The organism is Pseudomonas sp. NCHU5216 (assembly GCF_052156495.1).
GTDB lineage: Bacteria > Pseudomonadota > Gammaproteobacteria > Pseudomonadales > Pseudomonadaceae > Aquipseudomonas.
In genome coordinates this window covers 1-56,678 of record NZ_JBQLIX010000032.1, presented here as the reverse complement: position 1 = coordinate 56,678, position 56,678 = coordinate 1, and the positions used below count along the sequence as shown (strand labels likewise).

Sequence of the window (56,678 nt, the reverse complement as noted above, 5' to 3'; positions counted from 1 at the left end):
GTGCCCCAGCACACCGCCGACCAGCGCCTCAGACACCCCCTTCTGCTTCAAATGATCTGCGAATGTATGCCGGAAGCTGTGGAAGTCCTTCTTCCCCTCAAAGCCCAGCTGCGCCCTAACCCGAGCAAACCACTTGGAGGGGGCAGCGCTGTAGCCATGCTTCTTGTGAAGGGTCAGCTCCGGGAATAGCCGCGCATGCCCATCTACACGCAGGCTGGCGACATACTCCATGAACCCAAGGGCCTTCAGGCGAGAGTGAATCGGGACCAAACGCTCAGAGCCATCGTTCTTGAGCTTCTGGTCCGGCCGCCCCTTTCGTATGTGAAGACAGTCCACACCATTAACGACCACGATATCGTCCAGGTACAGCTGACACAGTTCATTCAGCCGTGCGCCCGTATAGAGCCCCAACAGGGGCAGCCAATACTGGTTTGGCTTAGGCCCATTTGCAGGCGCGTACCTGCTCCTATCGAACAAGGCCTTCAGGTCGGCCTCAGTGAACGCCGAACGCTCCTGGTTCACCTTCCCCCTGCGCTTGATGCCAAGTCTGTAGAGCGGGTTCTTATCGCAGTACCCCTCCCGGATGGCATAGGCGAAGAACGTCGTCAGGTTCTTCACGTAGTTGTTGAACGTGGTCTGACTGATGGTGGTCTTGGCCTCGGCAATGGCCTGCTCCAGGGACGTGACGGACAGCTGGTGTATCCGTGGCGGCAGCTTCAACGCGGTCTCCCGGAACTGCTGTGTCTCCTTGCGGGTGATGAGGTTTATCGGGTGGTCTCCGATGACGCGGACGAACAGGGAAGCCATTGCCCGCTTGTCGTCCAGGGTCTTGGTAGAGACACCTTCCCGAGCTTGCTGTCGCAGGTACTCGTCGACGACCTTGGAGAACAACGGGGCCAGCGGCGGCTCGTCACGAATGGGGACCGTATTGGCCTTCTGCGGCCCCCTGCTCGGCTGCTCCCGAGGATTAGCTATCACGGCCTCGAAGGTACTAACCAACTGCTGCTGGCGCAGCCAGGAGGCCCAGCTAGCGACGCGCTTCCCACCCGCCTCCCAGGCGCCCTTCAGGAGGTCCAACGATGGCCGACGCCCCTGGAACGCCTCTGTGAACAGTCGCTGGGCCTGCAGCAGAAGCTCACGCCCACGGATCAACGCCTCCCTACGGCAGCGCGTCTGGAGCGACCTGCGTATCTCCCGCTGGGGGAACAAAGGGCGAATGACTTCAGGCACCACGATACGGAAATAGAAGACCGAATGGCGCGACAGAAGAAGGTAAGACGGGACAGTAGACACGGATGTATCACTCCTTGTACCACTGCATGGACTGGAGTGAAAAACCGTTCAGAATCAATGACTTAGGTCACTGGAGGTGAACCCTACCAGCCACACCCCGGCACACGATGTTCCCGCTGTGGCTGCTCCCTTCCGGGCCTGACCAGGTTCACGGGTAATCGTTGCGAGGGGACCGGCAGGGCCCACCATAACGAAGCCCGTCATTGCGACGGGCCGCGCCATTGTAACGACTAAATGCAAACTTACAACCGCCTCAAGCACTTAGAAGCACCAGGCGAGTCATCAGACCCGAAAACGCCCCACCAACTGGGCAAGGCCATGGGACAGGTCGGACAGGTGCCGACTGGCAATGGTGCTCTGCTCGGCGGTTTGCGAAGCCTCGTTGGACAGCTCGCGAATGTCGCTGATGTTGCGTGCGATCTCTTCGGTGACGCTGCTCTGCTCCTCGCAGGCCGTGGCGATCTGCGCCGCCATGTCATTGATGCGCTGCACCGAGTCGCCGGTGGCGCTCAGGGCCTGATCGACGCCCGCGGCCTGCTCCACGCTCTGCCGCGCCCGTTCGCTGCCCATGTGCGTCGCCTTGACGGCATTCTGCACACCGATCTGCAGCCGCTCGATCATGTCCTGAATGTCCTTGGTGGACTCCTGGGTGCGGGCCGCCAGTGCACGCACCTCGTCGGCCACCACGGCGAACCCCCGCCCCTGCTCACCGGCACGTGCTGCCTCGATGGCGGCATTGAGCGCCAGCAGGTTGGTCTGATCGGCAATGCCCTTGATCACCGCCAGCACGGCACCGATGTTGGCCGCGTCCTGCTCCAGAGTCTGAATGCTCGAGGAGGCGCTCTCCACCTCCTGCGCCAGTTGGCGGATAGAGCCGATGGTGGCACCGACTACCTGCGCACCGTCCCGTGATTGCTGTTCGGCGCTGCGCGCGGCATCTGCGGCATTCTGGGCATTACGGGCCACCTCATGCACTGCCGCGCTCATTTGCGTCGCCGCGGTGCTCACCTGGTCGACCGCTGCATGTTCGCTGCTGATCAGACGGTCGTTGGCAGCCGCCAGGCCGGCCAGACTCCTGGCCGAATCGGCCACTTCGTCGGTTACTCGCCCGACTTCCTTGATCAAGGGTTGCAGCTTGTCGAGAAAGCGGTTGAAGGCATGGCTGAGCCGACCCAGCTCATCCTTGGAGAACACTTCGAGGCGCACGCGCAGATCGCCGTCGCCATCGGCGATCTGCTCGATACGGTGCAACAGATTGTGCAAAGGACGCGTCACCAGCAAGGGAAAGCCCAGCACCAGCAGCAGGCACAGGGACAAGCCAACGACAATCAACATGCCCTGCTGCCAGGACAGGGCCTGCCCTGTGGCGATGGCAGCGGCACCCTCGGCATTGGCGGCCTCATCCTCCAGCTCGCCGAGCTTGTCTAGGGCAGAACGTGCCGCCTGGAAATGCTCTTCGCTTTCACCGAAGCTGAGCCTGCTGGCCGCCTGGGCATCGCTCGTGGCCAACTGCATGACCCGCGCGGAGGTGGCCTTCCAGCGCTCGAAGCCCTGGTCGAACTCGGCGACCAGGGCGAGCGCCTCGGCACCGGGCTGCAGAGCGGCGAACTTGTGCACGCGCTCATAGGCTTGCTGCAGGTTTTCGGCGTGGAATGCACGCAGTTCCTCGACATTGCCAGCGACATCCTCATCAAGCAGGCTGCGCTCAGCCACGAAGGCCTGGTACAGGTCTCGATCCGCATTGAGCAGGAGACTGATGGCAGGCAGGTGTTGCTGCGTGAGGATGGTACTGGAGGCGGCGACCTGGGTGATGCCACGCATGCCCAGCGCTCCCATGATCACCAGCAACGCGGCCAGCAGCAGAATTGGCAGGGCGATTTTCCAGCGGAAGCCAAGGTCGGCGAAGATACGCAACATGATTGCACCTCAGTACCAAGCGGATATGTCTCAGCATAGTCCAGGCTGGCGAGCTGCAATCGAATCGCGTCAAGATAAATTCTGACAGTCTTTCTGTAAGCCTTTATCCCGAGAGCTTATCAGCCAATTTCCAGCCTAGGTTTTCATCCGCCGCCTGGAACCCCGGCACGTCCTGCGACACTAAGCCCTATCGGAAAGAAAGCCCTGACACTGGCGTTAAAGTACGTTTGTGCTAGCTTCTTCTGGTTTTCGGCGCCGCCTGCCATAGCGGCCTTCGGCGCACCGAATCTCTCACCCGCATATGGAGTTACATCATGGCAATGACCAAAGACCAACTGATCAGTGACCTGGCCGAAGCCGCTTCCCTGCCCAAGGCCAGCGTGCGTGGCCTGATCGACCAGTTGGCCGAGATCGTCGGTGACGCACTGGAAAACGACGGTGAGATCACCCTGCCAGGCATCGGCAAGCTGAAGGTGAGCGAGCGCCCGGCCCGCACCGGTCGCAACCCGCAAACCGGCAAGAGCATCGAGATCGCCGCCAAGAAGGTGGTCAAGCTGGTGCCGGCCAAAGCCCTGAGCGACAGCCTGAACTGATCGATGTAACGGTCGCCCCACCAGGGGGCGACCGCTGCAATCCCCGCGCTTATTTCTCCTCAGGTTGCAACTCGGTCACCACATAACGGCTGCCGCGCTGCTCTACCTGAAACCTCACCTTGTCCCCCACCGCCACCTGCTCCAGCAGGCTGGGCGGATCGACCTCGAAGACCATGGTCATCGGCGGCATGCCCACGCTGGCGATGGGGCCATGGCGCAGGGTGATTTTCTTCGCACTGCCATCTATCTTGCGCACCTCGCCCTGGCTCAATGGCATGGGTTCGGCAGCTTGCAGGCTGAAACTGATCAGGGCGGTCAAGGCTGCGATCATGATGTGCTTCATCGTGTTTTTCCTCCTGTAGATCATTGAGCCAACACTTCGATGCTGCCGGTCATGCCGGCCTGGTAATGACCGGCGATCAGGCAGGCGAAATCGAATTCTCCTGCGCGGTTGAATGTCCAGATGATCTCCCCGGTCTGCCCAGGTGCGACATGCGCCATGTAGGGCTCGTCGTGCTCCATGCCGGGAAACCTGGCCATCATCTCGGCATGCTTGTCCAGATCGGCGCGGGTGCCGAGCACGAACTCGTGCAGCGTTTGTCCATCATTGTGGATGACCAGACGAACGCGCTCTCCTTGCCTGACCTGTAGCCGATCCGGGGTGAAGCGCATCTGGTCGCTCATGCGAATGTCGATGCTGCGGTCGACCTTCCCGGCCTCGCCAGCGATGCCCCAGGGCATCTGCTCCATGGGCCTGGACATGTCCATGGCCTGATGCTTCATGTGCTCTTCATCGTGGGCCAGAATCACCGGGCTGACGAGCAGCCCGCTCAGGGTCAGAACCAATAGCGGTAGTGTCTTCATCGAGTCGTTCTCCATCATGCGTGATAAACGGGCCACTCACGGCAGCCCGCCCGTGATTCAATGCCCGGCATGCCCGCCAGGTTTGCGTACCTGTACTTCAACCGGCGTGTCGACCGGCTGCTCGAGCGGCATCGACTGCCCGCCTCCCGCATGCGAGCGACTGGGCTTTGCCAGTGCGCCATTCCATTCATAGGCCTGCGTGCCTGGCGGGTGCCTGAACCAGCCAGGGTCGTGGTAATCCCCAGCGGCCTGCTCCTTGCGCACCTTGAGCACGGTGAACATGCCGCCCATCTCCACCGAGCCGAAGGGGCCGTCGCCAGTCATCATCGGTACCGTGTTGTCCGGCAGCGGCATCTGCATCTCGGCCATGTCGGCCATGCCGCGCTCGCCCATGACCATGTAATCGGGCACCAGCTTGGCGATCTTGCCAGTCATCTCGCGATGATCGACGCCGACCAGCGTCGGCAGGTCGTGGCCCATGGCATTCATGGTGTGGTGGCTCTTGTGACAGTGCAGCGCCCAGTCACCCTCCTCGTTGGCGATGAACTCCACCTGGCGCATCTGCCCAACCGCCACGTCAGTGGTCACCTCCGGCCAGCGCGAGCCCAGCGGTGTCGGCCCGCCGTCGGTACCGGTGACCTCGAACTCGTGACCGTGCAGGTGGATGGGGTGATTGGTCATGGTCAAATTGCCGACCCGCAGACGCACCCGTTCGCCCTGGCGCGCCACCAGTGGATCAATGCCGGGGAACACGCGGCTGTTGAAGGTCCACAGGTTGAAGTCGAGCATCTGCATGATCTGCGGCGTGTAAGCGCCAGGCTCGATGTCGTAGGCATTGAGCAGGAAGCAGTAGTCGCGATCCACCTCGCTGATCAGCGGGTGATGTTCCTTGGGGTGGGTGACCCAGAAACCCATCATACCCATGGCCATCTGCACCATCTCGTCGGCGTGCGGGTGGTACATGAAGGTGCCGGGGCGGCGCGCGACGAACTCGTAGACGAAGGTCTTGCCCACCGGAATCGCCGGCTGGGTCAGACCCGAGACACCATCCATGCCGTTGGGCAGGCGCTGGCCGTGCCAGTGGATGCTGGTGTGCTCAGGCAGCTTGTTGGTGACGAAGATGCGTACCCGGTCGCCCTCCACCACCTCGATGGTCGGCCCCGGCGACTGGCCGTTGTAGCCCCACAGGTGGGCCTTGTAGCCAGGCGCCAGTTCGCGTACCACCGGCTCGGCGACCAGGTGGAACTCCTTGACGCCATCGTTCATGCGCCACGGCAGGGTCCAGCCATTGAGGGTCACCACCGGGTTATAGGGCCGCCCGCTGTTCGGTTGTAGCGGTGGTTGCGTATCAGCACTGGCCTGCAGCACCGGCTCGGGCAGTGCGGCCATGGCCACCCGGCTGACCGCCGAGGAGGCCACTGCGGCGCCGATGGCGCTGGCGCCGAGAAAGAAGTCACGTCGTGAAACCATATCAGCAGTTCCTTGTTCAGTGGCCGCCAGCGGCCGGCTCGGCACTGGCGGCAGGCGTCGCGGCGAGCGAGGGATTGGGGGCGCCCAGCAGGGCCATGTCGAGATCGGCGCGGGCCAGCCAGAAATCACGCTGCGCCTGCAGGTAGCCATCCACCGCTTGCACCTGGCGGCGCGCATCGGCAAGTAGCTCGAAGGTGCTGATGAACATGCCGTTGTAGCGCAGCAGGTTTTCCTCGGCCATGCGCTGGCGCAGCGGCAACACCTCGACGCGATAATGACGCGCCAGCTCGAAGGCATTGCGGTAGGCCTGGTAGGCCTCGCGCACCTGCGAGCGGGCGTTGATCGCCGTCTCGGCGGCGCGGTTGAGCGCCTGGCGGTACTGCGCCTCGGCCCGCGCCACCTTGGCTCCGCTCCAATCGAACAGCGGCAGTTCGACGCTGATCTCGTAGCCGCGCTGGGTCGGCTCTTCGTTGGAACGGTTGTTCACCACGCCCAGCTCCAGCACGTTGATGAAGCGCGTGGTGCGGGTCAGCCCGAGGTTCTGCGCCAGGCGCTCGGTGTCCAGACGCATGGCCTGGATATCCTGGCGTTGACTCATGGCCACACGCTCCACATCCGGCAGTTCCTCGGCCTGTTCAGGCAGCGTCGGCAAGCGTTCGGGCAAGCGATAGGCGAGCTGCTCACCCCACAGGCCCAGCAGCCGGGTCAAGCGTTCGCGACTGGAGACCCGCGCCTGCTCGGCACGCAGCAGCGCGATACCAGCCTCGGCATAGAAGCTTTGCTGTTCCGCCTGCTGCAGCTTGCTGAAGTTGCCGACGGCCGCCAGCCTGCGCGCCAGCTCGGCGCTGGCCTCGGCTGCCTCCAGCACCTGCTGCGCATAGACGCGGCTCTCCTCGGCGGCGACTGCCTGGTACCAGGCCTTGCGGGTCTCGCTGGCCAGCTCGACCACCGCCAGGCTGGTACGGCGCTGCAACTGCTCGAAACGACGCCCTTCCATGCGCGAGGTCATCGGCAGCGCGACCAGGCGCGCCAGGTTCAGGTGCAGACCGCGCTCGTACTCCACCTCGCTACCCTTTTCCAGGCGGCCGTAGGAGAAACCGGGATTGGGCAGGCGCCCGGCCTGCACCCGCTCGGCCTCACCGATACCCAGCTCGTCGAAGGACGCCTGCAGGCCACGGTTATTGAGCAGTGCCAACTGGATGGCGGCGTCCAGACTCAAGGGCTCGGCCAGCAACTCGGCGACACGCGTCTCGATCTGGCTGCGCTCTTCTTCGTCCCGCGCCCAGAGTAATTGCTTGTCCAGGCGGCTTTCGGCGACCTGCTGCACCGGGCCAAAGCCGCCGTCCTGGCTGAAACTGGCGCAGCCGGCCAGCAGCAGCGTTGCGCAGAGCAGCATCAGGGGTTTAATGGTGATGGGCATGATCACCTCCCTCGGCGGGCTCGACGCCCTGCTCGGCCGGCTGTTCCCAACCTTCCATGCTGTAGCGGCGCCAGCCGCCGATACGGCCGACCAGATCGTTGGCCGCGCGCCAGTCCTGCAGCGGCTCGTCAGCCTGGGCGCGATAGTCTTTCAGGGGGGAACGGTAATCCTGCGCCGGCACAGCCGCGCTGGCGTCCAGCGGATCGGGCTGGGCGGCCCAGAGGATGCCAGGTAGTGCCAGGGCGACGATGCCCAGCGACCACCCGACAAGGGGATGCAGATTCATGATGTGTTCTCGCATGCAGCGGCCAGGCGGCCGCGTGAGCTACAGGCGCCGCTTTACGGCGCTAACCAGGGGGCTCAGGCGAGAATGGAACGGGGTGGGCGCTCGGGCGTGTCGACCACGCCGATTACGAGACGATCCGGCCAGGCCAACGCCGGCTGAACGCTCTGCAAGATGGGATGGTTGAAGAAGGGCTGACTGGGAGTGGCGACACCCACGCAGAAGGCGCACAGGGTACATAGGCTGCTATCGCCCGGGCTGTCGTCACTGGCCACGGCGCTGGCCGTCTGATGCATGTCATGTGCACCATTGCCCATGTCATGGCGCGTGCCATGAGCCTCGTGCCGCTCGGCGCTCATCTGCAAGGCGCTGGTGCGATGCACCTGCTCGCACAACTGCATGCCGAGCGCCGCCATGGCCTGTGCCGGCAGGGCCAGCATCAGCATCCAGATCAGGGCGGTACGCAGGGATTTGCGCATGAGGTGGCGAGGCCAAGGTAATGGGGAGGATGGGCTGGATTATCCGCACTACGCGGCCATTGTCCAGCCCTGGTTGGATGTGCCGCACCTCAGCTGAGCATGCTCACATGCCGCGGATGACTGGCCACACGGTCTAGCCAGGCGCGAATGGCCGGAAAGGCCTCGAGGCTGAAACCGCCTTCGTCCGCCACATGGGTATAGGCGTACAGGGCGATATCGGCGATGGAGTACTGCCCCCCGACCAGATAGGGCGTGCACTCCAGTTGCTTCTCCATCACCTTGAGGGCCTTGTAACCGCCTTTCAGGCAGCGCGCGTGCTCCTCGCGGCGCTCCTCGGGCATGCCCTGGTAGAGTTGGATGAAACGCGCCACCGCCACATAAGGCTCATGGCTGTACTGCTCGAAGAACTGCCACTGCAACACCTGGGTACGCAAGCGCGGCTCGCGGGGCAGGAACTCGCTGCCATCGGCGAGGAAGTTGAGGATGGCGTTGGACTCCCACAGGCAGGTGCCATCTTCCAGCTCCAGCACCGGAATCTTGCCGTTGGGGTTCTTGGCCAGGAAGGCTTCGCTCTGCGTCTCGCCCTTGAGAATATCGACGCCAATCCACTGGTACTCCTTACCCAGCAGATGCAGCATCAGCTTGACCTTGTAACAGTTACCCGAACGGTAATCGCCGTAGACCTTGTACATCGCCTTGCCCTCCCTATCGATCCTCGCGGCAAGCTCGCCGCCAATCACCCCAGCTTTTGTAGGAGCGGATTTATCCGCGCAAATCGCGGCTGAAGCGCAATGCCGCCCAGCCGCGCCTACAGGGGTAAACCTTAATCACGCGCCCTGCGCTTCACGGATTACCGCAGCCAGCCGGCGCAGCCCCTCGCCCAGGCGCTGCGGGGCCACATGGCTGAAGTTCAACCGCAGATGACCCGGATTGGCGTCCGGGTCGATGAAGAACGGCTCGCCCGGCATGAAGGCGACGTTCTGCGCCAATGCGGCATCGAGCAGCGTGCGGGTATCCAGCGGCTGCTTGAGGGTCAGCCAGAAGAACAGGCCGCCCTGCGGGATTTCCCAGGTGGCCAGCTCGCCGAAGTGCTCGACCAGCGCGGCCTGCATGGCATCACGGCGCACACGGTAGAAGTCGCGCAGTTCGGCCAGATGGCCGCGATACTGCTCGCTGCCCAACCACTGCAGTGCCTGCCACTGGCCGATGCGGTTGGTGTGCAGGTCGGCCGACTGTTTCAGGCGCAGCAGGTGCGGGAACAGATCAGGCGTGGCAATCAGATAGCCCACGCGCAGGCCTGGCAGCAGGGTCTTGGACACGGTGCCGGTGTAGATCCAGCTGGCCTTCTGCAGGCGGCTGACGATGGGCGTGGCGCTGCCGGCGTCGAACACCAGTTCGCGATACGGCTCGTCTTCGATCAGGGTGACGCCGAACTCGTCGAGCAACGCCGCCACGGCGTCGCGCTTGGCCTCGCTGTAGCGTGTGCCGGACGGGTTCTGGAAGGTCGGAATCAGGTAGGCGAAAGCCGGCTTGTGGTTCTCCAGGCGCTGACGCAGCGCCGCCAGCTCGGGGCCGTCGGCCTCCTGCGGCACGCTGATGCAATCCGCCCCGAACAATTGGAAGGCCTGCAGCGCGGCCAGATAGGTCGGCGCCTCGAGCAGCACCTCGGTGCCCGGATCGATGAACAGCTTGGCGGCCAGATCCAGGGTCTGCTGCGAACCACTGACGATCAGCACCTGGCTGGCTTCGCAGGGCACGCCCAGGGCACGCGCCTCAGCGGCGATGGCCTCACGCAGCGCCGGTTCACCCTCGCTCATGCCGTACTGGCCCATGCTCGCCGGCATCTCGGCCCAGTCCACCTTCGGCAGCATCGGCTCGGCCGGCAGGCCACCGGCGAAGGACATCACCTCGGGGCGCTGCGCCGCGGCAAGGATTTCACGGATCAGGGAGCTTTTCAGGCGGGCGATGCGTTCGGAGAAGGCCATGGGATGTCCTGGGGTGCCAAAGTCGGAAAATTGAGTCAAACTTCTTGACCGAAATTACGCCGCCACCCAGAGATACGTCAATATGGCTGACCTAAAAAGTTTTCCTGGGAAATTTGCCACGACAGCCAGCGACAGCCAGCAGGATGGTCGACAGGCAACACCGACGATGAGGCACGCAGGCGTGCAGCAGGCGGCCATGGAGGCCTTTTTCTTCGGCTACCAGGCCTTTACCGCCAAGCCGGACGAAATGCTCGCCAAGCGCGGCCTGTCACGGGTGCATCACCGTATTCTGTTCTTCATCGCCAAGTACCCGGGGCTGAACATGACCGAGCTGCTCGGCTACCTGGGTGTCAGCAAGCAGGCACTGAACACCCCACTGCGGCAACTGATCGAGATGAACCTGGTACGCAGCGAGGCCGCGCCGGACGACAAGCGCAAGCGCCTGCTGGGTTTCACGCCCGAGGGCGCCAAACTGGAACAGGCCCTGCGCCGCGAGCAGGCGCGCCTGCTGCAACGGGTCTTCGACGAGATGGGTGAAGACGCGGTGAACGGCTGGCTGGCGGTCAACCGGGCGCTGGCGCGGGGACGTGCCTAGCAGGCCGTTGAAAAACCACCTCGGCTTTGGCTTCCTGCGTCGCCCTACCTTCTGCATCCATGCAGTCGTGCATTACCTGGCCGTCGTTAAAAACAGTCTGCCTCGCATACGTTTTTCGAGGTTCTTCGCGGAGTCTCGGGAAATCAGTATTGACACCGGACTGGCAAGTTTGTGTGTTATTTGGTGTTCTGGACGCCGCTTCGGTGTGTTCGGAAACTCCTTGTTTCGCCCCCTCGGGCGACTCACTTTTCTTTGAAATGCGCAAAGAAAAGTAAGCAAAAGAAACGCACCCCCGCCATCCGGGTCTCGCTTCGCGAGACTTCCCTCACTCCGGCATCGCTTCGGGGTCGGCTTACAAGGGCCATCCCTGGCCCTTTAAGCCTCTCGCGGCATCCATGCCGCTCGCCCCCTGCGCAATGCCTGCGTTCGGCCTCCTGAAGGGGGAGTTAGCGCGCCTGAACGTACATTGGTTCCGGGCATGCCCGGCGTGCTCTGGTAGCAGTGGAACCATGGCGTGGCCGCCGGGTTAAACCAAAACTTTCATTCGCGTAGTTTCATTCGCTTGAATAGCTTGCCGGCCTTAAGCCGGCATTCTGGTCAGCCCTAAGGCTGACCCATGTTCAAGCACTCCACACTAATTCTGGGTTACCTAGGGTTCAGGCGCGTGCAGAGCCCGCCCAGGAGGGCGAACGGAATCGCCGTGGAAGAGGTTGAGCGACATGGATGTCGCGAGAGCCGCGATGGGCCAGGGATGGCCCACCGCGGCGGGCCTCTGGAACGGCGATGGAGTGAGCGAACCCTGGCGCAGCCAGGGCCGGATGAAAGGGCGGAGGTTTTGGTTACTTTTGCCCCAAAAGTGACTCGCCCGGGAGGGCGAAACCAAAAACATCAACAAAAACGCGGCAATCCGGAACAGATCCCCGAACAACCAACAAGCCAACACACAAACTTGCCAGTCCGGTGTCAACCAGGCATTCCCCCCTGGAAAATGCGATGAACCTTAAAAACAGCCTGCCTCGCTTACGTTTTTCAACGACCTGCTAGCAGGCGCAGCCACAGCTCACATCATGCGGTAGCCTGCTGCTCGCGTAGCTCGCTCGCTCCGCGAAAGAACACCAAGCCCTGCGCCACGCAAACCACCAGTGCCGGCAATACAGCCAGCGGCAACAACAGCACACTGGCGAACATCACACCACTGGCAATAGATAGCCAGGCCATGATCCGCAGAGAAACGTACGCCAGCCTCACCTTGAGCAAACGGATACCGAACCAGGTAATGCCAAGTCCCATCAGTACCACCAGGCCCAGATAGGCGATGGTCAGCACGCTAAGCGCCTTGAATAGCTGATCTCCAACCATGAAGTCCATCATCCCGCTGACCAGGGCCAGAACAACGATGATCCAGACTGGCCAGCTCACCCCCTGCGCAGCAAAACGCTGTTCGATGAAGCTTTTGAGCCGAATCAACAGATAGTTGCCCAGCAACATCAGCAACAGCCCCAGCCAACGGGTATAGCGCTCGACCTGCACCTGTTCTGTATGACCCAACCAACTGCTAGCGAAAATGACACCCAGCATCAGTCCACTGCCCAGTGCCGACATCAGCGCCAACCAGCCAAGCACCTGCAACTGACGCACATTCCAGCCTGGGAGCTGCCGCACCGGCAGATCATCGATCAGTTCGACCTGCGGAGCACTGTAAGGGTTATCCGAATGCATGGGGCTTCCTTGTCCGAAAAAAGACAAGGCTAACCAGAGATCAGCCGCTTGCCCAGCCAGACTGTACGGCTCATCACGCCGCTGGCTGTATCGCGACGGCGCCCGAGCCGCGCAATAGGCTGGTGCTCGCTCAACGGAGAAGCACAATGACCCCTGAACTGCTGCTGGCTTTCGTCGCCTTCGCCCTCGTCACCTCCATCACCCCCGGCCCGAACAACATGATGTTGCTGGCCTCCGGGGTGAACTTCGGCATTCGCCGCAGCCTGCCGCACATGCTCGGCATCAGCCTCGGCTTCATGGTGCTGGTGATTGCCGTGGGCATGGGCCTGGGCCAGGTGTTCGAGCGCCTGCCGGTGCTGCACGAGGTGCTGCGCTACGGCGGCGCCGCCTACCTGCTGTACCTGGCCTGGAAGATCGCCCAGGCCGGCGCGCCGCAAGGCCGTGATACACCAAGCGCCAAACCCTTTACCTTCCTCCAGGCGGCGGCCTTCCAATGGGTCAACCCCAAGGCCTGGATCATGGCCATCGGCGCCATCACCACCTACACGCCGCACGAAGGCTTCTTCACCAACGTATTATTCATCGCCGCCCTGTTCGCCCTGGTCAACTGCCCCAGCGTCGGCCTGTGGACGGTGGCCGGCAGTCTGCTGCGCAAGTGGCTGGACAACCCGCGCGCCCTGCGTGCCTTCAACATCGGTATGGCATTGCTGCTGGTCGCTTCGCTGTACCCCATCGTCATCGATACAGGACTGTTCTGATGCAAGACGCAACCCTTCCCCGTCTGCGCCCACTGAGTGATAGCTCCACCTCGTCGGTCGTGGCGGGTTTCATCGCCATGCTCACCGGCTACACCAGCTCGCTGGTGCTGATGTTCCAGGCCGGCCAGGCCGCCGGGCTGAGCAATGGGCAGATTTCTTCGTGGATCTGGGCGCTGTCGATCGGCATGGCGCTGTGCTGCATCGTGCTGTCGCTGCGCTACCGCGCGCCGGTGATGATCGCCTGGTCGACGCCCGGTGCCGCGCTGCTGATCACCAGCCTGCCGCAGGTGTCCTACGGCGAGGCCATCGGCGCCTACATCCTGGCGTCCGGGCTGATCGTGCTGATCGGCCTGACCGGCACCTTCGACCGCCTGATGCGCCGCATCCCCGCCTCCATTGCCGCCGCCCTGCTTGCCGGTGTGCTGTTCAAGATCGGCCTGGAAATCTGCAACGCCGCCGAGCAGCAACCCTGGCTGGTACTGGCGATGCTGCTCGCCTACCTGTTCGGCAAGCGCCTGTGGCCGCGCTATGCAGTACTCGCCGCGCTGATCGTCGGCAGCGTGCTGGCCGGCGTGTTCGGCCTGCTGGATTTCAGCGATTTTCACCTGGAGTTGGCCACACCGCAGTGGACTACGCCGAGTTTCTCGCTGTCGGCCGCCATCAGCATCGGCATCCCGCTGTTCATCGTCGCCATGGCCTCGCAGAACCTGCCGGGCATGGCCGTGCTGCGTGCCAATGGTTATGACGTGCCGGCCTCGCCGCTGCTGACCAGCACCGGCCTGGTGTCGGTGCTGATGGCACCGTTCGGCAGTCACGGCATCCACATGGCGGCGATCAGCGCGGCGATCTGCGCCGGCCCGGAAGCCCATGAAGACCCGCGCAAGCGCTACACCGCTGCAGTCTGGTGCGGGGTGTTCTACGGCATCGCCGGCATCTTCGGCGCCACCCTGGCGGCGCTGTTCGCCGCGCTGCCGGCGGCGCTGATCCTGTCCATCGCCGCGCTGGCGCTGTTCGCCTCGATCATCGGCGGCCTGACCCAGGCCATGAGTGAGCCGAACGAGCGCGAAGCGGCGCTGGTGACCTTTCTGGTCACCGCATCGGGCATGACTCTGCTCGGCGTCGGCTCGGCGTTCTGGGGCATCGTCGCCGGGTTGCTGACCCTGGCGGTTCTCACGGCAGGCAAGCGCGCGGCCTGACCTTTGTCGTTTCTACCGCGAGCCGATCAGATCGCCGTAGCCCCACCATCCACTGCCAGGGCATGGCCAGTGGTGAAAGCGGCGTGGTCGCTACACAGATAGAGCACCGCAGCGGCGATTTCCTCCACCTTGCCGATGCGCCCGACCGGGTGCATGGCGGCGGCGAACTCGGCCTTGCGCGGGTCGGCTTCATAGGCGCGGCGAAACATATCAGTGTCGATCACCGCCGGACACACGGCGTTGACGCGGATTTTCTTCTTCGCGTACTCGATCGCCGCCGACTTGGTCAGGCCGATCACCGCATGCTTGGAGGCGGCGTAGATGCTCATTTTCGGCGCCGCGCCCAGGCCCGCCACCGAGGAGGTGTTGACGATGGCGCCACCACCCTGAGCCAGCAACAACGGAATCTGGTGCTTCATGCACAGCCATACGCCCTTGACGTTGACGCCCATGATGGCGTCGAACTCGGCCTCGCTGCCGTCGGCCAGCTTGCCCTGCTCGATCTCGATGCCGGCATTGTTGAAGGCGTAGTCCAGGCGGCCGTACTGGGCCAGGGTGGCGTCCATCAGCGCCTTGACCTCGGCGTCGTGGGTCACGTCGCAGCGCACGAAGTAGGCGTCACCACCGGCTGCGTGAATCAGCGCGGCAGTACCTTCGCCGCCACTCACATCGACATCGGACACCACCACCTTGAGCCCTTCGGCAGCGAAGGCCTGGGCCGTGGCGCGGCCGATGCCGGCGGCACCACCGGTGACCAGGGCGACCTGGCCGGAGAACCTCATGCTCATCTGTGCTTCCTCGCAGCGATTGGAGATCGCGACGAGTCTAGCCAGCAAGCCAGGCGGCGAGCAGCACTATCAGGCGTTGGAGTGGTGGGTCATGCAGGGCGCTGATGACGACTGCACCAGCGCGGTGCCGCAATCAGCGGTAGCCCGGATGAAATCCGGGAAAGATCGGACGGCATGCCGGACCGCCGCGGATTTCATTCGGGCTACAGGGCTCAGGCGCGCAGCTCGGCGACCACGGCAGCCAGCGCCTGGGCCGGGTCGGCGGCCTGAGCGATGGGGCGACCGATCACCAGATAGTCGGAGCCGGCATCCAGTGCCTGACGCGGAGTGAGGATGCGCTTCTGGTCGTCGGCAGCGCTGCCAGCCGGGCGAATTCCCGGGGTGACCAGTTGCAGTTGCGGTTGTGCCACCTTGAGCGCGCTGGCTTCCTGCGCCGAGCAGACCAGACCATCGAGCCCGGCGTCGGCGGCCAGGCTGGCCAGACGCAGCACCTGCTCCTGTGGCGGCACGTCCAGGCCGATGCCAGCCAGATCCTGCTGTTCCATGCTGGTCAGCACCGTCACGCCAATCAGCAACGGCTTGGCGCCGGCCAGCTTGTCCAGCTCGTTGCGGCAGGCGGCCATCATGCGCAGGCCGCCGGAGCAATGCACGTTGACCATCCACACCCCCAGCTCCGCCGCGGCCTTGACCGCCATGGCGGTGGTGTTGGGAATGTCGTGGAATTTCAGGTCGAGAAACAGCTCGAAGCCCTTGTTCTGCAAGGCCTCGACCACCTGCGGCCCGCTGCGGGTGAACAGCTCCTTGCCCACCTTGACCCGGCACAGTGCCGGATCGAGCCGATCGGCCAGGGCCAGGGCGGCGTCGGAGCTGGGAAAGTCGAGGGCGACGATGATCGGGGTCTGGCAGGCGGGCATGGGCGGGTCTCGGACAGGACAAAAACGCCGCGCATTGTAGCGCAAAGCTCGCTGGCGCTGGTCATGGCCTAAGCCCAGCACACAGGCAAGGTCTTACTGGAAATACGCTGGGGGATGCCGTAGGAGCGAGCTCTGCTCGCGAACGCGTTTTCGCGAGCAGAGCTCGCTCCTACAAGGTTTTCAGGCTTGTCAGGCAATCAAGCGCTCGCGCAAACGCCCGAGCATGCCCATCAGGCTGCCCACCTTCTCCTGCTCACGCTCGTCGCGCGGCACCTCGGCCAGGCGCGTGACCGTCTGTTGCGGCTGCGTGCGCCAGATCAACACCTGCTCGGCGGCGGCCTTGAGCCCTTTCTCGAACAGACCACGGCGCACCGGCTTGGGCAGGTAACGGAAGATCTGCGCCTCGTTGACCAGGCGCAGCAGGGCCTGGGTGTCCTGGAACGGGGTGACCACCAGGCTGAGCAGGCGCGGATGAGCCTGGGCCAGGGTCTTGAGCAGGGGCGCGGTGTCTTCGCCGGCCAGTTTCAGATCGCTGACCAGGATGTCCACCGTTTCGCTATTGAGTTGCAGCATGGCCTCGGCCAGGTTGCGGGCACGCAGCAGGCGATGGCCGCCAGCAGCGCAGAACTCGTCGACCACGGCCAGGGTATCGAGGTCGTCATCCAGCGACAGCAGGGTCAGGGGCGCCGATAGCTGGTTGTCGAGCGGTGGCAGTGTCGGCTGGCTCTGGCGCATGGCCAGCTCGGCTGCCTGGCGCAGGGTGAAGGCCATTTCCTGCTGATCCCAGGGTTTGGTCAGGTAACGGAAGATGCCACCGTCGTTCAGCGCCTCGACGGCAGCGTCCAGGTCGGAATAGCCGGTGAGCAGGATGCGCAGAGTGTTCGGTGCGATCTCGCGCGCCTCGGCCAGCAACTGCGCCCCGGTCATCTGCGGCATGCGCTGGTCGCTCACCAGGACATGCACCGACTCTTCACGCAGACGCTGCAAGGCGCGTTGCGGGTCGCTCTCGGTGAGTACCTCGTAATGACGGCGAAATTGCATGGCGAGGCTGCGCAGAATGCGCTCCTCGTCATCGACGAACAGGATGCGAACGGGTGCGGTCATTTCAGGCACTCCTTTTCAGGGTGGCGGCAGTGGGCAGCGGCAAGCTGATGAGGAAACGCGTGCCCCGGCCAGGTTCGGACGCCACGCGTATCTGCCCTCCGTGGTCACGCACGATCTTGTAGCTGATGGACAGGCCCAGGCCGGTGCCCTGGCCGACCGGCTTGGTGGTGAAAAAGGGATCGAAGATCTTCGCCATGACCTCCGGCGGCATACCGCGCCCGTTGTCCTGCAACGAGATGTGGATGCCCTGCTCGTCCACCCAGCTGCGAATCTGGATACGGCCCCTGCCATCGATGGCCTGGGCGGCGTTGGTCAGCAGGTTGAGCAACACCTGGTTGATCTGCGACGGCGCGCAGGCGATGCGCGGCAGTTCGCCGAGCTGTTGCACCACTTCGACCTTGTCCTTGAGGTGGTTGCGGGCGATCAGCAAGGCGCTGCGGATACAATCGTTAAGGTCGATTTCCTCACTCATGGCGCGATCGACGCGGGCGAAATCCTTCAAGCCCACCACCAGCTCGGCGATCTGCTCCAGGCCATAGAGCGTGTCACCATAGAGCTGCTGCAGATCCTCGGCGAGCAGCTCCGGCGCGGCCTGCTGGCGGGCTCGCTCGGCCGCTTGCAGGGCTTCGGCCAGGGTCGCTTCGTCGCAGGCGGGATCATTCAGGCACTGCCCCAGCTGGGCCTGCGCCGCCGCCAGGTCGAACAGCGGCTCGCTCAGCTCGCGCAGCAGTTGCACGTTGTTCTTCACATAGCCCAGCGGTGTGTTCAGCTCGTGGGCGACACCGGCGACCATCTGCCCGAGCGACGCCATCTTCTCCGACTGCAGCAACTGTGCCTGGGATTCCTTGAGGTCGACCAATGCCTGGCGCAGCACCCGGTTGCGCTGGGCGATGCGCGCCTCCATGGCCTTGAGCAGGTCGAGCACGGTGCCCAGACCGCAGTAAGCGCCCTGCTCGTCGACCAGAATGAAATCCTCGGTAATGGGGTACTGCAATTGCCCGGTGACCTGCTTGGCAGCCGTTTCCAGATCGTCCGTCAGGCTGACCACCAGCGGTTCGAGGTTCATCACCTCGCTGACCGGGTGGCGCCCACGCAGGTCGCGGCCGAAGCGTTGCATGAAGATGTCCTGCAGCCGGGTACGGCTGACCAGGCCCAGCGGCCGGCCATCCTCGGCCACCACCGGCAGCGACAGAAACGCCTTGTGCTCGGGCGTGAGCAGGCGGTCGGCCACTTCGTTGATGCTCATCTGCGGCGCCAGTGGCGTCACCCTGCGAAGCAGGGACTGCAGAGCGCTGGCATGGCTCATGGGGCGGTCTCTCCCTGAATGCGGAAGCCGTCATTGAAACAGCATCAAGTTGCCACCATGTGACAACCATTCACGCACTGACAGCGCTCTGCCACGCCTGACAAGCTCCTGCCGGGCGAGTATGGTGAGGGTTTGAACCGCAAGAGGAATCGATCATGCCCTGGTACGCCTGGCTCATCCTCATCCTGGCCTTGGGCTCCATCATCGGCGGCCTGATGATGCTGCGCGACACGGCGAAGGAACTGCCGTTGAGCGAGGAGCAGCTCAAACGCATCCATGAACGCAATGCCGAGCAGGACGCCAAGGACGCCCGCGAACGTTGAACCGCCCTCCTACGCCGGCCAGCGGCATTGCCCTGCATTTGCGTTTGCTGCTGCCGGCCCTGGTGCTGGCATTCGGCTACGCCGTCGAGGCCATCACCCTCCCCGGCCTGCTACTGGGGGCCGCCTTCAGCGCCCTGGTGCTTGCCGGTCAACGCCTGTTGCCCGCCTTCTTCTGGCAACTGCTGGTACTGAGCCTGGGCATTGCCCTGGCCGCCCACCTGCTCCCCGGTTTTCGCCCTACCGAGCTCTGGCCCGCTCGGCAGATCAGCCTGGACGCGCCGCCCTATGCCTTGCGCCTGTCCTGGGACAAGGCGCTGGTCGGCGCGGCGCTGCTGGCCTGGTGGGCTGGGCGCGACGAACGGAAAGCGGCTGGCAGGCTGTACATCTGGCCTATAACCGTTGCAACGCTGTTGCTGGCACCCAGCCTGGCCTGGTTGTTGGGCGTGGTGGCCTGGCAGCCCAAATGGCCGCAGGATCTGCTGCTCTGGCTGGCGGTCAACCTGGGCGTCGCGGTGCTGGCCGAAGAGCTGCTGTTTCGCGGGCTGCTGCAGCCCATGCTGATCCAGCGCCTGGGGCAATGGCCGGGACTGCTGCTCACGGCTGGGTTGTTCGGCGCCGCGCACTTGCCATTCAGCCCGGCCTTCGCCCTGGTGGCCACCGTGGCCGGGCTCGGTTATGGCCTGGCCTTCCATTGCACGGGCCGCCTGAGCGCGGCCATCGCCCTGCACGGGGCGCTCAATCTGACTCAGTTCCTGCTGCTGAGCTACCCTCTGCGACTGGCCTGACGGCAATCTGGTAGGGGTCGAAGATGCGTGCCAGCTCGCCCTTCTGCCGCAGGCGTTCGAGCAGTTCGGCGAACTGCGCCGCGCTGATCGGCGCGCCCCGACGAATCAGCGCGTGATGGCGATAAACCTGATCGACCCGCTCCGATATCAGCAACTGATCGAGCTTGTCCGCGTTACGCGCGATGAAGTCATAGAGGTTGGATCGGGTGACCAGGGCGATATCGGCCCGTCCACGCAGCACCATCAGCAGGTTGCTGTCATGGGAATGGCCGAGATTGGCGTTGAAGGTGCGGCTGAGGTACTCCGGGTCGCTGTTGAAATCGGCGAAACCGTAGTGGTAACCGCGGTAGAGCGCCAGGCGCTTGCCGGCCAGTTGCGCGAAATACTCCTGGCCACGCTGGGCTTCTTGCCGCGCCACGAACAACTCCGCGTCCTCCAGGCCCATGTCCACCACATCCGCCTCTATATCCTGCCAGCCCCACTCGGGGTTCTCGAAGATCGCCATGTCGATGCGCCCACGCTGCAGATCGCCAAAACGCCGCACGATGGCGGTCGGCAGCATGATGAATCGGTAATCGGCCTGCTCACGGTTCAGCGCTTCCAGCAATTGCGGCAGCAAACCGCTGGCCTCCTGCAAATCGACCTTGGTTACGTAAGGCGGGAAATGTGCAGCTCCCACTCGAATGGTTTCAGCCGCGCTCAGACAAGCAGCAAACAGCAGGCCCAGCAGCCCCCCCAGCAACCGCTTGTAATGCCCTGAATAGAACATTCCCTCTCCCCTTAAAGCCTTATGGCCATGGCAAATAGCCTAGTCGAGAAACCTGACCAACCCGATGAATTCATCATTCTTTATCGACCTTGTTGGTGAGTTGCAGGTGATAGCGGTGCAAGAGCTTCGCGAAGGCGGGTTCGGCCACCAACTGCCCCAGCAGTACTCGCGTGCGTGCTTCGCCGGGCAGCCCGCCAGGGCGCAGCAGCACCTGATGTCGGTAACGCTGATCGGGATGCGTGGCAACCAACAGGCGCTCCATGTCGCCCGGGTTGCGCTCGGCGAAGAGCTGCAGGTAGGAACGTGTGACGACGGCCACATCGGCACGTCGCAAGAGCAGCATGCGCAGATTGCTGTCATGGGAATAGGTCATCTGCGCATCGAAATGGCTGCGCAGCATATCTGGATCGGCATTGAACCCGGCGAAGCCGTAATGGAAGCCTCGGTGCAACGCCATGCGCTTGTCCGACAAATCCGCGAAGTAGTCCTGGCCCCGCCCGGGAACGCGCAAGGCCACATAGACCTCGGCCTCCCACACCGGCAGCTCCAGGGTGATGTGCGGCGTATCCTGCCAGCCCCAGCGGCTGGACTCGAACAGCATCAGATCGAAGCGGCCGGCGGCCAGGTCACGATAGCGCCGGCCCGCCGCCGTGGGCACCAGCACGAAGTGGTAGTCCCCCTGCAGGCGATTGAGCAGTTCCAGCACCTCTACCGTGAGGCCTTGCGGCTCATACCGTTCGGGGCTGAACAGGTAGGGAGGGAAATCGTAGCCGCCCACGCGCACTTCCTGGCTGGCTTCGAGCCAGGAAGGCAGCGCCAGACAAGCGCCTACCACCACCGCGAGTAACGCACGCAAACCCGCCCCCTTACTCACGAGCGGATACAGGTACAGCCACAGCAGACTCCCTTGCCTCGCATCCTCCGTTTGCACCTGTGATCCGACCGTACGTCCGCCCCAAGATGATGGGTATATCGGCCGAGGACGAATATCTTGAGTCCTGCTACGTGCAAATTCCGCAATCAGGCTTCTGCGCGCCAAGGCGTCGAACGAAGTTCAGCCCCTTGGCGAGGCATCTTTGAGGGCGCTCTGGCTAGCCGCCCTTGCACACCAGAGACAGGGCCTCTTCGGCCAACTGATCCAGAGTCATCGGCCCCTGCGGACGGAACCAGGTGGTGGTCCAGCTCAGCGCTCCGGTGAGGAAGCGCCGCTGGATGAAGGGATCGCCCTTGAAGTAGCCGGCCTCGCGCGCCTCTCCCAGCACCTGCAGCCAAAGCTGCTCGTAGGTGTCGCGCAGCGCCAGCACCTGAGCCTGGCTGGCCTCCGACAGCGAGCGCCATTCATAGACCAATACCGCCATGGCCTCGCCGGTGCCGCCCATGATCGATTGCAGCTCGCAGCGGATCAGCGCCAGCAGGCGCTCGCGAGTGCCCTGCGCCGCGGCCAGCTCGGCACGCATCAACGCGGTGTTATAGACGATGGTTTCCTCCATCACCGCACGCAGGATCTCTTCCTTGCTCTTGAAATGATGAAAGATGCTGCCGGACTGAATGCCGATGGCACTGGCCAGATCGCGCACCGTGGTGCGCTCGTAACCCTTGCTGCGGAACAGGTGGGCGGCCATCTGCAACAGTTTGCCACGGGCACTGCCCGGATCGGTCACCTGGCCGCTGTCGACCAGTTCCTGCATCACGGCCTGGGCGCTGTGTTCGTCCACGCTGACTTCTCCCCTGATGAACCTGCCGGCGATTGTTCTGATGAATTCTTCATGCTGCCGGCAACTGCTTGTCTGCATTGATGAAATGTATGCGTCACCAACCGACCAAGCAAGCGCTTGGGCGCATTTTTGGCCGATCTGCCCTCTTCCAGCACTTTTCAACCAAGCGCTTGCTTGGTAATGTCGACACACCTTCTCAATGTGTCACGGGCCAATTCCAATGAGCAAAACCGTACGCATCGGCTGCGCCTCCGCCTTCTGGGGCGACACCTCCACCGCTGCCGCCCAGCTCGTGCGCGGCGCCGAACTGGATTACCTGGTATTCGACTACCTGGCCGAGATCACCATGTCGATCATGGCCGGCGCCCGCATGAAGAAGCCGGACGACGGCTATGCCCGCGACTTCGTCGAGGTGCTCACGCCGCTGCTGGGTGAGCTGGCGGCAAAGAAGATCCGCGTCATCAGCAACGCCGGCGGGGTCAACCCGATGGCCTGCGCCGCAGCCCTGAGCGCCGCCTGCGAACAGGCCGGCGTACAGCTGAAGATCGCCGTGCTGCACGGTGACAACCTGCAACCCAAGCTTGGCGAGCTGGTCAAGGCTGGCACCCGTGAGATGTTCACCGGCGCGCCGCTGCCGCCCTTCTGCGTCTCGGTCAACGCCTACCTGGGCGCGCCGGGCATCGTCGCCGCGCTGGAACAGGGCGCCGACATCGTCATCACAGGCCGCGTGGTCGACAGCGCGGTGGTCAGCGCCGCCCTCGTGCACGAGTTCGGCTGGGCCTGGAACGACTACGACAAGCTGGCCCAGGCCGCGCTGGCCGGGCACATCATCGAATGCGGCGCGCAGTGCACCGGCGGTAACTTCACCGACTGGCGCGACGTGCCGGATTACGAGCACATCGGTTTCCCCATCGTCGAAGTCGAAGACGACGGCCGCTTCGTCGTGACCAAGCCGGAGGGTTCCGGTGGCTTGGTCACGCCTTTTACCGTTGGCGAGCAGATGCTCTACGAGATCGGCGACCCGCGCGCCTATCTGCTGCCGGATGTGATCTGCGATTTCACCCAGGTCGAGCTGAGCCAGGTCGGCGACGACCGCGTACAGCTGCAAGGCGCGCGTGGCCTGCCGCCCACCGATCAGTACAAGGTCAGTGCCACCCACCCGGACGGTTTCCGCTGCACCGCCAGCTTTCTGCTGGCCGGCATCGATGCCGTGGCCAAGGCCGAACGGGTCAGTGAGGCGATCATTCACAAGACCGAAGAACTGTTCGCCGAACGCGGCTGGGGCCCTTATCAAGAAGTCAGTGTCGAGCTGCTGGGCAGCGAAGCCACCTATGGCGCCCAGGGCCAGCGCCGCGATGGCCGCGAGGTGGTGGTGAAGATCGCCGCACGCCATGCCAAGAAGGAGGCGCTGATCCTCTTCTCCCGCGAGATCGCACAGGCTGCCACCGGCATGGCGCCAGGCCTGACCGGCATCGTCGGCGGCCGCCCCGCCGTCTACCCGGTGATCCGCCTGTTCAGCTTCCTGGTGGACAAGAGCGCCTGCGCCCTGAGCGTCGAGATCGATGGCGAGCGACAACCGGTCGCCCTGCCCCAGGTCGATGCCTTCGACCCGACGCAGCTTCGCGAACCAGCCGCGCTACCTGTGCCGATGGGAGACGCCGACGCCACCGTGCCGCTGATCCGCCTGGCCGTGGCCCGCTCCGGTGACAAGGGCAACCACAGCAACATAGGGGTGATGGCGAGAGAGCCCGACTACCTGGCGTGGATAGCCGCTGCGCTGACGCCCGAGGCCGTGGCCAACTGGATGGCGCATACCCTGGACGCCGAGCAGGGCCGCGTCAGCCGCTGGTACCTGCCGGGTTGCCACGGCCTCAACTTCCTGCTGGAGAACGCGCTGGGTGGTGGCGGTGTCGCCAGCCTGCGCATCGACCCGCAGGGCAAGGCGTTCGCCCAGCAGTTGCTGGAATTCCCGGTGCCGGTGCCCAGCGCGCTGGCGGAAACCTTGAATGGTGCGCACAGCGCACCCTACACCCCGTAGGGTGCGCTGTGCGCACCAACATCAGCCAGCCTCGTAGGGTACGCCGCGCGCACCGCAATCACTCAGGACAACAAGAACAATGAGCTACGACTCCGTATTCAAACCTGGCCTGTTCGCTGACCAGACCATTCTGGTCACCGGCGGTGGCAGCGGTATTGGCCGCTGCGTAGCCCACGAGCTGGCCCATCTCGGCGCCCATGTGGTGCTGGTCGGGCGCAAGCAGGAAAAGCTGGAAAAAACCTGCGCCGAGATCATCGAGGATGGCGGCAGCGCCAGCTTCCAGGTCTGCGACATCCGTGACGAAGAAGCGGTGAAAGCCATGGTCGGCGCGGTGATCGAGGCGCGCGGGCGCATCCATCACCTGGTGAACAATGCCGGCGGCCAGTTCCCCGCGCCGCTCATCGGCATCAACCAGAAAGGTTTCGAGACCGTGGTGCGCACCAACCTGGTGGGCGGTTTCCTGGTGGCCAAGGAAGTCTTCCTGCAGAGCCTGAGCAAGCACGGCGGCAGCATCGTCAATATGCTCGCCGACATGTGGGGCGGCATGCCCGGCATGGGCCATTCGGGCGCGGCGCGGGCCGGCATGGAGAACTTCACCAAGACCGCCGCCTACGAGTGGGGCCACGCCGGCGTGCGGGTCAACGCCGTGGCGCCGGGCTGGATCGCCTCCAGCGGCATGGACACCTATCCCGAGTCGATGAAGAACATGATCCGCAACCTCAAGGACCACGTGCCGCTGCAGCGCATCGGCAGCGAATCCGAGGTGGCCGCCGCCATCGTCTTCCTGCTCAGCCCCGGCGCCAACTTCATCAGCGGCAACACCGTCCGCATCGATGGCGCCGCCAGCCAGGGCACCCGTGCCTGGACGCTGGGCAAGGCGAAAAACAGCGAGTCCTACAACGGTTTCCACCGGGCCTACCTGCCCGATGTACTGAAAGATCAGGAGTAAGGCGATGCCCGTGATCCAATCGGAAATCGACGTGCATGGCGAAGCCTTCGCGCAGAACCGCGAAGCCATGCTGGCGGCCATCGCAGCCTTCCGCGACGTCGAGCAGAAGGTGCTCGACAAGGCGCAGGAGGCCAAGGCCAAGTTCGACAAGCGCGGCCAGTTGCTGCCGCGCGAACGCCTCAACCTGCTGCTCGATGCCGGTGCGCCCTTTCTCGAACTGGCCTCGCTGGCCGGCTACAAGCTGCACGACGACAAGGACGGCAGCCAGGCCGGCGGCGGGCTGATCGCCGGCATCGGCTACATCGCCGGCGTGCGCTGCCTGGTGATCGCCAACAACAGCGCGATCAAGGGCGGCACCATCTCCCCCACTGGGCTGAAAAAATCCCTGCGTCTGCAACAGATCGCCTTCGAGAACAAGCTGCCGGTGGTGACCCTGGCCGAAAGCGGTGGCGCCAACCTCAACTATGCCGCCGACATCTTCGTCGAAGGCGCGCGCGGCTTCGCCAACCAGGCGCGCATGTCCGCCATGGGCCTGCCGCAGATCACCGTGGTGCACGGCTCCAGTACCGCCGGCGGGGCCTACCAGCCGGGCCTGTCGGACTACGTGGTGGTGGTGCGCGGCAAGGCCAAGATGTTCCTCGCCGGCCCGCCCCTGCTCAAGGCTGCCACCGGCGAGATCGCCACCGACGAGCAACTGGGTGGCGCCGAGATGCACGCTCAGGTCGCCGGCACCGCCGAGTACCTGGCCGAGAACGATGCCGACGGCGTGCGCCTGGCGCGCGAGATCATCGCCATGCTGCCGTGGAACCAACAACTGCCCGCTCGTGAGAAACGCACCTGGCGCGAGCCACTGTACCCGGCCGAGGAATTGCTCGGCCTGGTGCCGGCCGATGCCAAGAAGCCCTACGACGTGCGCGAGATCATCGCCCGTATCGCCGATGGCTCGGCGTTTCTCGACTTCAAGAACGAGTTCGACAGCCAGACCGTTTGCGGCCACCTGCAGATCGAAGGCCAGGCCTGCGGCTTTATCGGCAACAACGGCCCGATCACCCCGCAGGGTGCGGCCAAGGCGGCGCAGTTCATCCAGCTGTGCGAGCAGAGCAACACGCCGATCCTGTTCTTCCACAACACCACCGGCTTCATGGTCGGCACCGAGTCCGAGCGCAGCGGCGTGATCAAACACGGCTCGAAGATGATCCAGGCCGTGGCCAACGCCACGGTGCCCAAGCTGACCATAGTCGTCGGTGGCTCCTACGGCGCCGGCAACTACGCCATGTGCGGGAGAGGGCTGGATCCGCGCTTTATCTTCGCCTGGCCCAACAGCCGCACGGCGGTGATGGGCGGCGCCCAGGCCGGCAAGGTGCTGCGCATCGTCACCGAGGACAAGCACGCCAAGGAAGGCAAGGAAGCTGACCCGAAGATGCTCGACATGCTGGAAAGCGTGACCGCGCAGAAGCTCGACAGCCAGTCCACCGCCCTCTATGGCACCGCCAGCCTGTGGGACGACGGCCTGATCGACCCGCGCGATACGCGCAAGCTGCTGGGCTTCTTGCTGGATATCTGCGCCGAAGCCAATCTGAGACCGTTGAAGAAGAACAGCTTCGGCGTCGCGCGTTTCTGACCTCAATACAAGATCCGGTGCGCACAGCGCACCCTACGGAGAACAACAATGATCTTCACCCAGGAACACGAGGAACTCCGCCGCACCGTGCGCAACTTCGTCGACAAGGAAATCAATCCGCATGTCGACGAGTGGGAAAAGGCAGGCCGTTTCCCCATCCATGACATCTTCAAGAAGGCCGGTGAGCTGGGCCTGCTGGGCATCTCCAAGCCGGAGCAGTTCGGCGGTATGGGCCTGGACTACAGCTACTCCATCGTCGCCGCCGAAGAGTTCGGCACCATCCATTGCGGCGGCATCCCCATGTCCATCGGCGTGCAGACCGACATGTGCACCCCGGCCCTGGCCCGCTTCGGCTCCGACGAGCTGCGCGAAGAGTTCCTGCGCCCGGCCATCACTGGCGAAATGGTCGGCTGCATCGGCGTCTCCGAGGTCGGCGCTGGCTCCGACGTGGCGGGGCTGAAGACCACCGCACGCAAGGACGGCGATGACTACGTGATCAACGGCAGCAAGATGTGGATCACCAACTCGCCGTCGGCCGACTTCATCTGCCTGCTGGCCAACACCTCGGACGACAAGCCGCACGTCAACAAGTCGCTGATCGTGGTGCCGATGAAGACCCCGGGCATCAGCGTCAGTCCGCACCTGGACAAACTCGGCATGCGCAGCTCGGAGACCGCCCAGGTGTTCTTCGACAACGTGCGCGTGCCGCAGCGCTATCGCATCGGCCACGAAGGCGCCGGCTTCATGATGCAGATGCTGCAGTTCCAGGAAGAACGCCTGTTCGGTGCGGCCAACATGATCAAGGGACTGGAACACTGCGTCGACACCACCATCGACTACTGCAAGCAGCGCCACACCTTCGGCCAACCGCTGATCGACAACCAGGTCATCCACTTCCGCATGGCCGAGCTGCAAACCGAGATCGAAGCCCTGCGCGCGCTGGTCTACCAGGCCACCGAGCAATACGTGAAGGGCCGCGACGTGACCAAGCTGGCGTCCATGGCCAAGCTCAAGGCCGGGCGCCTGGGCCGTGAGGTGTCCGACGCCTGCCTGCAGTACTGGGGCGGCATGGGTTTCATGTGGGACAACCCGGTGTCGCGCGCCTACCGCGACGTGCGCCTGGTCAGCATCGGCGGCGGTGCCGACGAAATCATGCTCGGCATCATCTGCAAGCTGATGGGCATTCTGCCGGGGAAGAAAAAATAGTCGGGAACGATTTTTAACGTCGCGCAGCGACGGCGCGAAGGGTGGCCGCCAGGGACGGCAGGCCATAAAGAAGGGCTGAGCCTAGGGTGGACGTCGCTTTTCACGTCCACCACCACGGTGGATCGATAAAGCGTGATCCACCCTACGCACCTGAAACGCCATTGTCGCCCTACATCGAGGTATGCGATGAACGACCTGCACCACTGCGAAACCCTGCTGCTGAACCTCGACGCTGGCGTGCTGCACGTCACCCTGAATCGTCCGGACAGCCGCAATGCCATGAGCCTGGCCATGGTCGGCGAACTGCGCGCCACCCTGGAAGCCGTGCGCCATGACACGGACGTGCGCGCAATCGTCCTGCGCGGCGCTAGCGGCCACTTCTGCGCCGGTGGCGACATCAAGGACATGGCCGGCGCCCGCGCAAAAGGCGGCGACGCCTACCGCGAGCTGAACCGTGCCTTCGGTGCGCTGCTGGAAGAGGCCCAGGCCACGCCGCAGGTACTGGTGGCGGTGCTGGAAGGCGCCGTGCTCGGCGGCGGTTTCGGCCTGGCCTGCGTGTCCGACGTGGCCATCGCCGCCAGCGGCACCAAATTCGGCCTGCCGGAAACCACCCTGGGCATCCTCCCGGCGCAGATCGCTCCCTTCGTCGTGCAGCGCATCGGCCTGACCCAGGCGCGTCGCCTGGCCCTGACCGCCGCGCGCTTCGATGGCCCCGAGGCCCTGCGTCTGGGCCTGGTGCACTACTGCGAGCCTGATGAAGCCGCCCTGCAGCAGCGTCTGGCCGAAACCCTGGAGCAGATTCGCCAGTGTGCGCCCCAGGCCAACGCCCAGACCAAGGCCCTGCTGCTGGCCAGCGAAAGCGAAGCCCTCGGCCCGCTGCTCGACCGCGCCGCCGAACAGTTCGCCGCCGCCGTCACCGGTGCCGAGGGCGTCGAGGGCACCATGGCCTTCGTGCAGAAGCGCAAGCCCAAGTGGGCGCAGTAGTAGCTCCCCTCTCCCGCTTGCGGGAGAGGGGCTGGGGGAGAGGGTGTTGTTGCCCCCTCTCCCTAACCCTCTCCCCAAGGGGAGAGGGAACAAATAGACCGTAGCCCGGATGCAATCCGGGGATCGCCCCACAGGAGCACGAAGATGCCCGCATTCAACAAGATCCTGATCGCCAACCGCGGCGAGATCGCCTGCCGGGTGATGCGCACCGCCGTCGAGCTCGGCTACCGCACCGTAGCGGTGTACTCCGAGGCCGATGCCGACGCCCGCCACGTACAGCTCGCCGACGAAGCGGTGTGCATTGGCCCGGCCCAGGTCAACCAGTCCTACCTGCGCATCGAGGCCATCATCGAGGCCGCACGCAAGACCGGCGCCGACGCCATCCACCCTGGCTATGGCTTCCTCTCCGAGAACGCCGACTTCGCCCGCGCCTGTGAAGCAGCCGGCATCGTCTTCATCGGCCCAACCGTAGACGCCATCCACCTGATGGGCAGCAAGCGCCTGTCCAAGATCGCCATGCTGGAGGCCGGCGTGCCCTGCATACCCGGCTATGAAGGCGCCGCCCAGGATGACGACACCCTGGCCAGCGAAGCCGAGCGTATCGGCTACCCGTTGATGATCAAAGCCAGCGCCGGTGGTGGCGGTCGCGGCATGCGTCTGGTGGAGGAATCCGCCGAACTGCTGGGGCAGATCCGCACCGCCCGCTCGGAGGCGCAGAATGCCTTCGGTTCCGGCGAGCTGATTCTCGAACGCGCGGTGATCCGCCCGCGCCATGTGGAGATTCAGGTCTTCGGCGACCAGCACGGCAATATCGTCTATCTCGGCGAGCGCGACTGCTCGGTGCAGCGCCGCCACCAGAAGGTGGTCGAGGAAGCGCCCTGCCCGGTGATGACACCCGAGCTGCGCCGCGCCATGGGCGAGGCGGCGGTCAAGGCTGCAGCCTCGGTGAGCTACGTTGGCGCCGGCACCGTGGAATTTCTGCTCGACGCCAGCGGCGAATTCTTCTTCCTGGAAATGAACACCCGCCTGCAGGTCGAACACCCGGTCACCGAGCTGATCACCGGTCAGGATCTGGTGGCCTGGCAGATTCGCGTAGCCGAAGGCCAGCCCCTGCCACTGCAGCAGGACGATATTCGCCTCACTGGCCATGCCATGGAAGTGCGCCTGTACGCCGAGGACTCGGCCGCCGGCTTCCTGCCGCAAACCGGCCAGGTGCTGCGCTGGGAGCCCGAACTGCTGGCCGGCGTGCGCATCGACCACGGCCTGGTCGAGGGCCAGGCCGTCACCCCCTTCTACGACCCGATGCTGGCCAAGGTCATCGCCTACGGCGAAACCCGCGACGAAGCCCGGCGCAAGCTGGTACGCGCCGTCGAGCAATGCGTGCTGCTCGGCGTGAACGGCAACCAGCGCTTTCTCGCCAATCTGCTCAAGAACCCGGAGTTCGCCGCCGGCAACGCCACCACCGCCTTTATCGCCGAGCATTTCGCCGATGACCCCAGCCTGCACCCGCACAGCGCCAGCCTGGCCGAGCTGGCCATGGCCGCTGCCGTGCTCTATCAGACCTTGGCCAACACCCGCGCGCACCAGCCCGGCCTGTCCGGCTGGCGCAGCGCCGGCAGTGCGCCCTGGCGTTTCGTCCTCAAGCAGGGCGAACACAAGCACGCGGTGGAGCTGGACGTGCTCACCAGCGGCGCGCAAGCGCAACTGTGCGTGCGCCGGGGCGAGGAGCACGTGTCCTTGCGCCTGCTGGGCAACGATGGCCGCTGGCTGACCCTGGAGCTGGACGGCGTGCGCCGCCGCCAGGCCTACCACCTCGAAGGCGAACGTCTATGGTTGTACGGTGAGCATGGCAACCTGGAACTGCTGGACGTGACCCATGAGCCAGCCGGCGGGCAGAACGCCGCCAGCAGCGGCGCGGTGAAGGCCCCCATGGATGGCGCCATAGTCGAGGTACTGGTCGCCGAGGGCGCCAGTGTCAGTAAGGGCCAACTGCTGCTGGTGCTGGAAGCGATGAAGATGGAACACCCACTCAAGGCCGGGGTCGACGGCATCGTCCGCCGCGTTGGCGTGAGCCAGGGCGACCAGGTGAGGAATCGCCAGTTGCTGGTGGAGATCGAAGCCAACGCCTAGCGCAACAAAAAACCGGCGGTGCGCACGGCGCACCCTACGTTTCTCTACAACGACAAAAGGAACGCCCATGTCACTTTCCGGCAAAACCCTGTTCATCACTGGCGCCAGCCGTGGCATTGGCCGCGAGATAGCGCTCAAGGCCGCCGCCGATGGCGCCAATATCGTCATCGCAGCCAAGAGCGCCGAGCCGCACCCGAAACTGGCAGGCACCATCTTCAGCGTCGCCACCGAGGTGGAGGCCGCAGGTGGCAAGTCCCTGGCGCTGCAACTGGACGTGCGTGACGAGCAGGCCGTGGCCGCCGCCATGGCCCAGGCCGCCGAGCATTTCGGCGGCATCGATGCGCTGGTCAACAACGCCGGAGCGATCAAGCTGGTGGGGGTGGAAACACTCGAGCCCAAGCGCTTCGACCTGATGTACCAGATCAACACCCGCGCGGTGATGGTCTGCAGCCAGGCCGCACTTCCCTACCTCAAGAAAAGCGCGGGCGGGCATATCCTCAACCTCTCGCCGCCGCTCAACCTCGACACCAAGTGGTTCGCCCAGCACGGCCCCTACACCGTCACCAAGTACGGCATGAGCATGCTCACCCTGGGCATGAGCGAGGAGTTCAAGAAGTACGGCATCAGCGTCAATTCGCTGTGGCCGAAGACCATGATCGCCACTGCTGCCATCGAGTTCGAGCTGGGCAGCCGCGACGCCTTCAAGCGGGCACGCACCCCAGCGATCATGGCCGATGCCGCCCATGCCATCCTCAGCAGCGAAGGCCGCAGCCTCAGCGGGCGCCTGCTGGTCGACGAGGACATCCTGCGAGAACAGGGCGTCAGCGACTTCGAGCAGTACCGCTTCGATCCCGCCGGTGGCAGCCTGGTGCCGGATCTGTTTATCGATTGAAGCCCAAACCTAGCAGGCTGTTGAAAAACGTAGGCGAGGCAGCCAGTGCAAGGCAAGAACAGGCGAAAAAGCGCAGTTTACGAGTTGTAAATGAGCATTTTGATCGGACTCGCGCACGAGCCTGTTTTTAACGCAGCAATGGCAACGCAGCTAGTTTTCAACAGCCTGCTAAGCCGGGCAGCGGTTTCCCCCTGCCCGGCTCGCTGCCACTGCCCTTACCAGCTGACGACAGCACCCAGCGCGAGGGTATTGGTGTCCTCGTTGCGGCCACTGCCGGCGGCGGCGTCGATCTGGTACTGGTTGTACTCGGCCACCAGCTTGAGGTTGTCGTTGATGGTGCGGAAGTAGGCGATGCCACGGGTCTCGTAGTCGGCTGCCACGCCCAGGCCGTTGCCATCGTCCTCGGTCTTGCCGTAGGACAGCGCCACGCGGTTCTTGCCCCAAGTGTAGGAACCCTGCAGCAGGTAGCCGTCGCTGTCGATATCACGCAGGGTCGGCTCGCCCAGGTTATTGGTGAAGAAGGGGTTGATGCCCTTGGCCTGGAAGCCCGAGCCGGTCAGCGAGAGGCCGCCGAACTTGGCCTGCACGCCATAACCGAGGCCCTTGGAGGTGACGCTGTCGACGCTGTCGTCGGTGTTCTCCGAGGTCTGGTAGGCGCCGTTGAGCCAGGTGTAGATGGTCGAGCCGCCCAGCTCGAACTGATAGCTGACCTCCGACTCGAAGCGCGGGTTCTCCTGATAGGCCTTGCCGGTGGCGCTGTCGTCGTTGGTGTCCACCGGATCCATGATGCCCACCGCCACGCGCAGGCCTTCGGCCAGGTTGTTGTTGCGGTAGGTGATCTGCGAGGTGGGGAACGGGTACGGATAGCCGGTGCCGATATTGCCGAAGGACACACCGGTGCCATCCACCAGGCCGAGGGTGTCGGAGACGTTGCCGTAACCGGCCAGCAGCTCGTCGAGGAAGATATTGGAGCGCGAGAACAGGCCGAAGTCCTTGCCCACCAGCACCTCGCCCCACTCGGGGTTGGCCACCGTGCCGTAGAACTGGCGCACGTCGATGGCGGTGTCGGTGCCATTGGTTTCGCTGTCGTTGATGGTCACCCAGAACGAGGCCCGCGCGCCCAGCTTGAGGTCATCGACCTGCTTGCCGAAGTTGAAGCCGATCCAGTTGGGCAGAAAGCCCATCTTCACCCGCGACTGGCGGCGGTCGAAGCGCTCGCCGTCACGATCCACGTCGCTGTTGACGTAGAAGGCGTTGACGTAGCCATCGGTGGAAAAGGTGGTGTCGTCCTTGTCGTACAGGACGATCTCGGCGGCAGCCTGCTGGGCGACGGCCATGGCCACGGCGGCAGTCAAGGCAAGGGGCAGGAATCGGGGGTTGGCGATCTTGTTGTTGTTCATAACGCTCTCCGCTTGAGTGGCGACCGCCTGGGCAGTCGTGTCGGAGGCGATTATCGAAAGGCACCCGGCCTCGCCATACGCTGCCTTGGCAGTGGTCATGCAGTGCTTTGGCCTGGTCAGCGGGTTTGCCCCATGGGAATCGCGACCGGACCGCTACCAGCGACCGATCTGCCGGTTCATAGGCACAGGTCTTACTCCTTGCGGCCATTGGCCACGTCCAAGGTCGTACAGGCAGCCGTAGGTTGTGGTGCCGAACTGGGCATGGCCCGGCGGACTGTTCGCTTAGGCTCCTGAGTCCGCCCTACGGCTGCCCCCAATCAAGCACGCAGACTCCCTGGGAGTTACCTCAGGTTCAGGCGCGTGCAGAGCCCGCCCAGGAGGGCGAACGCAATCGTCGTGGAAGAGGCTGAGCGGCATGGATGCCGCGAAAGCCGCGATGGGCCATGGATGGCCCACCGCGGCGGGCCTCTGGAGCGGCGATGGAGTGAGCGAACCCTGGCGCAGCCAGGGCCGGATGACCGGGCGGAGGGTTTTGGTTACTTTTGCCCGCAAAAGTGACTCGCCCGGGAGGGCGAAACCAGAAACATCAACGAAAACGCGGCACTTCGGAACAGACACAAGGACAATCAACGCCTTATTGTCAATCCTGTATCAACCAAGATATCAAGCCCGACTTCGCCATGATTCCGCGAAGAACCCATTTTGAGGCCGTTTTAAACGCGTTATTGCCAACCTAGGTAGTTTTCAACGGCCTGCTAGTGGTTTGGCGTGCTGCTCAGCACCTGCCAGCCGCACTCCGCCAGCAGTTGCCGGCAGGCGTGCACCAGCGCCTGCGAGTCGAGCGCGCTCAGCGCCTGGCCAACGGCCTGGTCATGCTCGGCCGGCAGACCGGCGAGGTGCGCCTGGTAGAACTGCTCGGCCCATTCGACATGGCTGTGTGGCGCCTGCAGTCCCAGTTGCAGGGCCTGAAGCGCCTGCTCGAAGGCCTGCGCTGACAGCCCGGCCAGGCGCGCCGGCTGCGCCGCCAGAAAGGCGCGGATATGGCCGAGGATGGCAGCCTGATCGCAGACCGGCGACTGCACACCGAACAGCAGACCGCGCCGTCCCTGTACCTGGCGAAAGCTGGAGAACAGCGCATAACCCAGTTGCAATTCGCCGCGCAGACGCTGGTAGAAGGCCTCCTGCAGGCACTGATCGAGCAGGCGCCAGGCCGCCTCGGCCAGTGCACTTGCATCAGGCACGGGGCAGAACAGCAGCAGGGCCGACTCCGCCCCCGACTCCGCCCCCGACACCGGTGCTTGATGCCAGCTCAGGCCGCCGCTGCTGTGCGGCTGCGGTGTCGTGGCAGACAAAGGCTCGACCGCCTCGAACAAGGCCTCGATCTCTTGCTGCGCTGCCGTATCCAGGCCGACGCCCAATCCCTGCAGGATCGTCGGCGCGGCTGACTGCCCCAGCTCCGGCAGGTACTCCAGCACCTGGCGCAGCAACAGCCCGGCAGCGGGCGGCGCGACGGTCTCATCCAGCGGCGCCAGCAGCAGTGGCAACAGCCGCACACTGCTGGCAGGCAATAACGGCGCCGGGCCGGACAGCGCCAGCGACCAGGCGCCGGGCGTGGCCCGCAGTTGCAGGGCCACGCCATGGCGCTGACATAGCCTGACCTGATCTGCGATACGTGCCTGCAAGGTGGCAAGCCGCACAGGAGTTGGCAAACCGTCGTCACTGCTGGGCCCGCGCCAGTGCAGCGCCGCCGGGCCGCCCTGCTCCGGCCCCGCATGCCAGCGCAGCGCGGCCATGGGTAGTTGCGCCGCGCGTGCAGCCGGGGCCAGGGTCGCACAGGCCTGTGGCAAGTGCAGATCCAGGGCAGGCGCTGACAGGCTGCGCGCCGCCACGGCCTGCATGTGCAGATCCAGCCCCAGCGCGGGCCAGAGCGGTTGCGTCTCGCTCGTGCGGCACAGTTCGATCAAGCCGTCACCACTGGCCAGTTGCAGCAGCAAGGGCTGCAACGCAGCGAGCACTTCGCTCTCGGAAAAATCATCTGTTTGCTGCAGCAGATGCTGAGCCAGAGCCAGCGGCGACAAGCCGGCCAAGCGCGCAGCCTGGGCCTGCTGCCAGGCACGCCAGCGCGCGCCCCAACCAGCATCACCCGGCAAACGCTGCAACCAGCCGCGCAGCTCGGCTTGCAGACGTGCAGCCGTCGTGCTGTCCGCGCCTGGGCAATCGAGGCGCAACAGCCGCTGCCCCTCATGCCGGTAGATCACTCGGGCGGTTACCGCCTGGCACAGCCCGGCCTGGCGCAAGCCTGCCTGCAAGCCATCCGCCGCCGGATCGTGCAGCGCCTCCAGAAATAGCTGCAGGGCGGGCTCCAGCGCCTTCTCTGGCAACTGCACGGCCAGCCCCAGGGTCACGCCGCTGACGGGGTGTTGCAGTAGCAGATGGGAGGCACGCAGCGGCAACAGGGATGAGTACGTGCGACGAACCGGCGCCGCGCTGAGCATGCTCAGCAGGCAGGCCTCACCCAGGCTCAACAATTCATCCAGTGGCTGCGGGCCGACCAGAGCCAAGCTCATGTTGCCGGCCTGGTAATGCTGGCGGTGATAGCCCTGCAACGCCTGCTGAAATTCTGCCTGCTCCAGCGCCAGGCTGTGCCGATCCCCGGCGAGGAAGTCGGCGCAGCGGTGCCCCGCCGCCACGGCCTGGCCCAGGGCATGGTCGATGCGGCTATCGGCATCCTGGCTGCGCGCCTGGTACTCGGCATGCAGCACCTCACGCTCACGGCGTTGCGCCGCCTTTTCCAGCAAGGGATGGCTGAGCATGTCCTGCAAGCGTTGCAGGGCCGGCTGCAGCCCGGCCGCCGGCAACTGGCAGACGAAATCGGTATGGCGCGCCTGGGTCGAGGCGTTGACCTGGCCGCCACAGCCGCGCACATAGGCCATCAGGCTCTGCTCGACGGCATGGCCGCGGCTGCCGAGAAACAGCAGGTGTTCGAGAAAATGCGCCAGGCCGGGATAATCGCGCGGCTCGTCATGGCTGCCCACCGCCACCCGCAGGCAAAGGCCCGCCTGCCGCGCCCAGGGCTGCTGGCAGGCATGTAGCACGGAGCCATTGGCCAGATGCCGGGTATGCACGGGCAAAGCGGAAGCAGGCATGATCGCAACTCGACTGAACACCTCCCTAGGTTCTCAGCCGCAAGGCCAGTGCGCCACCCCCAATTGGTCTCGATGGGGCCACTCCTTGGTCGCGTCAGGCCTCATGACAGCGCCGCACGCAACTGCTGACGCCGGCCAACCCCCAGGCCGACCAGGGCGGCAAGCAGACAACCGAGTAGTACCGAGCCCACCGAGAAGCTGAAGATCAGCGTCTTGCCGCCGTCGCCGAGAAACAGGCTCAGCACCGTCGGAGCGAAGGCCGCCGAGGTCACCTGTACCACGCTGACCATACGTGTGAGGCGGCCGCTGGCGTCATGGCTGACCACCGCCGCCATGTAATACGACAGCGCCAGCACCCAGCCGAAGTTCATCAGGAACACCACGCCGGCGAGCTGCTCGCCGCTCTTCACCCCCAGCCCCAGCAGCCAGACCGCCAATGCCACACAGAACGAGCCGAGCAGAATCATCGGCAGACGGCCGAAGCGATTGCCCAGCAGGCTGGGCAGCGCCGCGCCCGGCAAGCCGCCGAGCAGGCCGATGCCCACAGCCCAGCCCACATCCACCGCGCTCAGACCATCGCCACTGGCGATGCCGTCGATAAAGCCCCACACGGCATAGATCGCCACCTGCAGGCAAAGCATTCCGGCCAGTGCGGCCACCCCGAAGGAGGCCGGGCCGACCGCCGAGGATGGCGTCTGCTGCCCTGCCTCGTGACCGACCTGACGTGGCAGCAGGCGGCAAACCAGGCAGGCCAGTGCGTACCAGGCGGCCAGCATGCCCATGGCGGCCATGAAACCCAGGGTTGCCGCGAGCAGCGGCAGCACCGCCGCCATCACCGCGAAGACGCTGGTCTGCAGCAGCAACAGGAAACCGTAGGAGCGATCCTGCCCCGGCATCCTTCCCAACAGGTACACCGCCTGGGCATAGAGGGCACCAGCCACCATGCCGGCCAGGCCGCGCAGCGCCAGCATGGTCGTGTACTGTTCCGTCAGGCCGCTCAGCAGGGTCACGCCGCCCAAGGCGAAGGCCGCCATGGCACACAGCCGGCGCGAGCCCCAGCGCCGCGCCAGCGGAGCCACCAGCAGCGTGCCGAAGACCGAGCCACACATTTCCACCGAGATCATCCAGCCCTGCTGGGCCAGGGACAGCCCCAGGTGCCCGGCCAACAGGCCGATGAACACGGGTTGAATACCGACCACGAGAATCGACACCGCTGCGATGAAGATGGTGGCGGCACGCATGGCCGGGTCGGCGGCGACCCTGCCGGGAGGTTGACTGCAAGACATGAGAAGCTCCATCGGTTTTATTGTTGTCGTGGAAGAACCAAACATTGCCGGGAGCCATTCGGCCTCCCCCCTGCAACCAGCCGTCATCGAGCAGAAATAATTAACGACATTAACTTTCAGTTCGTGACGACTGCCCACCTGCCCGCCTTGCGCACAGGCTCATCCAATCAGATCAAGGCATTTCCTCATCCAGCTGCTCGGCGGCCTCTGGCTTGGCTCACTGGGCGCTGGCGGAGTCCAGCAGGCGTAAGGCTTCATCGTCGAGGCGCAAGGCACAGGCTTGCAGCAAGCGTTGCAACTGCTCGCGGCTGGTGGCACTGACCACCGGCGCCGTCACTCCTCGCTGCTGCATCAGCCAGGCCAGGGCCACGCTGGCCGGCTCGACCTGATGCTGCCCGGCGACTTCACGCAAGGCCGCGAGAATGCGCATGCCGCGTGGGGTGAAGAAGCGCTGCAGATCCTCGGCACGCGCATGCCCCTGGATATCGGCCGGGCTGGCGTACTTGCCGGTGAGAAAGCCGGACGCCAGGCTGAAATAACTCAGCACGCCAAGCCCCCGCTCGTGGGCAAAGGCCTGCAGGTGCTGCTCGTAGTCGGCACGGTCATGCAGGTTGTACTCCAGTTGCAGCACCGCGTAACGCGGCAAGCCCTGCTCGGCACCGGCTTCGGCGTCCTGCAGTTGCTGGCGGGTGAAGTTGGAGGCGCCGATGGCCCTGATCTTGCCCGCCTCCAGCAAGGTCTGATACGCGCTGAGGGTTTCCTCGTGCGGGGTGTGCGGATCGGGGTAGTGGGAGAAATACAGGTCGATGTAATCGGTATTGAGGCGGCGCAGCGAGTCCTCCACCGCCTTGATGATCCAGGCGCGCGACAGGCCGCCTGTACCTGGGCCCAGTTCGGCGCCCACCTTGGTCATCAGGGTCAGGCCATCGCGCAGGCCGGGGTTGCGTGCCAGCCAGGCGCCGATGATGCGCTCGGACTCACCGCCGCGATGCCCTTCGACCCAGACCGAATACATGTCGGCCGTGTCGATACTGGTGATGCCCGCCTCATGGGCAGCGCTGAGCAGGTACAGCGAATCGCGCTCAGCGAGTGTCCAGCCGAACACGTTGCCCCCCAGTACCAGCGGCGACACCTCGAGCCCGCTATCGCCCAACGCTATGGATCGCGTCATCACACCCTCCTCGTCGTTCGTGGTACGGGCACCCGCCGCATGACTGCGGGTGCCCGCCGGCTCACTTGCCGGTGCGGATGCTGTTCCAGGTACGCATGCGGATACGCTCGGCCTTCAGTGGCAGGGCCTTGAGTGCGTACAGCGAGCCCATCCTGTCAGCCGGAATATACATGCTGGGATTGTTGCGCACCTCGGGGTTGACGAAGGCGGTGGCATCCTTGTTGGGGTTGGGATAGCCGATGGCGTTACTGGCCTTGGCGATCACTTCCGGGCGTAGCAGGTAGTTGATGAAGGCATGGGCTTCTTCGACGTTCTGCGCGCCCTTGGGAATAACCATCACATCGGACCACAGCGGCGCGCCTTCCTTAGGCAGGAACATGTCGATCTTCACCCCCTTGCCGGCTGCATTGGCCATCTTGCGTGCCAGTTCGATGCCACCGGACCAGCCCACGGCCACGCAGATCTCGCCATTGGCCAGGTCGTAGCCGTAGCGCGAGGAATTGAAGTAGGTGATGTAGGGGCGAATCTTCATCATCAGATCCTGCGCCTTGCGGTAATCCTCGGCCTTCTCCGAGTTCGGCGGCAGGCCCAGATAGTCCAGGGCGATCGGCAGGATATCCCCCGGTGAATCGAGGAAGCCAACCCCGCACGAGGCGAGTTTGGAGAGGTTTTCCGGCTTGAAGATCAGGTCCCAGCTATCCAGCTTCACGTCCGGGCCCAGCGCCTCACGCACCTTGTCGACGTTGTAGCCGATCAGGTTGGTGCCCCACATGTAGGGCACCGCGTACTGGTTGCCGGGGTCGCCGCTCTTGGCCAGTTCGGCCATGAAGGTTTCATCCAGGCGGTTCCAGTTGGGCAGTTTGCTACGGTCGAGCTTCTCGAAGGTGCCGGCACCGATGAAGGTGCCCAGCGAGGCGCTGCCCGGAAAGGCCACGTCATAGCCGGAGTTGCCGGTGAGCAGCTTGGACTGCAGGGTCTCGGCGCTGTCGAACACGTCGTACACCGGGCGGATGCCGGTTTCGGCCTCGAATCCCTTGAGGATCTCAGGCGGCATGTACTCGATCCAGTTGTAGACCCTCACGGTACGTTGCTCGGCCTGAACGCCAGTGGCGCTGGCCAATGCCAGGGTCAAGGCAGCCGCGATACGCATTGCTTTCATCTCGATGTCTCCTGGCAGGCTCAGTAACGGTAGGTGAAGTAGAGTTCGAGCGCAGTGAAACGGTCGTCGTCGCCGAATACCTGCTTGGCCGCCGACTTGGCGTCTACCCAGTTGTAGGCCAGCGAGGTGTACAGGCGCTCAGTGGGCGTCCAGTCGAGGTAGATCACGTTCTCGTTGGCGAAGCGCCGGTCGCTGACGGAGATGCCCTGATAGTTGTCCTTGTCCAGCCAGAACTGATAGTGAATGGCGCCCAGGGTCAGGGTTTCGCTCAGGCGGGTCTTGATGGAGAACTGCTGCACGCGCTGGTTGGTGTTGAACAGCACGTAGTTGCCCATCACGTCGCCGACCAGCCAGGTGCTCCAGTCGGTGAAGCCCTTGCTCAGCGGATCCCAGGACTGCTGGCTGTTGTCAGCCAGGTTGTCGTCACCGGAGAACAGGGCGTAGCGATAACCCAGCACCGGAGTCAGCGGCAGCGACTCGAAGCTGTAGTCGGCCTGGGCATACCAGGCCTTGGCATCGTACTTCATGCCGTCACCGCTACCGCGCTGCACTGCATATTCGCCGTTGAGGGTCAGCGCGTCGAGGCCTGGCAACCTGCCGCGCAGGGCACGGAAGTTGTAGACCTGCATGCCATCACGGCGCAGCGGCGTGGCGAAAGTGTTGGTCTGCGAGTCCACCTTCATGGCCATGGCGCCCAGGGTCACCTGGTCGGCCAGGTCGTAGTCCAGGTTGGCGCCGTTGAGGCGGAAGTCGCCCAGGTGCGAGTCGGTGCGCAGGCTGAAGGCCTGCGCACGCAGCGCGCCATGATCCCAGGCGAGGATGCCCGAGTCGCGGAAGGCGGTACGCGGCCCCAGCCAGTAGGCGCCGTCGCCACGGGAGTCGAGGTTGCCGTCCATGACGATGAAGCCATTGCCCACCAGGTAGTTCTGCCGCCCAGCGGTGAAGGTCCACTCCCCCGCACGGAAGCCCGCATAGGCCTCCTCCATCGCGGTGTAACCGTCCGAGCTGCGGGTGAAACCACCGGCATCGCCGTCACCGAAGGTCTTGGCCGACACCGCCGAGCCACCGGCGATCAGATCGAAGTCGGGGTCGACGGCATATTTGAGGGTAACGCCCGGCTTGAGATAGAACTCCTGCCAATCGACGCGGGTGCCGATGTTACGGCCATTGCGCTGATCGACGCCGCCGGCGCCGAAGTTGACATTGCGTGTGGAGACGGTCGCACCACCTACGGTCAGGTTGGCTTCGCCGGAGAGCTTGCCCTCCTCGAAGGTATAGCCAGCCATGGCCTCGGCACTGCTCAGTACGGCCACGGCCAGTAGCGCGGGAGTGAATGGGACGCGAGTCATGAAATGCTCCTGGGTAAGTTGTTTTTGTGTCACAGGGCAGTTGCAAAGCAGCTCGGGCTCAACACGCACCGGGCTGCGAATCGGCAGGCCCACCAGTGGTGAGCCGCCCGATATTTCTTGTCTCTTTGAGCTGAATCAGGCTTTCAGATGCGCGGCAATAGCACGCAACGCGCGTACGTTGTCTGCATCGAAGATGCCCACCGCCTCGGGTAGCGAGGACTGCTTGACGATGACCACATCCGACTCGAAGTCGACGAACAGGTATTGGCCATGAATGCCGCCGGCGACGATGGCGCGGCTGTGGTCGTTGAGCACGTACCACTGGCTGCGGTAAGAAGCACCGGGAATCCAGTGGCTGAAATCCTCGTCCTGGGCATAGATGGCCGGGTCGGCACCCGCCGCGATGGCTGCGATGGCTTCCGGCGCAACGAGGCTCTGGCCTTGATGCTCGCCGCCATTGGCCAGCAGCAGACCGAAACGCGCCATATCGCGCAGGGTGCCGCTGAAACCGGCGCCGGCCACGCCACGGCCCCAGGGGTCAGCCATGAAGTAACCGTCGCGCTGGCAACCGATTACCTTCCAGATCCGGGTCAGGAGCTCATGGCAGGCTTCGCCACAGGCACGCTCCATCACCCAGGCCAGGGCCTCGGTGGTGGCGGTGACGTAATGGAACAGGCCGCCATGCTCGCCGCGCTTGCGCAGCGTCGGCAGGTACTGATACAGCGACGCGTATTGAGCGAATTCGGCCGGCGCCGGCTGGAAGCCACAGGCATAACCGAACTGCGAACTTTCCGACGCAGGGTCGTCGTACTGCTCGGTGTAGGAAATGCCCACCGCCATATCCAGCAACTGGCGCACGGTGGCATCGGCGTAAGCACTACCGGCGAACTCCGCTACGTAATCGCCAGCCAGTCGTTCGGGGTCGAGCTTGCCTTCGTGAATCAGTTGTTCGGCCAGGGTGCCGATCAGTGACTTGGTCACCGAGAACATGATGTGACGATCATTGGCGGTGTGGCCGTTGAAGTAGCGCTCGTACACCACCTTGCCGGCCTTGAGCACGATGAAACCGTCGGCATGGCTGGCCAGCAGGTGCTCGTCCAGACGCACGTTCAGGCCGCACTCGCTGGCGAAGCTGAAACCGTCGAGGTCCTGCAGCGCTTCTGCCAGCGGCTGCTCACCCCGACCGCAGGACACCGTGATGCTCGGACGCAGACGCACCAGATTGCGGAAGCCCCACTTGTTATACGGCGGGCTCATCCAGTTGTCCCAGGCCACCAGTTGCTCGGGCGCTGGGGGAAAACCGTTCATGAAGGACTGTGGCGCTTGCGCCTGACGCAGCGCCTCGTGTGCATCGGCGTAATGACGAGCCAATTGATTGGCTGCCTGAGTGTTTACGGAGGTAGTCATGAAACCTCTGTCCTTTCTTGTAAGAAGCTCTGCACGCGGCAGATGTGACAGAATAATTGCCTGAATAAAAAGTTTTAGTCAATAAAATATTTACGCATGAAAACCTACTTCCGTTATGCTCGCCACCTGCGACCCGGATAAGGAGAGGGAAAGTGAGCGGTCTGCGCGAACGTCAGAAAGCCATGCGCCGCAAGGCCATCAGTGAAGCGGGGGTGGCTCTGTTCGAGCGCCAGGGGTTCGCCAACACCACCATCGAGCAGATCGCTCGGGAAGCAGGCGTCTCGGCGCCCACGGTGTTCAAGTACTTCAACTCCAAGCAGGAGATTCTCCTGGAGATGCTGCGCAAGGCCGACCAGAGTGCCTTGCAGGACGCGCGCCTGCACATGGCCGAACTGGACGACCCGCTGGACGCGCTGTGCTATCTGGAACAGGTGCTGGTCGATCACGCCCTCGACATGCTTCCAGCGCCGATCTGGCGCGAGTTGCTGCCGCACGTGCTGGGTGGTGACCGCAGCGACCTGCCGGAGAACTACAAGCGTCTCAACGAGAGCCTGCAGCATGAAATCGCCGGTCTGCTGCGCGACCTGCAGGAGCGTGGCAAGCTGCGCGCCGACCTGGATGTGGAACTGGCCGCCTTCCTGCTCAACGATTACTCGCACTTGCAACTGCTGCGCCTGACCAGCAGCGAGACGATGGATATGGAAGCGCACCGCCGCCAGGTACGCCTGACCAGCGGCCTGATCCTGCAGGGCATGATCGCTCGCTGAGCGCAGGTCTGAGCCACTGAAGGACGAACTGGTTCTTTGCGGGATATTGGCAAGTCAGTCGGGATACCGGGCTGGCAAGTTTGTGTGTTGGTGGGTTGGCCTGTGTTGGTGTTCTTGACGCCGCTTTGGGTGTTTTCAGATATTCCGGGTTTCGCCCCCTCGGGCGACTCACTTTTCTTTGAAGTGCGCAAAGAAAAGTAAGCAAAAGAAACGCACCCCCGCCATCCGGGTCTCGCTGCGCTCGACTTCCCTCACTCCGGCACCGCTCCGGGGTCGGCGTACATGGGCCATCCCTGGCCCATTACGCCTCTCGCGGCATCCATGCCGCTCGCCCCCTGCGCAATGCCTACGTTCGGCCTCCTGAAGGGGGAGTTAGCGCGCCTGAGCGAACTGGCATTCCAAGGTACGCTCGACGTGTTCTGCTAGATGTGAAGTCGCGATGTGGCCGTCGGGTTAAACCAAAACTTTCATTCGCGTAGGGCGTACCGGGACGCCGGCCGCTCGGAAGCAGTACGCCGTTGGTGGGAGTATTGGGCGTGAGCCGTGGTGCCGAACTCGGCATGGCCCGGCGGACTGTTCGCTGGCGCTCCTGAGTCCGCCCTACGGCTGCCCCCATCAAGCGCGTAAGAGTCCCATGGAGTAACCGCAGGTTCAGGCGCGTGCAGAGCCCGCCCAGGAGGGTGAGCGGAATCGTCGTGGAAGAGGTTGAGCGACATGGATGTCGCGAGAGCCACGATGGGCCAGGGATGGCCCACCGTGGCGGGCCTCTGGAACGGCGATGGAGTGAGCGAACCCTGGCGCAGCCAGGGCCGGATGATCGGGCGGAGGGTTTTGGTTACTTTTACCCGTAAAAGTGACTCGCCCGGGAGGGCGAAACCAAAAACATCAGCAAAAACGCGGCAATTCGGAACAGACACCCGGAAACGAACACCGTATTGCCAGTCCGGTATCAACACCCAACCTCCCGTATCCCCACAGCCGCCGCTTAGGTCTTTAGAGATACCCCAAACGCCCCAGCACCTGATCAGGGTTTCGGCGCGAGCGCGTAACAGCGAATCTGCACCCGATCCGCCGTGGGGTAATGCACCAGGCCGGTGAAGGTCTGCTGGGTCAACCAGCCCAGCTCACCTTCGGCGACCTGAAAGCGTGGCGTGCAGGTGCACAGGTATTCGCTCTCGGGAATGGGCCAGATATCACGTGCCTCCATGGCCTTGCCCGCCTCCGTCAGCCGCAACAGCCCGAGGTTGTGCACGTTGATCAGACTGCCGTCTTCGCACATCAGGCTGTAGCGCGCATCCAGCTCGCCGATGCCATCGGGCCTGAGCCGGTAGGTGTCGGCACCACCGGGCAGCACCTGCCCTCTCGCGCCACGACACTCGAAGGTGCCACCGATGATCGGATAATTCACGCGAAAGCCGTCGGCGCAAGGCCCCACGACCTCGCCCTCGGCGATCAGCACGTCGAGGCTCATGACCCATTCGAGCGCCACGCCCGAAACGCTGGCAAGCGGTTTCACTTGGTAATCTCCCGGTGCGGGTGCAGATGTGGATCAGCGCGAATGCCGGCCACACAATGCAATCGTTCGAGCCTGGCCATGACATCCCGGCGCAGGCTCTCGTCGATCAGAGCACAGGCAGATTTCTAATCAAGTTAAAAAGTTAAGTCAATTAAATAATTTTCACCCATAGAAACGCCAAGAGCCCCGAACGAGGCTCTTGGCGTCAGCGACGCCAGCAGGTCACTGCGTGCCGGTACGCCGCAGGTTGGCAGGCGTCCAGTAGCTGGCCGGTGGCGGCGTCAGTTGGAACTCGCGCGGCGCCTTCTCGTTGTTGCGCAGGCCGATCACCGTGTAGCTGTGGGCGATCAGGTCGTGATAGACGATGTTCACTGGGGTGATGGTCGGTACGTCATAGGCGTTCTTGGTGAAGGCCAGGTTGACGTGCCACAGCTCGCCACGGGCGTCGCTGTTTTCCACCATCAGGGCGTACCAGCTATCCTCGTCCAGATAGAAGCGGCGCTTGGCATGCACATGGCGTTGGCCTGGGCGCAGTGTCGCTTCCACTACCCAGACGCGGTGCATTTCCCAACGGGTGAAATCGGGGTTGAGGTGCCCGGGCTTGACCAGCTTTTCCAGCGCCAGCCCCGGCTGCTCCATGGCGTAGTTGTGGTAGGGCACCAGCAGCGCCTGCTTGCCCAGCAGCTTCCAGTCGTAGCGGTCGGTGGCCCCGTTGAACATGTCGGTGTCGTCGGCCAGGATGCCATCGCTGGGAGTGTCGTAAGCCAGCGTCGGAGCACGCCGCACACGCCGTTGCCCTGGGCTGTAGACCCAGGCCGAACGCGGCTCGGCCACCTGGTCGATGGTTTCGCGCACCAACAGCTTGCGCCCTGCCTCACGCGAGGGTGGCAGCAGCTCGCTGTCGAAGAAATACAGCAGGTTGTTCAGGCTGCTGGCGTCCTTGCTCGGGTCGTAGTAGTTCGACAGCAGGCGTATGCGTTCGCGAATGATGGAGAAGCCGCCCTGGGTATCCACTTGCGCGGTAGTGGCGACCTCGTTGATGTAATCCCCCTGCCAGCGCGCGATGTGGTTCCAGATCGCCTCACGGCCATCGGCAGGAATCGGGAATGGGATGCCGCCATAGGCATTGGCCAGGCCATTGCCGCCTTCGGCCAGGGTGGCCTGCAGGGCGTTCTGGCGGGTGTTCGCGTAGACCCGCTCAGGTGCACCAGCCGTGCGGTGGCTGGGGTAGACCGGCACCTTGAAGGTCTGCGGGTAAGCCTTGAGCAGCGCCTGAACGCCCGGGCTCAGGTGTTCGGCATCGGCGGCCATGTTCTGCGCATCGATCACGCGCAGGGGCTTCTCCCCGGCGAAGGGGTCGACGTGAAAACTGCCCGGCCCGGCATAACCGGCCGGCGCGGCGAGCTTGCCGCTCCACTCGGGAATGCCCAGCGCGGCATCGCCCTTGGGGTCGGCGCCGAAGGGGGTGAGCTGGTTGCCAAGCTGAGCGGCCTGCTCGGCCGTCACCTTGGCCTGAACCTGCAAGGGCAACAGCACGCTGCAAGCGAGCACCAGGCTGCCTACACGAAAAGCATGTTTGTTCATGGCGAATACCACTGGTTAGAAGGAGTAGGAGAGATTCAGTGCGACATGGTCACGGTCGATCAGCGGGTTTTCCTTGCGCGCGCCCCAGAACGAGGTGTAACTCAGCTTGGCGCCAAGGGTCTGGCCATACAGGGCGGCCAGCTCCAGGGTGGCGGACTTGCGCCCCTCGATGAAGTTCTCGTTGAGCGCCGGCGAGGTGCCGGACACGTCCTGGCGGAAGGTCAGGCCCGGGCGCAGGTTGAGGTTGGGCCGCACGTTGCGCCACAGGCCGCTGAAGTTCACCGTGTAGCCCCAGGCGAAGGAATCCAGGTAGGCGTAGTTGGGTGAATCCAGCAGGCTGCCCGGCACATGGTTGAAGGCCACCTCACCGAGCAGGGTCAGGTCATCCAGGCCCAGGCTCGGGCCGAAGCTGTGAATGGTGGAAATCGAGCCGGTGTAGAGTTCGTGGCGCTTGTACAGATCGATGCTGCGGCGCGAGTCGTTGGCCGAGCCATCGCCGAACTCGCCCAGGTCGATGCTGGCGCCACTGGCGCCGCCCGCCGTCAGCGCGCCATTGGCCAACAACCCCAGCTCGTAGGTCATCGACGGTTCCAGCGGCGCATTGGGCCGGTAGGCCAGTTCACCGGCGACGCTGGTATCGCCGATGGTGCCCGAGACACTGAAGCCGAACAGGCGAATGTCTTCGGGGTAGATGAAGTCGTAGCGCGTGGTATCCAGGTACGCCAGGCCATCGACCAGTGGCACCGAGCTGGGGTCGAGGGCTTGGGTCAGACCGCACAGGTCACTGAAGCGTCCACCGCCACTGCCACCACTGCAGGCGAAGGACTGGCCCTTCTGCACACGCAGGAATGGCACCTTGCTGTGGTAATTGAGGTAGTAGAGGCTGAACTCGGTGCTGTTCCAGTCTTCGACGATATAACGCAGGGCCAGGCCGAACTGACCATCGTCACGCGCCTCGTGCTCGCGGCCATAGCGCGCGCCGGCGACCACACCGTCGACGCCATTGAGGCCGGGCACCAGCCCCAGCGGCACGCCTTGCGCCTGCAGGTCATTGCGCAGGTCCAGCAGCACGCCATTGCTGCCCTTGCCGAAGTAGTCCTGATCGTTGAGGAAGGCTCCGGTCGGGATCATCTCATGGCCCTTCCATTCCAGGCCGTAGAAGCCCTCCACGCTCAGCGCGTCGGTGAGGCCGAGCTGCGCCGAGATCATGTTGGTGGGCAGCAACGCTTCCTTGAGGCTGGCGTTGGGCAGCACGATGCGGCCAATGTCCACCGGGTTGATGACGTTGATGCCGTCGGAATAGAAGATGCCCTCCCCCCAGTTGATCACCTGGCGTCCCAGGCGCAGGCTCAGCGGCATGTCGCCGAGGGAGCGATTGGTATAGACGTAGGCATCGAGCAGGCGTGCCCGGTGCCCGGCACGATTGCGCAGATCCGAGGGAAAGCGCTCGCCGCTGTCACCGTTGTGCGTGTCGAAGTCATCGCCGCTGGGGTCGTTGTCCATCAGTTGCGTGTCGTACCAGGCCGTGCCGCGCAGCAGCAGGCCATCCTGATCGGTACGCACATGCAGCTCCGAGGTCAGCTTGACCTCGTTGGAGACGAAGCCCTTGTAATACTCGCTGCCATCGTTCTCGTTGATGAAGAGGTTCTGGCCGTCACGCTGGATGCGCTCGGGTGACTCCGTGCGATACACCGAGCTGAACTCCACGACGCTTTCCAGCGTGGTGGTGACATCCGGCCCGGTGTCGATCTCGAATGCCTGGGCCTGGATACTCCAGAGCCCCATACCGACTGCTATGACTTTGTTCTTCTTATTGCGCAACATACAGCCCCCTAGCGGTTATGAGGTCATTGCACTGATTGGCTTGTGGTGCGGTACAGCAATCCGAGGCCCTGCCCATGGGCAGGGCAAGGCCTCTGGAATCAGGATTCGCGCTGGTCGAAGGCCGCCTGCGTGGCGCTGTAGATGAAGTGCAGGCTGCGCTTGAGCTGCCTGATCCGAGCCGGGCGCTGCTCCGGCGCCAGGGTCAGGATCAACTTGGTCACCGAGCTCGCCCCCTCGCACAGCACCATGGCCAGGCCTTCGGCCTGCTCGATGTCGATGGCCGGATTGGCGCTGCGAATCGCCGTGGCCATCATCTCCACCGAGCGCAGGGTGTCGGCCAGATTCAGCTCGCGCAGCTCCGGCGCGGCGGCCACGCAGCCCCAGACCTCGATGAAGCCCGGGTGGCTGGTCTGGATATCCAGCATCAGGTCGATCAGCCGCTCGATCAGCAGGCCGGCGTCGGCCTGGTTGGCGGGGTCGACGATCTTCCGCAGATCGCGCTCCAGTGACTCGCTGACACGGCTGGTGTAGCGCTGCCAGACCTCCTTGACGATCGACAGCTTGGTCGGGAAGTACATGTACAGCGACGCGATCGGCAGCCCGGCCTCGCGGGCGATCTCACGCATCGACACTCCCTCGTAGCCATGGGCGGCAATCAGATCCAGCGCCACTTTCAGAATCGCCTCGAAGCGCTCCTGGCTGCGTTGCTGCTTGGGTTCGCGGGGTCGCCGTACCTTTTCGGTGGTGCTTGACAAAGATTTATCCATCGCCTCATTCTCTAAAACATGATCAATGCTTATGTTTTAACTCGACTGTCACGAAATGGGAAGAGGCAAATGAAAAAGAGGCGGCCACGGTGACTCACGACACGCGACTGGTCTTGGCGGTAGACCTCGGTAGCTCAGGCTGCAAGACCGCACTGGTGGGCCTCGATGGCCACGTCAGGGCCTTCGCCTTTCGCCCGGTACAGACCCATGTGCTGGCCGGCTCGGGCGTCGAACAATGCCCGGAAGACTGGTGGCACGCGCTGCTCGACAGTGCTGCCGAAGTGCTCGACAGCACCTCGGCGCACAAGGCCGTGGCCGCCATCTGCTGTTCCTGCCAGGGTGAAGGCACGGTGCCGGTGGATCGCGACGGCCAGCCCCTGGCCCGCGCCCTGCTGTACATGGACATGCGCGGCCAGGAAGCGGTCAGGCGCCAGGTCGGCGGCATCCTGCCGCGCGTGGCTGGCTACGACCCGCTCAAGCTGTGGCGCTGGCTACGCCTGACCGGCGGCGCACCGGCCCTCTCCGGCAAGGATCCGTTCGGCCATATCGCCTTCATCCGCGACGCCATGCCCGAGCTGTATGCGCGCACCGACAAGTTCCTCAACGTCCTCGACTTCATCAACCTGCGCCTGAGCGGACGCATCGCCTCCACCGTCGATTCGGCGCTGACCACCTGGGTCACCGACAACCGCGACCCCGGCAACATCCGCTACCACGACGGCCTGCTGCGCATGGCCGGCCTGCAGCGCTCGCAGCTTCCCGAGCTGGTGCGCTGCTGCGAGGTGCTCGGCGAACTGCGCAAACCGGTGGCCGAACGCCTCGGGCTGCGCGCCGGCCTGCCGGTGGTGGCCGGCGCCGTGGACACCACCGCATCGGCCATGGGCTCTGGCGCCGTACGCGACAACGCCCTGCACCTGTACATCGGCACTTCGTCGTGGATCGGCGCCCATGTGCAGAAGAAGAAAACCGATGTCATGCGGCAGATCGCGGCCCTGCCCTGCGCCCTGCCGGATCGCTACATGATGATCGCCATGCAGTCGGCCGCCGGCGCCAACCTCAGCTTCCTGCGCGACCGCATCCTCTACGCCAAGGACGCGCTGCTGCAGAACGAAGCCGGCCCGGACGTCTACCGCATCCTCGACGAAGTGGCCGCCAGCGTCCCGGCCGGCGCTCGCGGCCTGCTCTACCTGCCCTGGCTGATGGGCGAGCGCAGCCCGGTGGACGACGGCAACCTGCGCGCCGGCCTGGTCAACATGACCCTGGAACACGCCCGCGAGGACATGGTGCGTGCCTTTCTCGAAGGCGTTGCCCTCAACACCCGCTGGATGATGGAGGCGGTGGACGGCTTCATCGGCCAGCCATCCGAGGAAATCACCCTGGTCGGCGGCGGTGGCCAGTCCGAGGTCTGGTGCAGGATCTTCGCCGACGTGCTCGGCGTCACCGTGCACCTGCCGCAACAACCCATTCAGGCCAACGCTCGTGGTGCGGCCTTCATCGCCGGCATCGGCATCGATGCCATGGCCGTCGGCGACATTCCCGAACGAGTCGAGATCCGTCGCTCGTTCCAACCCGACCGCCTCAACGCCGAGCGCTACGCCAGCAGCTACGCCAACTTCCGCGCCGCGCACAAGGCGCTGGCGCCCTTCTACGCACACCTGCATCGAGGTACTCATGACGCTTGAACAACGGGCCAGGGAGGTCATCGTCCGCACGGCCGTGGCCCTGGCCGACCAGGGTTTTCTCGCCGGCATCGGCGGCAACCTGGCCTTGCGCATCGACGCCGAGCGCTTCGCCGTCACCCCCTCGGCGAGCGACTACTACAGCATGCGCCCGGCCGACATCTGCATCCTGCGCCTGGACAGCCTCGAGCAACTTTCCGGCGAGGGCTCGCCCTCGGTAGAAAGCGGCCTGCACGCCAGGATGTTCAAGGCCCGGCCCGACTGCCAGGCCAGCGTGCACACGCACCAGCCCATCGCCAGCGCCTTCACCCTGCTCGGCCGCCCACTGCCGATCAGCGGCCAGCAGGCGCGCCAGGTCATCGGCCCGCAAGCGCCGATGTGCGCCTACGGCCCGTCCGGCTCCAGCCTGCTGTCCTGGCTGGTGAGCCGCCGTGTGCGCCCAGGGCTCAATGCCTACCTGATGCGCAACCACGGCGCCATTGGTGTGGGCACCACCATGGATCAGGCCTGCCAGGTCATGCGCCTGCTCGAAGAGGAAGCCCACGACTGGTTCTGCCGCGCCCTGCGCGCCAACCCCCATCACTCCGCCAGTCAGTTCGCACTGGCCACTCTGACCGATTGATCGAGGATAGTCCCCATGAACGCTTCCACCCCGATTCCGCAGACCGCCTCCGGCATTTCCCAATGGCCGGACACCGATGCCGTCGATGCCCGCCTCAAAGCGCTGATCAAGCAGCCGATCCGGCCGATCCGCCGCGAGCATATGGACAAGGTGCACGACTATTTCAACAGCAAATGCGCCACTTCCAAGGCGTTGGCCAGCGCTGCTACTCAGTTCATCCCCGGCGGTATCCAGCACAACCTGGCCTTCAACTACCCCTTCCCGCTGGCCATGAAGAGCACCCTGGGCGCGCACCTGGAAGATGTCGACGGTAACCGTTACATCGACTTTCTCCAGGCCGGCGGGCCGACCCTGCTCGGCAGCAACGACCCGGTGGTGCAGGAAAAGGTCATCGAGACCCTGCGCGAATGCGGCCCCTCCACCGGCCTGCTGCACGAGTACGAGGTCAAGCTGGCGGAGCTGGTCTGCCGTCACGTGCCCTCGGTGGAGATGTTCCGCATGCTCGCCTCCGGCACCGAGTCGGTGATGGGCGCGATCCGCCTGGCGCGGGCCTACACCGGCAAGAAATGGGTGATCAAGATCGGCGGTGCCTATCACGGCTGGAGCGACCAGATGGTCTACGGCATGCGCATCCCCGGCACCGGCCGGCGCGAGGCGGTGGGCATCCCCGGTGGCGCGACGCAGTACACCCAGGAAAGCTTCCCCAACGACCTCGCCGCCATCCGCCGTCGCCTCTGGATCAACCGCCTGCGCGGCGGCACCGCGGCCATCATCGTCGAGCCGCTCGGCCCGGAAAGCGGCACGCGCCCGGCACGCAAGGACTTCAACGCCAACCTGCGCAAGCTGTGCGACGAATTCGGCGCCCTGCTGATCTTCGACGAGGTGGTCAGCGGCTTCCGCGTCGGCATGGGCGGTGCGCAGGGGTACTTCGGCGTCATGCCGGATCTGACCATCTTCGGCAAGTGCCTGACCGGCGGTTACCCCATGGCCGGCGGCATCGGCGGCCGCCGCGAGGTGATGATGCTGCTGGCCGGGGGTATCGGCGGCAAGCAGACCAAGCGCGCCTTCGTCGGCGGCACCCTGACCGCCAATCCGCTGTCCTGCGTGGCCGGCTACCACAGCCTGGTGGAGATGGAAAAACGCAACGCCCCGGCCGTCGCCGGGCGCGCCGGTGACCGCATGACCGCCGGCCTGAACGAGATCGTGAACCGCCTCGGCCTGCCCTACGTGGTCTACAACCAGGGCTCGGTGGTGCACCTGCAGACTTCCGGCGTGCTGCTGCTCAACGTGCGCAACCCGATCCAACTGATGCGCGAGGTCAACCCGCGCAAGCACATGATGGAAGAAATGGGCGCCGCCTACATGGCCCACGGCCTGGTGACCCTGGCCGGCAGCCGGCTGTACACCAGCGCGGCGGATACCGATGACATCGTCGACGAGGCGCTGAACCGCTTTGAAGACGTCTTCAAACTGGTGGTGTGAGCATGCAAGAAGAAATCATCCAGGCCGCCTCACGCTTGAGCGGCAAGGGCCTGCTCAAGCGCAGTGGGGATGCGCTGTCGCTGCGCATTCCCAACCAGGGGCAGATGCTCTTCGTCGAACCCGGCGAGCTGCCCCGTACGCTGGAGCTGGCCAACCCGGGCAGTGGCACCGCCGCCCTGCACGCCCAGGCCTATCACCTGCGCCAGGATGCCGGGGCCATCGCCACCCTGAGCCCACGCTGGAGCCTGCAACTGCAGGGCCTCGGCGAAGCCATGCCGGGCATCTTCGACGAACAGGCGCGGCACCTCGGGCACTGCTGGCAGCCGACCCGTGCCGAGCACCTGCAGGCGGCCCTGGCCAAGGGCGGTAACGGCGGCCTGGTGGACGGTCGCCTGCTGATCCTCGGCGTGACCCGCAACCGCATGCTGTTCAATGCCGAGCTGTTCGAGAAATGCGCCATGGCCTATGTGCTGGCACGCCTCGGCGGCGGCCAGGTGCGGAGGCTGCCGTGGATCGTGCGCTACGTGGCCGGCAACCGCCTGCTCAAGGACGAAGCCCGAGCCGCGCTCAGCCACAGCCAGGGTCAGCGCAGCGCCGAGCCCAGCGGTTATTGAGGCACAGCCACAACGGCCGCTCAGTGGGTGACGCGGTCGTTGTGGCCCAGATCACGGCCCGGGTCGATCAGGTCGCGCACGCGCTGCTTGAGCACCTTGGCCTCGGGGAAACCGCCGTCGGCCTTGCGTTCCCAGATCTGCACACCATTGCAGAGGATGCGAAAGGTGCCACCGCTGCTCGGCTCGAGGCTGACCCGGCCCAGCTCCTCGGCGAAGGTGCTGAGCAACTCCTGAGCCAGCCAGGCAGCACGCAGCAGCCACTGGCACTGGGTGCAATAGGTGATGACGATTTCCGGTTTGTGATCGGACATGGGCGGGCTCGGTATGGCGAAGCGGATGCCTATAATAGCCGCCTTTGCGTTCGCCTCATCCGGTATTCGTCATGCCTCGTCTGCTCGCCCTGTTGCTCACCCTCTCCACCCTGCTCGGCCTGCCCGCCGTGGCCGAGGAACGTATCGGCTTGGTGCTCTCCGGGGGGGCGGCCCGCGGCCTGGCGCACATTGGCGTGCTCAAGTCGCTGGAGCGTCAGGGCATTCGCATCGATGCCGTGGCCGGCACCAGCATGGGCGCCATCATCGGCGGTCTGTACGCCTCGGGCTACAGCGTCGAGGAGCTGGAACGCCTGGCCCTGGAGCTGGACTGGCAGCAGGCACTGTCCGACTCGCCGCCACGAGAGGACGTGCCCTTCCGTCGCAAGCAGGACGACCGCGACTTCCTCATCAAGCAGAAACTCAGCTTCCGCGATGACGGCAGCCTCGGCCTGCCGCTGGGCGTGATCCAGGGGCAGAACCTGGCCATGCTCCTGGAAAGCCTGCTGGTGCACCGCAGCGACACCCGTGACTTCGACCACCTGCCCATTCCCTTCCGCGCCGTGGCCACCGATATCGGCACTGGCGAAAAGGTCATACTGCGCAGCGGTCATCTGCCCCAGGCGATGCGCGCCAGCATGTCGATCCCGGCGGTATTCGCCCCGGTGGAGCTGGACGGCCGCCTGCTGGTGGACGGCGGCATGGTCGACAACATCCCCATCGATGTGGCCCGGCAGATGGGCGTCGACCGGGTCATAGTGGTGGATCTCGGCACACCGCTGCGTCCGGTCAAGGAACTGCTGACCGTGGTCGACGTGATGAACCAGTCGATCACCCTGATGACCCGCAAGAACTCCGAAGAGCAGCTCAAGACCCTGACCGCCGACGACCTGCTGATCACCCCGCCCCTGGCCGGTTTCGGTGTGGCCGACTTCGACCGCGCCGAGCATATGATCGATGCCGGCTACCGCGCCACCGAGGCGCTGGCCGAACCCCTGGCGCGCTTCGTCCGTCCGGGCGGTGGCAACCCGGCGCTGGCCGTGGCCCGTTCGCGCGAGCAACGCAACCCGCTGATCCGCGAAATCCGCGTGATCAACGATTCCAAGGTGGGCGACGCGGTGATCCTCAGCCACATTCGCCAGTCGCTGAACCAGCCGCTGGATCTCGAACGCCTGCAGAAGGACATGGGCACGCTCTACGGCCTGGACTACTTCGAGCGCGTGCAATACCGCATCACCCCGCTCGAGGATCGTGGCAGCGCCCTGGTGATCGACGCCCGCGGCCGGCGCACCGGCACCGACTACCTGCGCCTGGGCCTGAACCTGGCTGATGACATGCGCGGCGATAGCGTCTTCAACATCGGCGCCAGCTACCGCATCAACGGCATCAACGAACTGGGCGCCGAGTGGCTGACGCGGGTGCAACTGGGCGACCGCCAGGAGCTGTACAGCGAGTTCTACCAGCCACTGGACTCCGGCTCGCGCTACTTCGTCGCGCCTTATCTGTCCGCCGAGGCGCGCAACATCGAAGCCATCCTGGATAACGACCCCATCGCCGAATACCGCCTGGAACGTTACGGCTATGGCCTGAACCTCGGCCGGCAGATCGCCAACAACGGCGAGATCCGCTTCGGCATCGGCCAGGCCTGGGGCGAAGCCGACGTGCGCGTCGGTGAGCGCGACCTGCCCAGCTTCAGCTTCAGCGAGGGCTACTACGAGCTCAAGTACTCCTTCGACACCCTGGACAACGTCGACTTCCCCCGCCAGGGCGAGGAGATCGGCCTGCTGCTGCGCCAGTACGACAAGAGCCTGGACTCCGATCAGGACTACCGCCAGTGGGAGCTGGAGCTGAACAAGGCCTTCAGCCACGAGCGCAACACCTGGATATTCGGCGGCCGCTACGGGCGCACCCTGGACGAAGCCGACGTGGTCACCTCCGGTTTCGTCCTCGGCGGCGCCCAGGAGCTGTCGGGCTTCCGCCAGGATGCCCTGAGCGGGCAGAACGTGGCGCTGGCACGCATGGTCTACTACCGCCGCCTGACCCAGCACTCATTGCTGCCGCTGGACTTCCCGCTGTACCTGGGCCTGTCGCTGGAGCGTGGCCGCGCCTGGAACAACGACAACGCCTTCGACAGCGGCTACATCAACGCCGCCAGCGTCTTCCTCGGCCTCGACACGCCACTCGGCCCGCTGAATTTCAGTTATGGGTTCAACGATGAGCGGGAGAAGGCGTTGTATCTGAATCTGGGTAAGAGTTTCTGATACGGAAGGCTGCGCCGTAATACCGTCCACCTGAACGACGCAGACTTACGACCCATGGGATGAGAGGTCTTTGAAATATCCACCGTCCTTGGTCTTGATAGCTTTGGGCGGTTCATCGCGGTATCTCGTGGTGAGACAGTCTTGATACCAGACTGGAAATTTGGTGTTGGTTGTTCTTATGCCTGTTCCGAATTGCCGCGTTTTTGCTGATGTTTTTGGTTTCGCCCTCCCGGGCGAGTC

General features: G+C 64.4%; 49 protein-coding genes, 1 other RNA gene and 1 pseudogene (1 of these 51 running past the window's edge). 19 read left to right on the top strand and 32 right to left on the bottom strand.

Annotated elements, in window-relative coordinates; all coding sequences use genetic code 11:
* The 4 genes and pseudogenes from ACSVIK_RS19580 to ACSVIK_RS19565 form a co-directional block, all read right to left on the bottom strand.
* On the bottom strand, positions 1–1,233 hold the 5' portion of the coding sequence (locus tag ACSVIK_RS19580) for a tyrosine-type recombinase/integrase (RefSeq protein ID WP_442445900.1). The gene continues 96 nt to the left of window position 1, outside the view; 1,233 of the gene's 1,329 nt are visible here — the first part of the coding sequence; it begins with the start codon at positions 1,231–1,233; its stop codon lies off the left edge, out of view.
* Between the two features lie 141 nt (positions 1,234–1,374).
* Positions 1,375–1,471, bottom strand: an RNA gene (gene ffs / locus ACSVIK_RS19575) — signal recognition particle sRNA small type.
* 104 nt (positions 1,472–1,575) lie between these two features.
* Positions 1,576–2,301, bottom strand: a complete 726-nt coding sequence (locus ACSVIK_RS19570) for a methyl-accepting chemotaxis protein (RefSeq protein WP_442445899.1) — start codon at positions 2,299–2,301, stop codon at positions 1,576–1,578.
* Positions 2,302–2,433: 132 nt separating this feature from the next.
* Positions 2,434–3,210, bottom strand: a pseudogene (locus tag ACSVIK_RS19565) (MCP four helix bundle domain-containing protein); the annotation flags it as partial.
* A gap of 314 nt (positions 3,211–3,524) precedes the next feature.
* Between ACSVIK_RS19565 and ACSVIK_RS19560 the strand changes: the two are divergent.
* Positions 3,525–3,803: an HU family DNA-binding protein gene (locus tag ACSVIK_RS19560; RefSeq protein WP_442445885.1), complete on the top strand. Its 279-nt coding sequence runs from the start codon at positions 3,525–3,527 to the stop codon at positions 3,801–3,803.
* A 49-nt stretch (positions 3,804–3,852) separates the two neighbouring features.
* On the opposite strand, the gene ACSVIK_RS19555 is transcribed toward ACSVIK_RS19560, so the two are convergent.
* The 8 genes from ACSVIK_RS19555 to ACSVIK_RS19520 all read right to left on the bottom strand — a co-directional run bounded on the left by ACSVIK_RS19555 (position 3,853) and on the right by ACSVIK_RS19520 (position 10,304).
* A complete protein-coding gene (locus ACSVIK_RS19555) occupies positions 3,853–4,146 on the bottom strand; it encodes a copper-binding protein (protein ID WP_442445884.1) in 294 nt (97 codons plus the stop codon).
* 20 nt (positions 4,147–4,166) lie between these two features.
* Positions 4,167–4,667, bottom strand: coding sequence for a cupredoxin domain-containing protein (locus tag ACSVIK_RS19550; RefSeq protein ID WP_442445883.1), 501 nt, complete (start codon positions 4,665–4,667; stop codon positions 4,167–4,169).
* Between the two features lie 57 nt (positions 4,668–4,724).
* Complete coding sequence (locus ACSVIK_RS19545; protein ID WP_442445882.1) at positions 4,725–6,137, bottom strand: multicopper oxidase family protein; 1,413 nt, start codon at positions 6,135–6,137, stop codon at positions 4,725–4,727.
* Between the two features lie 16 nt (positions 6,138–6,153).
* Positions 6,154–7,557, bottom strand: coding sequence for a TolC family protein (locus ACSVIK_RS19540; protein ID WP_442445881.1), 1,404 nt, complete (start codon positions 7,555–7,557; stop codon positions 6,154–6,156).
* Positions 7,541–7,843, bottom strand: a complete 303-nt coding sequence (locus ACSVIK_RS19535; protein ID WP_442445880.1) for a hypothetical protein — start codon at positions 7,841–7,843, stop codon at positions 7,541–7,543. The genes ACSVIK_RS19540 and ACSVIK_RS19535 overlap by 17 nt, the downstream gene beginning before the upstream one ends.
* A 74-nt stretch (positions 7,844–7,917) precedes the next feature.
* Positions 7,918–8,319, bottom strand: coding sequence for a hypothetical protein (locus tag ACSVIK_RS19530; protein WP_442445879.1), 402 nt, complete (start codon positions 8,317–8,319; stop codon positions 7,918–7,920).
* An 89-nt stretch (positions 8,320–8,408) separates the two neighbouring features.
* Positions 8,409–9,011, bottom strand: coding sequence for a glutathione S-transferase family protein (locus tag ACSVIK_RS19525; protein ID WP_442445878.1), 603 nt, complete (start codon positions 9,009–9,011; stop codon positions 8,409–8,411).
* Positions 9,012–9,146: 135 nt separating this feature from the next.
* Complete coding sequence (locus tag ACSVIK_RS19520; RefSeq protein ID WP_442445877.1) at positions 9,147–10,304, bottom strand: aminotransferase-like domain-containing protein; 1,158 nt, start codon at positions 10,302–10,304, stop codon at positions 9,147–9,149.
* A gap of 166 nt (positions 10,305–10,470) precedes the next feature.
* On the opposite strand from ACSVIK_RS19520, the gene ACSVIK_RS19515 reads away from it, so the two are divergent.
* Positions 10,471–10,899 (top strand): MarR family transcriptional regulator, encoded by a 429-nt coding sequence (locus tag ACSVIK_RS19515; RefSeq protein ID WP_442445876.1) that lies wholly within the window; start codon positions 10,471–10,473, stop codon positions 10,897–10,899.
* Between the two features lie 1,065 nt (positions 10,900–11,964).
* Here ACSVIK_RS19515 and ACSVIK_RS19510 read toward each other — a convergent pair.
* Positions 11,965–12,618, bottom strand: coding sequence for a hypothetical protein (locus ACSVIK_RS19510; RefSeq protein ID WP_442445875.1), 654 nt, complete (start codon positions 12,616–12,618; stop codon positions 11,965–11,967).
* A gap of 146 nt (positions 12,619–12,764) precedes the next feature.
* On the opposite strand from ACSVIK_RS19510, the gene ACSVIK_RS19505 reads away from it, so the two are divergent.
* Positions 12,765–13,376 carry a LysE family translocator gene (locus ACSVIK_RS19505; protein ID WP_442445874.1) on the top strand — a complete coding sequence of 204 codons (612 nt, stop codon included), beginning with the start codon at positions 12,765–12,767 and terminating at the stop codon, positions 13,374–13,376.
* Positions 13,376–14,572 (top strand): benzoate/H(+) symporter BenE family transporter, encoded by a 1,197-nt coding sequence (locus ACSVIK_RS19500; RefSeq protein ID WP_442445873.1) that lies wholly within the window; start codon positions 13,376–13,378, stop codon positions 14,570–14,572. The genes ACSVIK_RS19505 and ACSVIK_RS19500 overlap by 1 nt, the downstream gene beginning before the upstream one ends.
* A gap of 26 nt (positions 14,573–14,598) precedes the next feature.
* Here ACSVIK_RS19500 and ACSVIK_RS19495 read toward each other — a convergent pair whose 3' ends face one another.
* From ACSVIK_RS19495 to ACSVIK_RS19480, 4 genes are all read right to left on the bottom strand, one after another.
* Positions 14,599–15,360 carry an SDR family oxidoreductase gene (locus ACSVIK_RS19495; RefSeq protein WP_442445872.1) on the bottom strand — a complete coding sequence of 254 codons (762 nt, stop codon included), beginning with the start codon at positions 15,358–15,360 and terminating at the stop codon, positions 14,599–14,601.
* A 212-nt stretch (positions 15,361–15,572) separates the two neighbouring features.
* Positions 15,573–16,274, bottom strand: coding sequence for an orotidine-5'-phosphate decarboxylase (gene pyrF, locus ACSVIK_RS19490; RefSeq protein WP_442445871.1), 702 nt, complete (start codon positions 16,272–16,274; stop codon positions 15,573–15,575).
* A 189-nt stretch (positions 16,275–16,463) separates the two neighbouring features.
* Positions 16,464–17,378, bottom strand: coding sequence for a response regulator (locus ACSVIK_RS19485; protein WP_442445870.1), 915 nt, complete (start codon positions 17,376–17,378; stop codon positions 16,464–16,466).
* A gap of 1 nt (position 17,379) precedes the next feature.
* Positions 17,380–18,684, bottom strand: a complete 1,305-nt coding sequence (locus ACSVIK_RS19480) for an ATP-binding protein (RefSeq protein ID WP_442445869.1) — start codon at positions 18,682–18,684, stop codon at positions 17,380–17,382.
* A 155-nt stretch (positions 18,685–18,839) separates the two neighbouring features.
* Here ACSVIK_RS19480 and ACSVIK_RS19475 point away from each other — a divergent pair, with 155 nt between their 5' ends.
* Complete coding sequence (locus ACSVIK_RS19475) at positions 18,840–19,007, top strand: DUF2897 family protein (protein WP_442445868.1); 168 nt, start codon at positions 18,840–18,842, stop codon at positions 19,005–19,007.
* Between the two features lie 26 nt (positions 19,008–19,033).
* Positions 19,034–19,792, top strand: a complete 759-nt coding sequence (locus ACSVIK_RS19470) for a CPBP family intramembrane glutamic endopeptidase (RefSeq protein ID WP_442445898.1) — start codon at positions 19,034–19,036, stop codon at positions 19,790–19,792.
* On the opposite strand, the gene ACSVIK_RS19465 is transcribed toward ACSVIK_RS19470, so the two are convergent.
* From ACSVIK_RS19465 to ACSVIK_RS19455, 3 genes are all read right to left on the bottom strand, one after another.
* Complete coding sequence (locus tag ACSVIK_RS19465; RefSeq protein WP_442445867.1) at positions 19,743–20,561, bottom strand: substrate-binding periplasmic protein; 819 nt, start codon at positions 20,559–20,561, stop codon at positions 19,743–19,745. The genes ACSVIK_RS19470 and ACSVIK_RS19465 overlap by 50 nt on opposite strands.
* 73 nt (positions 20,562–20,634) lie before the next feature.
* Positions 20,635–21,417: a substrate-binding periplasmic protein gene (locus ACSVIK_RS19460; RefSeq protein ID WP_442445866.1), complete on the bottom strand. Its 783-nt coding sequence runs from the start codon at positions 21,415–21,417 to the stop codon at positions 20,635–20,637.
* A 235-nt stretch (positions 21,418–21,652) separates the two neighbouring features.
* On the bottom strand, positions 21,653–22,276 hold the full coding sequence (locus tag ACSVIK_RS19455) for a TetR/AcrR family transcriptional regulator (protein ID WP_442445865.1): 624 nt from the start codon (positions 22,274–22,276) through the stop codon (positions 21,653–21,655).
* Between the two features lie 220 nt (positions 22,277–22,496).
* Between ACSVIK_RS19455 and ACSVIK_RS19450 the strand changes: the two genes are divergently transcribed.
* The 7 genes from ACSVIK_RS19450 (at position 22,497) to ACSVIK_RS19420 (ending at position 32,096) form a co-directional block, all read left to right on the top strand.
* Positions 22,497–24,314, top strand: coding sequence for an acyclic terpene utilization AtuA family protein (locus ACSVIK_RS19450; protein ID WP_442445864.1), 1,818 nt, complete (start codon positions 22,497–22,499; stop codon positions 24,312–24,314).
* Positions 24,315–24,393: 79 nt separating this feature from the next.
* Positions 24,394–25,263, top strand: a complete 870-nt coding sequence (locus tag ACSVIK_RS19445) for an SDR family oxidoreductase (RefSeq protein ID WP_442445863.1) — start codon at positions 24,394–24,396, stop codon at positions 25,261–25,263.
* 4 nt (positions 25,264–25,267) lie between these two features.
* Complete coding sequence (gene atuC / locus ACSVIK_RS19440) at positions 25,268–26,884, top strand: geranyl-CoA carboxylase subunit beta (protein ID WP_442445862.1); 1,617 nt, start codon at positions 25,268–25,270, stop codon at positions 26,882–26,884.
* Between the two features lie 48 nt (positions 26,885–26,932).
* Positions 26,933–28,090: a citronellyl-CoA dehydrogenase gene (gene atuD, locus ACSVIK_RS19435; RefSeq protein ID WP_442445861.1), complete on the top strand. Its 1,158-nt coding sequence runs from the start codon at positions 26,933–26,935 to the stop codon at positions 28,088–28,090.
* 186 nt (positions 28,091–28,276) lie between these two features.
* Positions 28,277–29,074: an isohexenylglutaconyl-CoA hydratase gene (atuE, locus tag ACSVIK_RS19430; protein WP_442445860.1), complete on the top strand. Its 798-nt coding sequence runs from the start codon at positions 28,277–28,279 to the stop codon at positions 29,072–29,074.
* A gap of 144 nt (positions 29,075–29,218) precedes the next feature.
* Positions 29,219–31,204, top strand: a complete 1,986-nt coding sequence (locus ACSVIK_RS19425) for an acetyl/propionyl/methylcrotonyl-CoA carboxylase subunit alpha (RefSeq protein ID WP_442445859.1) — start codon at positions 29,219–29,221, stop codon at positions 31,202–31,204.
* A 67-nt stretch (positions 31,205–31,271) separates the two neighbouring features.
* A complete protein-coding gene (locus tag ACSVIK_RS19420) occupies positions 31,272–32,096 on the top strand; it encodes an SDR family oxidoreductase (protein ID WP_442445858.1) in 825 nt (274 codons plus the stop codon).
* Positions 32,097–32,311: 215 nt separating this feature from the next.
* Here ACSVIK_RS19420 and ACSVIK_RS19415 read toward each other — a convergent pair whose 3' ends face one another.
* The 7 genes from ACSVIK_RS19415 to ACSVIK_RS19385 form a co-directional block, all read right to left on the bottom strand.
* Positions 32,312–33,496 carry a porin gene (locus ACSVIK_RS19415; RefSeq protein ID WP_442445857.1) on the bottom strand — a complete coding sequence of 395 codons (1,185 nt, stop codon included), beginning with the start codon at positions 33,494–33,496 and terminating at the stop codon, positions 32,312–32,314.
* Between the two features lie 755 nt (positions 33,497–34,251).
* Entirely contained in the window at positions 34,252–36,642 is a 2,391-nt protein-coding gene (gene pqqF / locus ACSVIK_RS19410; RefSeq protein ID WP_442445856.1) for a pyrroloquinoline quinone biosynthesis protein PqqF, read from the bottom strand.
* 101 nt (positions 36,643–36,743) lie between these two features.
* A complete protein-coding gene (locus ACSVIK_RS19405; protein WP_442445855.1) occupies positions 36,744–37,928 on the bottom strand; it encodes an MFS transporter in 1,185 nt (394 codons plus the stop codon).
* Positions 37,929–38,145: 217 nt separating this feature from the next.
* Complete coding sequence (locus tag ACSVIK_RS19400; RefSeq protein ID WP_442445854.1) at positions 38,146–39,102, bottom strand: aldo/keto reductase; 957 nt, start codon at positions 39,100–39,102, stop codon at positions 38,146–38,148.
* A gap of 58 nt (positions 39,103–39,160) precedes the next feature.
* The gene (locus ACSVIK_RS19395) at positions 39,161–40,249 is read right to left on the bottom strand and encodes a polyamine ABC transporter substrate-binding protein (RefSeq protein WP_442445897.1); all 1,089 of its coding nucleotides are present in this window, start codon (positions 40,247–40,249) and stop codon (positions 39,161–39,163) included.
* A 29-nt stretch (positions 40,250–40,278) separates the two neighbouring features.
* Entirely contained in the window at positions 40,279–41,607 is a 1,329-nt protein-coding gene (locus tag ACSVIK_RS19390; protein WP_442445853.1) for an alginate export family protein, read from the bottom strand.
* A 135-nt stretch (positions 41,608–41,742) separates the two neighbouring features.
* On the bottom strand, positions 41,743–43,014 hold the full coding sequence (locus ACSVIK_RS19385) for a serine hydrolase domain-containing protein (protein WP_442445852.1): 1,272 nt from the start codon (positions 43,012–43,014) through the stop codon (positions 41,743–41,745).
* Positions 43,015–43,166: 152 nt separating this feature from the next.
* On the opposite strand from ACSVIK_RS19385, the gene ACSVIK_RS19380 reads away from it, so the two are divergent.
* Positions 43,167–43,781: a TetR/AcrR family transcriptional regulator gene (locus ACSVIK_RS19380; RefSeq protein ID WP_442445851.1), complete on the top strand. Its 615-nt coding sequence runs from the start codon at positions 43,167–43,169 to the stop codon at positions 43,779–43,781.
* A gap of 1,024 nt (positions 43,782–44,805) precedes the next feature.
* On the opposite strand, the gene ACSVIK_RS19375 is transcribed toward ACSVIK_RS19380, so the two are convergent.
* From ACSVIK_RS19375 to ACSVIK_RS19360, 4 genes are all read right to left on the bottom strand, one after another.
* The gene (locus ACSVIK_RS19375; RefSeq protein ID WP_442445850.1) at positions 44,806–45,297 is read right to left on the bottom strand and encodes a DUF3237 domain-containing protein; all 492 of its coding nucleotides are present in this window, start codon (positions 45,295–45,297) and stop codon (positions 44,806–44,808) included.
* Between the two features lie 222 nt (positions 45,298–45,519).
* Positions 45,520–46,881: a DUF1329 domain-containing protein gene (locus ACSVIK_RS19370; protein WP_442445849.1), complete on the bottom strand. Its 1,362-nt coding sequence runs from the start codon at positions 46,879–46,881 to the stop codon at positions 45,520–45,522.
* A gap of 15 nt (positions 46,882–46,896) precedes the next feature.
* A complete protein-coding gene (locus tag ACSVIK_RS19365; protein WP_442445848.1) occupies positions 46,897–48,705 on the bottom strand; it encodes a DUF1302 domain-containing protein in 1,809 nt (602 codons plus the stop codon).
* A 98-nt stretch (positions 48,706–48,803) separates the two neighbouring features.
* Positions 48,804–49,460 (bottom strand): TetR/AcrR family transcriptional regulator, encoded by a 657-nt coding sequence (locus ACSVIK_RS19360; protein ID WP_442445847.1) that lies wholly within the window; start codon positions 49,458–49,460, stop codon positions 48,804–48,806.
* A gap of 101 nt (positions 49,461–49,561) precedes the next feature.
* Here ACSVIK_RS19360 and ACSVIK_RS19355 point away from each other — a divergent pair, with 101 nt between their 5' ends.
* From ACSVIK_RS19355 to ACSVIK_RS19340, 4 genes are read left to right on the top strand one after another with little or no spacing between them, the layout of a single operon-like run.
* Entirely contained in the window at positions 49,562–51,154 is a 1,593-nt protein-coding gene (locus ACSVIK_RS19355; protein WP_442445846.1) for a xylulokinase, read from the top strand.
* On the top strand, positions 51,144–51,773 hold the full coding sequence (locus ACSVIK_RS19350) for a class II aldolase/adducin family protein (protein ID WP_442445845.1): 630 nt from the start codon (positions 51,144–51,146) through the stop codon (positions 51,771–51,773). Before ACSVIK_RS19355 ends, ACSVIK_RS19350 begins: the two co-directional genes overlap by 11 nt.
* A 15-nt stretch (positions 51,774–51,788) precedes the next feature.
* The gene (locus ACSVIK_RS19345) at positions 51,789–53,255 is read left to right on the top strand and encodes an aspartate aminotransferase family protein (protein ID WP_442445844.1); all 1,467 of its coding nucleotides are present in this window, start codon (positions 51,789–51,791) and stop codon (positions 53,253–53,255) included.
* A 2-nt stretch (positions 53,256–53,257) separates the two neighbouring features.
* A complete protein-coding gene (locus ACSVIK_RS19340) occupies positions 53,258–53,869 on the top strand; it encodes a hypothetical protein (RefSeq protein WP_442445843.1) in 612 nt (203 codons plus the stop codon).
* Between the two features lie 20 nt (positions 53,870–53,889).
* Here ACSVIK_RS19340 and ACSVIK_RS19335 read toward each other — a convergent pair whose 3' ends face one another.
* Positions 53,890–54,180, bottom strand: a complete 291-nt coding sequence (locus ACSVIK_RS19335) for a SelT/SelW/SelH family protein (protein WP_268183617.1) — start codon at positions 54,178–54,180, stop codon at positions 53,890–53,892.
* Positions 54,181–54,251: 71 nt separating this feature from the next.
* On the opposite strand from ACSVIK_RS19335, the gene ACSVIK_RS19330 reads away from it, so the two are divergent.
* A complete protein-coding gene (locus ACSVIK_RS19330) occupies positions 54,252–56,438 on the top strand; it encodes a patatin-like phospholipase family protein (RefSeq protein WP_442445842.1) in 2,187 nt (728 codons plus the stop codon).
* Positions 56,439–56,678: the final 240 nt, after the last annotated feature.

Coding starts and splice junctions, on each gene's coding strand:
- ACSVIK_RS19515 (WP_442445876.1), top strand. CDS start 10,471: ATGAGGCACGCAGGCGTGCAGCAGGCGGCCATGGAGGCCTTTTTCTTC.
- ACSVIK_RS19485 (WP_442445870.1), bottom strand. CDS start 17,378: ATGACCGCACCCGTTCGCATCCTGTTCGTCGATGACGAGGAGCGCATT.
- atuC (WP_442445862.1), top strand. CDS start 25,268: ATGCCCGTGATCCAATCGGAAATCGACGTGCATGGCGAAGCCTTCGCG.
- ACSVIK_RS19560 (WP_442445885.1), top strand. CDS start 3,525: ATGGCAATGACCAAAGACCAACTGATCAGTGACCTGGCCGAAGCCGCT.
- ACSVIK_RS19420 (WP_442445858.1), top strand. CDS start 31,272: ATGTCACTTTCCGGCAAAACCCTGTTCATCACTGGCGCCAGCCGTGGC.
- pqqF (WP_442445856.1), bottom strand. CDS start 36,642: ATGCCTGCTTCCGCTTTGCCCGTGCATACCCGGCATCTGGCCAATGGC.
- pyrF (WP_442445871.1), bottom strand. CDS start 16,274: ATGCCCGCCTGCCAGACCCCGATCATCGTCGCCCTCGACTTTCCCAGC.
- ACSVIK_RS19370 (WP_442445849.1), bottom strand. CDS start 46,881: ATGAACAAACATGCTTTTCGTGTAGGCAGCCTGGTGCTCGCTTGCAGC.
- ACSVIK_RS19495 (WP_442445872.1), bottom strand. CDS start 15,360: ATGAGCATGAGGTTCTCCGGCCAGGTCGCCCTGGTCACCGGTGGTGCC.
- ACSVIK_RS19345 (WP_442445844.1), top strand. CDS start 51,789: ATGAACGCTTCCACCCCGATTCCGCAGACCGCCTCCGGCATTTCCCAA.
- ACSVIK_RS19350 (WP_442445845.1), top strand. CDS start 51,144: ATGACGCTTGAACAACGGGCCAGGGAGGTCATCGTCCGCACGGCCGTG.
- ACSVIK_RS19535 (WP_442445880.1), bottom strand. CDS start 7,843: ATGAATCTGCATCCCCTTGTCGGGTGGTCGCTGGGCATCGTCGCCCTG.
- ACSVIK_RS19405 (WP_442445855.1), bottom strand. CDS start 37,928: ATGTCTTGCAGTCAACCTCCCGGCAGGGTCGCCGCCGACCCGGCCATG.
- ACSVIK_RS19445 (WP_442445863.1), top strand. CDS start 24,394: ATGAGCTACGACTCCGTATTCAAACCTGGCCTGTTCGCTGACCAGACC.
- ACSVIK_RS19505 (WP_442445874.1), top strand. CDS start 12,765: ATGACCCCTGAACTGCTGCTGGCTTTCGTCGCCTTCGCCCTCGTCACC.
- atuE (WP_442445860.1), top strand. CDS start 28,277: ATGAACGACCTGCACCACTGCGAAACCCTGCTGCTGAACCTCGACGCT.
- ACSVIK_RS19480 (WP_442445869.1), bottom strand. CDS start 18,684: ATGAGCCATGCCAGCGCTCTGCAGTCCCTGCTTCGCAGGGTGACGCCA.
- ACSVIK_RS19450 (WP_442445864.1), top strand. CDS start 22,497: ATGAGCAAAACCGTACGCATCGGCTGCGCCTCCGCCTTCTGGGGCGAC.
- ACSVIK_RS19385 (WP_442445852.1), bottom strand. CDS start 43,014: ATGACTACCTCCGTAAACACTCAGGCAGCCAATCAATTGGCTCGTCAT.
- ACSVIK_RS19340 (WP_442445843.1), top strand. CDS start 53,258: ATGCAAGAAGAAATCATCCAGGCCGCCTCACGCTTGAGCGGCAAGGGC.
- ACSVIK_RS19510 (WP_442445875.1), bottom strand. CDS start 12,618: ATGCATTCGGATAACCCTTACAGTGCTCCGCAGGTCGAACTGATCGAT.
- ACSVIK_RS19550 (WP_442445883.1), bottom strand. CDS start 4,667: ATGAAGACACTACCGCTATTGGTTCTGACCCTGAGCGGGCTGCTCGTC.
- ACSVIK_RS19390 (WP_442445853.1), bottom strand. CDS start 41,607: ATGACTCGCGTCCCATTCACTCCCGCGCTACTGGCCGTGGCCGTACTG.
- ACSVIK_RS19520 (WP_442445877.1), bottom strand. CDS start 10,304: ATGGCCTTCTCCGAACGCATCGCCCGCCTGAAAAGCTCCCTGATCCGT.
- ACSVIK_RS19465 (WP_442445867.1), bottom strand. CDS start 20,561: ATGTTCTATTCAGGGCATTACAAGCGGTTGCTGGGGGGGCTGCTGGGC.
- ACSVIK_RS19365 (WP_442445848.1), bottom strand. CDS start 48,705: ATGTTGCGCAATAAGAAGAACAAAGTCATAGCAGTCGGTATGGGGCTC.
- ACSVIK_RS19330 (WP_442445842.1), top strand. CDS start 54,252: ATGCCTCGTCTGCTCGCCCTGTTGCTCACCCTCTCCACCCTGCTCGGC.
- ACSVIK_RS19500 (WP_442445873.1), top strand. CDS start 13,376: ATGCAAGACGCAACCCTTCCCCGTCTGCGCCCACTGAGTGATAGCTCC.
- ACSVIK_RS19425 (WP_442445859.1), top strand. CDS start 29,219: ATGCCCGCATTCAACAAGATCCTGATCGCCAACCGCGGCGAGATCGCC.
- ACSVIK_RS19525 (WP_442445878.1), bottom strand. CDS start 9,011: ATGTACAAGGTCTACGGCGATTACCGTTCGGGTAACTGTTACAAGGTC.
- ACSVIK_RS19530 (WP_442445879.1), bottom strand. CDS start 8,319: ATGCGCAAATCCCTGCGTACCGCCCTGATCTGGATGCTGATGCTGGCC.
- ACSVIK_RS19335 (WP_268183617.1), bottom strand. CDS start 54,180: ATGTCCGATCACAAACCGGAAATCGTCATCACCTATTGCACCCAGTGC.
- ACSVIK_RS19415 (WP_442445857.1), bottom strand. CDS start 33,496: ATGAACAACAACAAGATCGCCAACCCCCGATTCCTGCCCCTTGCCTTG.
- ACSVIK_RS19475 (WP_442445868.1), top strand. CDS start 18,840: ATGCCCTGGTACGCCTGGCTCATCCTCATCCTGGCCTTGGGCTCCATC.
- ACSVIK_RS19555 (WP_442445884.1), bottom strand. CDS start 4,146: ATGAAGCACATCATGATCGCAGCCTTGACCGCCCTGATCAGTTTCAGC.
- ACSVIK_RS19395 (WP_442445897.1), bottom strand. CDS start 40,249: ATGCGTATCGCGGCTGCCTTGACCCTGGCATTGGCCAGCGCCACTGGC.
- ACSVIK_RS19540 (WP_442445881.1), bottom strand. CDS start 7,557: ATGCCCATCACCATTAAACCCCTGATGCTGCTCTGCGCAACGCTGCTG.
- ACSVIK_RS19545 (WP_442445882.1), bottom strand. CDS start 6,137: ATGGTTTCACGACGTGACTTCTTTCTCGGCGCCAGCGCCATCGGCGCC.
- atuD (WP_442445861.1), top strand. CDS start 26,933: ATGATCTTCACCCAGGAACACGAGGAACTCCGCCGCACCGTGCGCAAC.